50 protein-coding genes, 1 tRNA gene and 6 rRNA genes are annotated in these 57,671 nt (G+C 44.8%); 22 read left to right on the top strand and 35 right to left on the bottom strand.

Features of this window, described 5'->3' with window-relative positions:
* Window positions 1-71 precede the first annotated feature (71 nt).
* Window positions 72-1,355 (bottom strand): HD domain-containing protein, encoded by a 1,284-nt coding sequence (locus MKX41_RS24800; RefSeq protein ID WP_042183826.1) that lies wholly within the window; start codon window positions 1,353-1,355, stop codon window positions 72-74.
* Window positions 1,356-1,659: 304 nt separating this feature from the next.
* On the opposite strand from MKX41_RS24800, the gene MKX41_RS24795 reads away from it, so the two are divergent.
* Window positions 1,660-1,914, top strand: coding sequence for an AbrB/MazE/SpoVT family DNA-binding domain-containing protein (locus MKX41_RS24795; RefSeq protein WP_042123095.1), 255 nt, complete (start codon window positions 1,660-1,662; stop codon window positions 1,912-1,914).
* A 325-nt stretch (window positions 1,915-2,239) separates the two neighbouring features.
* Here the strand turns inward: MKX41_RS24795 and rsmI are convergent, their stop codons facing one another.
* From rsmI to MKX41_RS24745, 10 genes are all read right to left on the bottom strand, one after another.
* Window positions 2,240-3,154: a 16S rRNA (cytidine(1402)-2'-O)-methyltransferase gene (rsmI, locus tag MKX41_RS24790; RefSeq protein ID WP_042183824.1), complete on the bottom strand. Its 915-nt coding sequence runs from the start codon at window positions 3,152-3,154 to the stop codon at window positions 2,240-2,242.
* Window positions 3,151-3,924: a tRNA1(Val) (adenine(37)-N6)-methyltransferase gene (locus MKX41_RS24785; protein WP_340973583.1), complete on the bottom strand. Its 774-nt coding sequence runs from the start codon at window positions 3,922-3,924 to the stop codon at window positions 3,151-3,153. The genes rsmI and MKX41_RS24785 overlap by 4 nt, the downstream gene beginning before the upstream one ends.
* A 76-nt stretch (window positions 3,925-4,000) precedes the next feature.
* A complete protein-coding gene (gene yabA, locus MKX41_RS24780; RefSeq protein ID WP_042123089.1) occupies window positions 4,001-4,366 on the bottom strand; it encodes a DNA replication initiation control protein YabA in 366 nt (121 codons plus the stop codon).
* Window positions 4,367-4,397: 31 nt separating this feature from the next.
* Window positions 4,398-5,198 carry a PSP1 domain-containing protein gene (locus tag MKX41_RS24775; RefSeq protein WP_076286882.1) on the bottom strand — a complete coding sequence of 267 codons (801 nt, stop codon included), beginning with the start codon at window positions 5,196-5,198 and terminating at the stop codon, window positions 4,398-4,400.
* Between the two features lie 137 nt (window positions 5,199-5,335).
* Window positions 5,336-6,310, bottom strand: coding sequence for a DNA polymerase III subunit delta' (gene holB / locus MKX41_RS24770; protein WP_042123085.1), 975 nt, complete (start codon window positions 6,308-6,310; stop codon window positions 5,336-5,338).
* A 117-nt stretch (window positions 6,311-6,427) separates the two neighbouring features.
* Window positions 6,428-6,871 carry a YaaR family protein gene (locus MKX41_RS24765; protein WP_042183820.1) on the bottom strand — a complete coding sequence of 148 codons (444 nt, stop codon included), beginning with the start codon at window positions 6,869-6,871 and terminating at the stop codon, window positions 6,428-6,430.
* Window positions 6,872-6,920: 49 nt separating this feature from the next.
* Complete coding sequence (locus MKX41_RS24760) at window positions 6,921-7,250, bottom strand: cyclic-di-AMP receptor (protein WP_042183817.1); 330 nt, start codon at window positions 7,248-7,250, stop codon at window positions 6,921-6,923.
* Between the two features lie 123 nt (window positions 7,251-7,373).
* On the bottom strand, window positions 7,374-8,015 hold the full coding sequence (tmk, locus tag MKX41_RS24755; RefSeq protein WP_042183814.1) for a dTMP kinase: 642 nt from the start codon (window positions 8,013-8,015) through the stop codon (window positions 7,374-7,376).
* Complete coding sequence (locus MKX41_RS24750) at window positions 8,016-9,557, bottom strand: aminotransferase class I/II-fold pyridoxal phosphate-dependent enzyme (protein ID WP_340973579.1); 1,542 nt, start codon at window positions 9,555-9,557, stop codon at window positions 8,016-8,018.
* A 209-nt stretch (window positions 9,558-9,766) separates the two neighbouring features.
* Window positions 9,767-9,952: a sigma factor G inhibitor Gin gene (locus tag MKX41_RS24745; RefSeq protein WP_042123074.1), complete on the bottom strand. Its 186-nt coding sequence runs from the start codon at window positions 9,950-9,952 to the stop codon at window positions 9,767-9,769.
* A gap of 208 nt (window positions 9,953-10,160) precedes the next feature.
* On the opposite strand from MKX41_RS24745, the gene MKX41_RS24740 reads away from it, so the two are divergent.
* The gene (locus tag MKX41_RS24740) at window positions 10,161-10,685 is read left to right on the top strand and encodes a hypothetical protein (RefSeq protein WP_042183802.1); all 525 of its coding nucleotides are present in this window, start codon (window positions 10,161-10,163) and stop codon (window positions 10,683-10,685) included.
* A gap of 72 nt (window positions 10,686-10,757) precedes the next feature.
* On the opposite strand, the gene MKX41_RS24735 is transcribed toward MKX41_RS24740, so the two are convergent.
* The 16 genes from MKX41_RS24735 to gyrA form a co-directional block, all read right to left on the bottom strand.
* Window positions 10,758-11,171 carry a hypothetical protein gene (locus tag MKX41_RS24735; protein WP_042183800.1) on the bottom strand — a complete coding sequence of 138 codons (414 nt, stop codon included), beginning with the start codon at window positions 11,169-11,171 and terminating at the stop codon, window positions 10,758-10,760.
* A 256-nt stretch (window positions 11,172-11,427) separates the two neighbouring features.
* Window positions 11,428-11,544 (bottom strand): 5S ribosomal RNA (gene rrf / locus MKX41_RS24730).
* 74 nt (window positions 11,545-11,618) lie between these two features.
* Window positions 11,619-14,547: ribosomal RNA gene (locus MKX41_RS24725) — 23S ribosomal RNA — on the bottom strand.
* Window positions 14,548-14,809: 262 nt separating this feature from the next.
* A 16S ribosomal RNA gene (locus MKX41_RS24720) occupies window positions 14,810-16,367 on the bottom strand.
* Together the 16S, 23S and 5S rRNA genes form the textbook arrangement of a ribosomal RNA operon.
* 425 nt (window positions 16,368-16,792) lie before the next feature.
* Window positions 16,793-17,944 (bottom strand): amidohydrolase family protein, encoded by a 1,152-nt coding sequence (locus MKX41_RS24715; RefSeq protein WP_340973577.1) that lies wholly within the window; start codon window positions 17,942-17,944, stop codon window positions 16,793-16,795.
* 2 nt (window positions 17,945-17,946) lie between these two features.
* Window positions 17,947-19,005, bottom strand: a complete 1,059-nt coding sequence (locus MKX41_RS24710) for a pyridoxal-phosphate-dependent aminotransferase family protein (protein ID WP_339799600.1) — start codon at window positions 19,003-19,005, stop codon at window positions 17,947-17,949.
* On the bottom strand, window positions 19,002-19,775 hold the full coding sequence (locus tag MKX41_RS24705; protein WP_076287055.1) for an ABC transporter ATP-binding protein: 774 nt from the start codon (window positions 19,773-19,775) through the stop codon (window positions 19,002-19,004). The genes MKX41_RS24710 and MKX41_RS24705 overlap by 4 nt, the downstream gene beginning before the upstream one ends.
* Window positions 19,766-20,533, bottom strand: a complete 768-nt coding sequence (locus tag MKX41_RS24700) for an ABC transporter ATP-binding protein (protein WP_340973575.1) — start codon at window positions 20,531-20,533, stop codon at window positions 19,766-19,768. Before MKX41_RS24700 ends, MKX41_RS24705 begins: the two co-directional genes overlap by 10 nt.
* Window positions 20,530-21,396 (bottom strand): ABC transporter permease, encoded by an 867-nt coding sequence (locus tag MKX41_RS24695; RefSeq protein WP_340973573.1) that lies wholly within the window; start codon window positions 21,394-21,396, stop codon window positions 20,530-20,532. Before MKX41_RS24695 ends, MKX41_RS24700 begins: the two co-directional genes overlap by 4 nt.
* Window positions 21,393-22,382 carry an ABC transporter permease gene (locus MKX41_RS24690; protein WP_340973572.1) on the bottom strand — a complete coding sequence of 330 codons (990 nt, stop codon included), beginning with the start codon at window positions 22,380-22,382 and terminating at the stop codon, window positions 21,393-21,395. The genes MKX41_RS24695 and MKX41_RS24690 overlap by 4 nt, the downstream gene beginning before the upstream one ends.
* The gene (locus MKX41_RS24685) at window positions 22,379-24,001 is read right to left on the bottom strand and encodes an ABC transporter substrate-binding protein (protein WP_340973571.1); all 1,623 of its coding nucleotides are present in this window, start codon (window positions 23,999-24,001) and stop codon (window positions 22,379-22,381) included. Before MKX41_RS24685 ends, MKX41_RS24690 begins: the two co-directional genes overlap by 4 nt.
* Before the next feature lie 155 nt (window positions 24,002-24,156).
* Window positions 24,157-24,273: ribosomal RNA gene (gene rrf / locus MKX41_RS24680) — 5S ribosomal RNA — on the bottom strand.
* A gap of 74 nt (window positions 24,274-24,347) precedes the next feature.
* Window positions 24,348-27,276, bottom strand: a 23S ribosomal RNA gene (locus MKX41_RS24675).
* 232 nt (window positions 27,277-27,508) lie between these two features.
* A 16S ribosomal RNA gene (locus tag MKX41_RS24670) occupies window positions 27,509-29,066 on the bottom strand.
* 388 nt (window positions 29,067-29,454) lie between these two features.
* Entirely contained in the window at window positions 29,455-30,552 is a 1,098-nt protein-coding gene (locus MKX41_RS24665) for an HD-GYP domain-containing protein (RefSeq protein WP_340973570.1), read from the bottom strand.
* A gap of 268 nt (window positions 30,553-30,820) precedes the next feature.
* Window positions 30,821-33,361, bottom strand: coding sequence for a DNA gyrase subunit A (gene gyrA, locus MKX41_RS24660; protein ID WP_042183783.1), 2,541 nt, complete (start codon window positions 33,359-33,361; stop codon window positions 30,821-30,823).
* A 355-nt stretch (window positions 33,362-33,716) separates the two neighbouring features.
* Between gyrA and MKX41_RS24655 the strand changes: the two genes are divergently transcribed.
* Window positions 33,717-34,592: a YheC/YheD family protein gene (locus tag MKX41_RS24655; protein ID WP_340973569.1), complete on the top strand. Its 876-nt coding sequence runs from the start codon at window positions 33,717-33,719 to the stop codon at window positions 34,590-34,592.
* A gap of 87 nt (window positions 34,593-34,679) precedes the next feature.
* Here MKX41_RS24655 and gyrB read toward each other — a convergent pair whose 3' ends face one another.
* The 6 genes from gyrB to dnaA form a co-directional block, all read right to left on the bottom strand.
* Window positions 34,680-36,590 (bottom strand): DNA topoisomerase (ATP-hydrolyzing) subunit B, encoded by a 1,911-nt coding sequence (gene gyrB / locus MKX41_RS24650; RefSeq protein WP_340973567.1) that lies wholly within the window; start codon window positions 36,588-36,590, stop codon window positions 34,680-34,682.
* A gap of 47 nt (window positions 36,591-36,637) precedes the next feature.
* Complete coding sequence (gene remB, locus MKX41_RS24645) at window positions 36,638-36,886, bottom strand: extracellular matrix regulator RemB (RefSeq protein ID WP_036677731.1); 249 nt, start codon at window positions 36,884-36,886, stop codon at window positions 36,638-36,640.
* 16 nt (window positions 36,887-36,902) lie between these two features.
* Entirely contained in the window at window positions 36,903-38,021 is a 1,119-nt protein-coding gene (gene recF, locus MKX41_RS24640) for a DNA replication/repair protein RecF (protein WP_042123050.1), read from the bottom strand.
* A 20-nt stretch (window positions 38,022-38,041) separates the two neighbouring features.
* Window positions 38,042-38,272 (bottom strand): S4 domain-containing protein YaaA, encoded by a 231-nt coding sequence (yaaA, locus tag MKX41_RS24635; protein ID WP_042123047.1) that lies wholly within the window; start codon window positions 38,270-38,272, stop codon window positions 38,042-38,044.
* Window positions 38,273-38,320: 48 nt separating this feature from the next.
* Window positions 38,321-39,463 carry a DNA polymerase III subunit beta gene (dnaN, locus tag MKX41_RS24630; RefSeq protein WP_042123045.1) on the bottom strand — a complete coding sequence of 381 codons (1,143 nt, stop codon included), beginning with the start codon at window positions 39,461-39,463 and terminating at the stop codon, window positions 38,321-38,323.
* Between the two features lie 197 nt (window positions 39,464-39,660).
* Window positions 39,661-41,007 (bottom strand): chromosomal replication initiator protein DnaA, encoded by a 1,347-nt coding sequence (dnaA, locus tag MKX41_RS24625; RefSeq protein ID WP_042183777.1) that lies wholly within the window; start codon window positions 41,005-41,007, stop codon window positions 39,661-39,663.
* A 673-nt stretch (window positions 41,008-41,680) separates the two neighbouring features.
* Here dnaA and rpmH point away from each other — a divergent pair.
* From rpmH to MKX41_RS24565, 12 genes are all read left to right on the top strand, one after another.
* A complete protein-coding gene (gene rpmH / locus MKX41_RS24620; RefSeq protein WP_039295761.1) occupies window positions 41,681-41,815 on the top strand; it encodes a 50S ribosomal protein L34 in 135 nt (44 codons plus the stop codon).
* A 291-nt stretch (window positions 41,816-42,106) separates the two neighbouring features.
* Complete coding sequence (gene rnpA / locus MKX41_RS24615) at window positions 42,107-42,457, top strand: ribonuclease P protein component (RefSeq protein ID WP_042193070.1); 351 nt, start codon at window positions 42,107-42,109, stop codon at window positions 42,455-42,457.
* Window positions 42,458-42,543: 86 nt separating this feature from the next.
* Window positions 42,544-43,410: a YidC/Oxa1 family membrane protein insertase gene (locus MKX41_RS24610; protein ID WP_042193068.1), complete on the top strand. Its 867-nt coding sequence runs from the start codon at window positions 42,544-42,546 to the stop codon at window positions 43,408-43,410.
* A complete protein-coding gene (jag, locus tag MKX41_RS24605) occupies window positions 43,407-44,141 on the top strand; it encodes an RNA-binding cell elongation regulator Jag/EloR (RefSeq protein WP_042193066.1) in 735 nt (244 codons plus the stop codon). The genes MKX41_RS24610 and jag overlap by 4 nt, the downstream gene beginning before the upstream one ends.
* A 109-nt stretch (window positions 44,142-44,250) precedes the next feature.
* Entirely contained in the window at window positions 44,251-45,627 is a 1,377-nt protein-coding gene (gene mnmE / locus MKX41_RS24600; protein WP_042193063.1) for a tRNA uridine-5-carboxymethylaminomethyl(34) synthesis GTPase MnmE, read from the top strand.
* 38 nt (window positions 45,628-45,665) lie between these two features.
* Window positions 45,666-47,552, top strand: a complete 1,887-nt coding sequence (gene mnmG, locus MKX41_RS24595; RefSeq protein WP_340973565.1) for a tRNA uridine-5-carboxymethylaminomethyl(34) synthesis enzyme MnmG — start codon at window positions 45,666-45,668, stop codon at window positions 47,550-47,552.
* A 3-nt stretch (window positions 47,553-47,555) separates the two neighbouring features.
* Window positions 47,556-48,281, top strand: coding sequence for a 16S rRNA (guanine(527)-N(7))-methyltransferase RsmG (gene rsmG / locus MKX41_RS24590; RefSeq protein WP_339268038.1), 726 nt, complete (start codon window positions 47,556-47,558; stop codon window positions 48,279-48,281).
* Window positions 48,282-48,691: 410 nt separating this feature from the next.
* On the top strand, window positions 48,692-49,507 hold the full coding sequence (noc, locus tag MKX41_RS24585) for a nucleoid occlusion protein (RefSeq protein WP_076285062.1): 816 nt from the start codon (window positions 48,692-48,694) through the stop codon (window positions 49,505-49,507).
* A 209-nt stretch (window positions 49,508-49,716) separates the two neighbouring features.
* A complete protein-coding gene (locus MKX41_RS24580) occupies window positions 49,717-50,478 on the top strand; it encodes a ParA family protein (protein ID WP_042131728.1) in 762 nt (253 codons plus the stop codon).
* Entirely contained in the window at window positions 50,471-51,313 is an 843-nt protein-coding gene (locus MKX41_RS24575) for a ParB/RepB/Spo0J family partition protein (protein WP_042193054.1), read from the top strand. Before MKX41_RS24580 ends, MKX41_RS24575 begins: the two co-directional genes overlap by 8 nt.
* Window positions 51,314-51,423: 110 nt before the next feature.
* Window positions 51,424-52,584 carry an aminotransferase class V-fold PLP-dependent enzyme gene (locus tag MKX41_RS24570; protein ID WP_340973563.1) on the top strand — a complete coding sequence of 387 codons (1,161 nt, stop codon included), beginning with the start codon at window positions 51,424-51,426 and terminating at the stop codon, window positions 52,582-52,584.
* A 20-nt stretch (window positions 52,585-52,604) separates the two neighbouring features.
* Window positions 52,605-53,105 (top strand): DUF4446 family protein, encoded by a 501-nt coding sequence (locus tag MKX41_RS24565; RefSeq protein ID WP_340973562.1) that lies wholly within the window; start codon window positions 52,605-52,607, stop codon window positions 53,103-53,105.
* Here the strand turns inward: MKX41_RS24565 and yyaC are convergent.
* Window positions 53,080-53,685: a spore protease YyaC gene (gene yyaC, locus MKX41_RS24560; protein ID WP_042131724.1), complete on the bottom strand. Its 606-nt coding sequence runs from the start codon at window positions 53,683-53,685 to the stop codon at window positions 53,080-53,082. The two genes, MKX41_RS24565 and yyaC, sit on opposite strands and share 26 nt — an antisense overlap.
* Window positions 53,686-53,803: 118 nt before the next feature.
* Between yyaC and MKX41_RS24555 the strand changes: the two genes are divergently transcribed.
* From MKX41_RS24555 to MKX41_RS24540, 4 genes are all read left to right on the top strand, one after another.
* Complete coding sequence (locus tag MKX41_RS24555; RefSeq protein ID WP_340975062.1) at window positions 53,804-54,055, top strand: DUF3343 domain-containing protein; 252 nt, start codon at window positions 53,804-53,806, stop codon at window positions 54,053-54,055.
* 15 nt (window positions 54,056-54,070) lie between these two features.
* A complete protein-coding gene (locus MKX41_RS24550) occupies window positions 54,071-55,099 on the top strand; it encodes a mechanosensitive ion channel family protein (protein ID WP_340973560.1) in 1,029 nt (342 codons plus the stop codon).
* Window positions 55,099-55,311: a DUF951 domain-containing protein gene (locus MKX41_RS24545; RefSeq protein ID WP_042193044.1), complete on the top strand. Its 213-nt coding sequence runs from the start codon at window positions 55,099-55,101 to the stop codon at window positions 55,309-55,311. Before MKX41_RS24550 ends, MKX41_RS24545 begins: the two co-directional genes overlap by 1 nt.
* A gap of 43 nt (window positions 55,312-55,354) precedes the next feature.
* Window positions 55,355-55,445 (top strand) — tRNA-Ser (locus tag MKX41_RS24540).
* 383 nt (window positions 55,446-55,828) lie between these two features.
* Here the strand turns inward: MKX41_RS24540 and MKX41_RS24535 are convergent.
* Window positions 55,829-56,026, bottom strand: a complete 198-nt coding sequence (locus tag MKX41_RS24535) for a YjzC family protein (RefSeq protein WP_042131720.1) — start codon at window positions 56,024-56,026, stop codon at window positions 55,829-55,831.
* A 215-nt stretch (window positions 56,027-56,241) separates the two neighbouring features.
* Between MKX41_RS24535 and rpsF the strand changes: the two genes are divergently transcribed.
* From rpsF to rpsR, 3 genes are read left to right on the top strand one after another with little or no spacing between them, the layout of a single operon-like run.
* Window positions 56,242-56,526: a 30S ribosomal protein S6 gene (rpsF, locus tag MKX41_RS24530; RefSeq protein WP_036677776.1), complete on the top strand. Its 285-nt coding sequence runs from the start codon at window positions 56,242-56,244 to the stop codon at window positions 56,524-56,526.
* 48 nt (window positions 56,527-56,574) lie between these two features.
* Window positions 56,575-57,081, top strand: coding sequence for a single-stranded DNA-binding protein (gene ssb, locus MKX41_RS24525; protein ID WP_036677780.1), 507 nt, complete (start codon window positions 56,575-56,577; stop codon window positions 57,079-57,081).
* Between the two features lie 21 nt (window positions 57,082-57,102).
* Window positions 57,103-57,375, top strand: a complete 273-nt coding sequence (gene rpsR / locus MKX41_RS24520; protein WP_036651767.1) for a 30S ribosomal protein S18 — start codon at window positions 57,103-57,105, stop codon at window positions 57,373-57,375.
* Window positions 57,376-57,671 lie beyond the last annotated feature (296 nt).

Raw genomic sequence — 57,671 nt, 5'->3', positions numbered from 1 at the left:
TATAAGTTTCACACTATCCGTTATATCTTATATTTCTACTCTTCTTGTCAAAAATCCCATATTTTCTTGTATTATTTTGCAAAAATCTCTGCAATAGAAGCAGGCAATCGCGTAAGCGCATTTCTCAACTTATCCTGAGGAAAATAAAGATGATATCTGCCACGGTGAATGCCGCTAATAGAACGCACAATATCCGACACCTCTGAAATTTCCCGCAGATGATCATGCCGATCAAGCAGCAGAATTTGTTTATTGTCAAAAGCTTCTCCCGGACGGAACACATCATAGGGCAGATCTGTCGGAAAATCAATCTCCAAATCATATTCTGGGTGAAGTCCGGCTGCCGCAAAACTGCTGCGAATTTCAGTAATCATATCTGTATCGAGATTCTCCACCTCAACATATTTATACAGTTTACGATGAATAAAACGGGTACACAAGTCACTTAGTAGCTCATCTTTCTCAAGTGTCCACTGCATAAAAGCCGTCTGTACCAGTGCTTCATCTAGCATTAAATATTGCTTCACTGTCACCTCACCACGGAACAAATCCTCCAGCGGATTAATCATGAAACTAAAATTGTACCCCTCTTGGAAAAGCTCCTTGGCTCTACGGAAAATTTGTCGCAAAATAATCTCTGAGCTACGTGTCACCGGATGAAAATAGACTTGCCAGTACATTTGATAACGCGACATTAAATAATCTTCAATGGCATGCATTCCCGATTCTTTTACAACAATTCGACCATTATAAGGACGCAGCATTCTTAAAATCCGATCAATGTCGATCGTCCCATAGTTTACACCTGTATAGTACGCATCACGCAGCAAATAATCCATGCGATCAGCATCTAGCGGACTGGAAACCAGATTTACAACAATTTCATGCTCATAAGTTTTAGCGATTACAGAGGCTACTTTACGAGGAAAATCCTCCTCCACATCACGCAAGATCTCAGTAATCTCTGTGTCCTCCAGAATAATTCGACAAGTCCAATCCTCATGATTCATTTCAAAAGCTTCTTCTATAGAATGGGAAAATGGACCGTGTCCCAGATCATGCAGCAAGGCCGCACACAAGGTAAGCAGACTTTCTTCAGGAATCCAATCCTTATACCCGCTTCGTTCAAATTGCGAAATAATTCTACGTGTAATTTCGTACACCCCTAGGGAATGAGAAAACCGACTATGCTCTGCGCCATGAAAAGTAAGATACGAGGTCCCCAGCTGGCGAATACGGCGTAAACGCTGAAATTCCTTTGTATTTATTAGTCGCCAAATAATAGTATCCTGCACATGGATATAATTGTGAACCGGATCTTTGAAAACCTTTTCTTCTGTGAGCGGCTGCTTCATGAGATCAACTCCTTTATTAAATTTAATATGATTTTAACCAATATAAGTATATAATAAGTAATTATGTCGTACTTTGTCGAATAGTGACGTTTTTAGTCTTGGTAAATCGACAAAGTTTATTTTTTCACTTTTTTTAGAATTCGTGATTGTTATAGGGAATTCAAAGTTTTCGTGAAAAAGCACTTATTCAACAGATGAAAAAAGGTTGACTGTTTTGGGAATCGTTGGTATTATAAATATCATAAAACAGTGAACAATGTCGAATAATGACGTTTTTGGAACATTGAGAGGAGTAACGATTGTTATGATGAAATCAACAGGAATTGTAAGAAAAGTAGACGAACTTGGACGGGTAGTTATTCCCATTGAATTGCGCCGTACTCTTGGCATTGGTGAAAAAGACGCACTTGAAATTTACGTTGATGGTGAGCGCATTATGCTTAAGAAATATGAGCCTGCCTGCATTTTCTGCGGCAACGCTGAGAACGTAACCTACTTCAAAGGAAAAATAGTTTGTCATGAATGCATTTCTACTATCCCTACCCCTGTGACAAACTAAAATAAATAGTATATAATAGAACTAATCAAATTGTTAATTCTAACCTTTTCATATCTCCTTGACCTCCCGTGACCGCGGGAGGTATTTTTTTTCTGCAATCACCTGTGTTTCCTGCCCAAAAGGTGTCTACAAGGATTAACTCCCCTCATGACACCTAATAATGATGGGGAATGCGGTGAGAGCATGAAGCAAATCGTGTTTTTACCATGATCTGGTCTATCTTGGGCTTCCTTTTGGGAACCACCTTCAGGCTAGAATCTCGTCAGCTTCGTAATACCCCTCCGCACCTTGTTAGCCTCTTAGAATTAGAATCCGTCAATAACACTTATTGCTGCTCCGTTTTATCCAGAAGTGCGTTATAAATATCCCGCTTTGACACACCACGATCAGAGGCTGCTTTTTTCATAGCTTCTTTACGCGGCATATCTGCTGCTTCGTAATGAGCAACATGTTCTTCAATATTTAACTGGCGCCACCAAGCCGATTCCGCCATTTCAGCATCTTCCTTGCTCTCGCCTTCAACGACGATAACATACTCACCAAGCGGTGGATGTTCAGCGAGCCAATCCGTACATTCCTCGATCGTCCCACGTAGAAACTCCTCATATCTCTTCGTCAGTTCACGAGCAAGCACAATTCGCCGATTGCCAAATGCTTCATGGAGATGAGCCAGTGTCTTCACCACGCGATGTGGAGATTCGTAGAACAGTATAGTCCCTTGCGCCGAACGAAGTGGACTTAATACCGCACGGATATCTTTACGTTCTCGAGGTAAGAAGCCGATAAAAGTGAAAGTAGTCGTAGGCAGACCAGAGGCAATTAATGCTGACAAAGCTGCGTTAGCTCCGGGTATAGGAATTACTGGTATACCATGACTTATGGCAAGGGCTACAAGGTCTGCACCAGGGTCGGAAATGGCTGGTAAACCGGCATCGCTGACGAGTGCCAAATTTTTTCCTTCTATTATATAGCGGATAAGTTCAGGTCCACTGGCAGCCTTATTATGCTCATGATAACTGAACAACATAGAGGGTGTAATTTCAAAATGGCTCAACAATTTCCGAGTTTGTCTTGTATCCTCAGCTGCAATAATATCGCATTCCTGCAAAGTGCGGACAGCACGATAAGTCATATCCTCTAAATTACCGATGGGTGTTGCCACTAAAAAAAGTGAACCTGTTGATTCCTGCTTATGTGTATTGTTATTGTTCTGAAAACTGCTTTGGCATGATATTGTCATGATTTACCCTCTTTAGCACCATAGTAGATGTCCATAATTTCTGGACAGTATTGATTGTCCTCATTATATACAATGAGTGGTGGATGTAAACGAACCTCCGGCTTACCATCACGTATCGCTTCAATTAATACCATATTAGCTTCCAGATGCGCACGTGGATGTACAAAGCGAATAATCTTAGGCTCGAGCCTATATTTTCTCATAAGACTAATAATATCGACCAATCGTTGTGGCTTGTGAACCATACTTACCTTTCCACCGGTGCGAACCAGTCTCACACAGGCTTGAATGACCTCCTCCAGCGTACACCCGATTTCATGACGAGCCATAGCCTGATGAGTGTTCAGCTTGAGGTCACTGCCGTTAAGCGGCATATAAGGAGGATTGACTGTTATTGCATCATATACGCCATACCCTGCAACTTTATATAACTCACGTAAATCGCCTTCATGGATCACAACCTGATCCTGTAGCCCATTTAGAGCCACGCTACGCCGAGCCATATCCGCTAAACGGGGCTGAATTTCAATCCCTTCTATAGAAGCTTTAGTTCGGGTCGTCATCAAAATAGGAATTACACCATTTCCAGTACAAAGATCCAGGACTCTCCCACGAGGCGGAACGCTGGCGAAACGCGCAAGCAGTACAGCATCCATAGAAAAGCTAAATACTTCGTCACTTTGAATAATTCGCAAGTCATGCGTTAATAAATCATCCACCCGCTCCGTCGGCAACAAAGGAACAGATATATCGTTAAAAGAATTTGTCATGTAGTAATCTCCTAAATGTTTTGTTGAGCTAAATTCAAAAAAAACCGTAGGATCAATCTCCTACGGCTGGATATCCTCATTTATTAAGAAAAGAAAGACAGAACAGACAATCACCTTCCGTGCGTAAATGTCCAAAATAAACATTACAGATGTGAAAGCCTTCATGGTAAAGCCGGGCCAAGTTGTCATAACCTTCCCCGACAACCTCTTCTGTTCCCTCTCCGGCAGCTAAAAGAGCTTCCGCCTCCGCAGAATCTACGGTAGGATCCAAAGGTGCATCCCGCTTTAAAATTTTGCGAAGCTGTTCATTCTCCAGAGTTAACCTCTGATTAGCTTCCATCAGTTCTTTTACCGTCTGTTTCCATTCTCCAAGATTGGCGCGCATCGTTTCCATCTGTGCTTCCATATCCTGCATGTGTGCAAATATATTTTTCTTCTCCAAGTTTCCACCCCGAAAGTAACCTTATAATGGTTTACTTGACGACAACATCATCCATTGGAAGTTCCTTAACTTTGCCCACTTCAAACAACTGTACATGAACCGTACGGCTTCCGGCATTAAGTCCTACTACTTTGCCATCACCCAATGAGGTCACGACAATCTTGCCGACCGCTGGCATTTCTTCCTTTACACTCTCATAATTGTCATGCTCAAATTTCAAACAACACATCAGACGTCCACAAAGTCCTGAAATCTTCGTCGGATTAAGTGACAGGTTCTGATCCTTCGCCATTTTAATGGATACGGGTTCAAAATCCCCTAACCAAGATGAACAACAAAGTACTCGCCCACAAGGTCCAAGTCCACCTAGCATTTTAGCCTCATCACGCACCCCAATTTGCCGTAGCTCAATGCGGGTCCGGAAGATACTTGCTAGATCTTTAACCAATTCTCTGAAGTCGACCCGTCCTTCGGCCGTAAAGTAAAATATAATCTTATTACGGTCAAAAGTAAACTCTACATCGACGAGCTTCATTTTGAGACCATGGTCGCGTATTTTATTTAAACAGGTGGTAAAAGCCTCTTTAGCGGCCCCTTTGTTCTCTTCAACTACGCGTGCGTCGGTTTCTCCGGCAATACGCATCACTTTTTTGAGGGGCAAAACTACGTCGGACTCTTCCACCTCTTTTTTGCCTACGACAACTTTACCGTATTCAACCCCACGTGCTGTCTCCACAATAACATGTTGATCCCGTTCAATCGGAAAATCAAGTGGATCGAAATAATATATTTTACCCGCTTTTTTAAAACGGACACCTACTACGCTGTACAAAAATTAACCCCCTTGTTTGCCGGTAAAAGGAATCTATGGGCATGTCCGCTCCCTGATGATCCATGCTTCCTTCCTCGTCTGTTAAAACGATATTTCCAGGTAAAGCGACATCCGGAGGATATATCATAACTAATCCTTTAACTTTCCAGTCGGATTAAAAACTGCTCCAGACATAATTGGGCATTGGCATTGGATCGCAGCTTCTTAGTGCTCTCTGCAGCAAATCCCATATAAGCCACCCATTGTTCCGCACTCCGCTCACGGGCATGCCTGGAAATAAAGTCTAACTGATCTATGAAAACGATACTCTCATGCTTACGATACAGGAAGTAAAGCATATCTTTAAACCACAGATGGAACATGCTGAAGAAGATATCCAAATGTTCAGCGAGTCCGGTCTTGAACAGCTTCTGCCCAGCAGTTGCTACAGCGGAGCTGCCCTTGCCTAAGGACTCCTTAGCTAATTGTAACATTACATTTCTCATTTCTGCAAACCAATTCTGTTCCAAAAGTTTCCTGCAACCATCAAGTCCTGAACTAAGTGATACTGCACATCGAGCTAAGGGTATGGGAACGCCCTCACTTGCCAGAGCTTGGAGCATAATATCCGGGTTTAACGGACTAAATGGAATCCGCTGAGTCCGCGACTGAATAGTTGGCAATAAGGAACGGCTATTATCAGAAATTAAGATTCCAACAGCCGGAGCTGGTGGTTCCTCCAGAAATTTCAGCAGACTATTGGCAGCTTGTACCGTCATTTTGTCTGCTCCATCTATAATATAAACTTTCGGATTCACACCCTCTGACCGATAGGAAAAGACGCGCTGCAGCTCACGGATTTGATCTATTTTAATACTTGCTCCATCTGGCTGCAGCAGTGACAAATCAGGGTGGTTTCCATGCTCTACTTTACGGCACTCCAGGCATTCCCCACAGGCATCGTCCTTGCTCTGGGTACAAAATATAGCTTGGGCAAACATCAGCGCCGTTTTCATTTGTCCACTGCCTGCCGGCCCTGTAAATAAATAAGCATGACTCACAGCTTCTTTGCGCAAGGCATTTTGGAGTAGCCGCTTCGCGTTCTCCTGGCCTACTATATCATGAAAAGGCATAATTTCCTCCCAAAACTTTCAAACATAAACGCCTTTAGCGTCCTTATAAGGACGGTAAGTGTTTAATCGAGAAATATAAGGCTAAAGTATAGTGTAAAGCATATACTTTCTTATATTTTAAAAAGAAAGGTTGATTAACAACCCACGGATTTCTCCAACGCGTCCTAACAGATCGATCCGGCCTTGCTCACTATTCAGCAAATCATCTGCCATTGATAGCAAAGCCGAATCAATTTCCTCAAGCAGCTTGTAACGCTTGCCACGTCCACGTCGATCCCATCCGCGTGTTTCCTTCAGAATGACGCCTCTTCGAGCCGTTTCCTCCAGAAATCTTTTGATCATCATCCGGTAGATGGTAAGCTCACGAATCGTCATAGACTTAGATAAACGATCGCCTTGAGACTGTATTTCTTTGATCTGGCGATTCAGTTCATCTTTGGTTTTCTGCTCACTTTGCTGCTGAAAAACATCAGAGAACGTTTTTTGCTGAACGGGTTTGTTAGCCCCTTCTGCATTTGGCATCTCACTCTTCAAGGGCCTATACCCCGGATTGATCTTCAAAGGTTATCTACCGCCCTTTTTATAAATGGCTTGCTAATCTATATTATACTTAATAATGTTCAAAACGATCTACAGGAAGTACGAATACAGTAGCTCCACCCACTTGTACCTCAACAGGAAGTGGCAAATACGAATCCGTTGTTCCACTCATCGGTGTTACAGGAGTGACTAACTGCTCACGCACTTTACAGCTGTTTCGGATTACGGTCAATACAGATTCAATCTGACTGTCTTCTACCCCGATCATAAATGTCGTATTCCCCGCTCGTAGAAATCCACCTGTACTTGCAAGTTTAGTAGCACGGAAATTGGCTTTGACTAGCTCGCTGGACAACCGGTTACTGTCTTTATCCTGGATAATTGCAATGATCAACTTCATCTTCGCATTCCCTCCCAATACTTTTATGGTGTATTACTACTTAGAGTTACTCGTAGTAACCCTTACTTCATAAGCACACGCCTAATTATATGTCACTTCTCTTAGTATATTAGACAAAACACCCTAAAAACCCTTTAATACTCTCTCTTCAAGAGTTCTCACGATATCTTGTTCTACCATATGAATGGGGCGATTAGCATCCAGAACTACTATTCTGTCCGGATTGGCCTGGGCTAATAATTGATAGCCTTCACGGACCTTCTTATGAAAAGAAAGGCTCTCCAGATCCAGACGATTCACTTCCCGTTCTTGATTCGCTGCTATCCGTGACAACCCTATCTCTGGGTCTACATCCAGATAAAAGGTTAGATCTGGCATACGGTTCCCTATCGCAAAACGATTAATACTCCATACCTCTTCTATTCCGAGTCCTCTCGCATGTCCTTGATAAACGAGGCTGCTGTCTACAAAGCGGTCACAGAGTACAGTAAGCCCTTCTCTAAGAGCCGGTTCAACGACTTCGGCGAGATGTTGGCTTCTTGATGCAGCGTATAGTAATGCCTCTGTACGCGCATCCATAGCTGTATGGGCAGGATCTAGAATAATGGAACGAATCTTCTCAGCAATCTCAACGCCACCCGGTTCACGGGTAATTCGATAAGGCATGGACCGGTTCTGTAAATAGGCCGTTACTCTACCTAGTACCGTTGTTTTTCCGGAGCCTTCGCCCCCTTCTAATGTTATGAAGAAACCTTCTTTTCCCACTTATGCTTCTCCGCCCTTCTGAATGTTGTATACCTCAATACGCTGCAAGACCGGATCAGCACAAGCCTGAAATTTGGCGCCTCCTTTGGCTAAACCAGCGAGCCTTCTTTGGATCTGATCTGTGATCACTTCACCCGGATATAATACCGGGATGCCTGGTGGATAGGGAATAACCATCTCTGCCGCCACTCTACCCACGCAATGTTTAAGATCAATACTTTCAATCTCATTGGCCGACACCGGCTTCAATGAGAAGTGAACAGGATCTGAGATTTGTAAAGAATGGAAATTGTTCCACGTGGAAATATTGCGAGCGCCTGATAAGTCGGGGGCGTTCGGTGATTCGGAAGGTTCCTCCGAATCTATTTCCCGCAGCGCCTGCAGCAAATGATCTGCATCTCCAGCCTTCGATCCAAGGCTGAACAGCAGCACTACGTGCCGGTCATCGCTCATCTCCGGCACGCAACCCTTTACTTCGAGCTTGCGCTGCAGCTCGAAGCCGCTCAGGACCCCGGTGGCGTCATAAATGACGACTTTAAAGGGGTCCTGTGTCACATACGCCGCCAAAGAATCAGGCGGCGTATTCGGGTGCAGCGGCTCTGCCGGCTGCACTAGTCCGTAGCGCGGCAGCTCCGCGAGCCCGCGCCGTAGAACGTCCACGGCGGCCAGCCCCGCCGTGAAGGCACCCTTGCCCCGGCTGTGCAGCAGCCGCCGGGCAAGATCCAGCGACGCCATCATAGGATATGATGGGCTGGAGCTCTGCACCATGGCGAGCCGCTGCCGGAGCAGGGCGCGGTTGAGCCGCGGCCCTTGAACATGCAGCATAGCGCCCATGGTCATCGCTGTGAGCATCTTGTGCGTGGACTGCACGACACCGTCCGCGCCACAAGCAAGTGCCCCGGCTGGCAGCGCCGGGTGCTGCCCGTAATGCGCCCCATGCGCCTCATCCACAAGCAGCGGTACACCGCTGTCGTGACAAATACGCGCGAGGGGCGTAAGATCACTGCCCATGCCGTAATAATTCGGCATGGTAACAAGTACAGCTGCGGCTTCAGGATAGGCTGCAAGTGCAGCCTTAACAGCTTCGGCCGCCGGTGCCACTGCCAAGCCGCTGAGTGGATCAATCAGAGGCTCCAGAAAAACAGCACATACTCCAGCCAACATCAGTCCATGAATGACTGACTTATGCACATTGCGTTGAACAATCATAATCATTCCAGGCTCGGGACAAGCGGTTAGAATAAGAGCCAGATTGCCGGCTGTGCTTCCTCCAACCAGAAAAAAGCTTTCCTCTGCTCCAAAGCAATCTGCTGCCAACTCTTGCGCTTCCTTGATAACTCCCTCAGGGTGATGAAGATCATCCGTTCCGGAAATTTCCGTAACATCATACTTCATTACCTCATCTAAAAAGCCAGCGCCTTCAACGCCATCATATGCCTCTCCATTCTTATGACCTGGCACATGATATGATCTATTACCCATAATTCTATATTGTTCCAGCATTTCGTATATAGGCGCCCTACAACGTTGTAATTTATTCATATTAAATTCCTTCCCATAGGGTTCCTTCTATTTTAACGTAAATATTCGCAAACGCCTACGCTTCAGTGTAAAAGCGGCCCTTTGGACAACAAAACGGCTCCTCCCGCCTGAAGAACGAGGAAGCCGTGTATTGAATATCACTAATGCAGCCTTCGTATCTTTCATCCAGACCGCTCTCTTAATTGCATCATTTAACAGAGTTACTCTACTTAAGCGTTCTTTTGCAATCCAATCTTCTTCATCCGGCCGATAAAAAAACGGTACTTGGCATCTTCAGCCTCGGTACGTATCATCTCAGCCTCACATTCCTCACAAATAAAATGCGAGACAATCACAATACCTTCCTCTTTTACCTGTCCACAAATGATACAAGCTTGCCCGGTTTGCTGTTCCATAACCATCCCACCTTGACTCTTTTAAGAACAGTATGATACACCTTCTATCATTTTAAACCTTTTCATAGTTTTTTCATATCCTTCGTATCGTGCATTATATATATTCCGTTGCCGTTATATCGGTGAATTTTCGCCGCAGTTTAATAAAATACATCCAATCGCCGATATTAAGAACATACGAATTCACGAGGAGGTTAGACTATAATCTATGGAACCCACTACCAAAGGTGCAGCTACATTCTATCAATATAAACTAATTAAAAAAGTAAATCTAACGGCACGCCTGCTGCCTATTTATATTATGCTTCCCTTATTAGTCCTTGTGCTCGAAACCGTATTTCTTTCCTGGTGGAGCATTCTTTACATAATCATAGCAGCGCCTGTAGCCTTCTGGGTTCAATATGTCATTTCACGCTCAGTTCTTTTAATCTCAGGACACCCCATTTCAAAAAGATGGTCTGTCTCATTTAAACTGCCTTGGTTAGGGTTTATGCCTGATCAACATATTAGTTACCGTATATTCCGTAAAGTACAGCTACATAATTTCTATATCGGTCTTTGTATTGCAGCACTCTTTATTTTCTGGTCACCGCCAGCATTTACAGTATCACTGATCACTTGTCACTTATGGCTCCTACTGCCTCGTCTTTATACTCTGTTCAGACTGAATCGACAGGATCAGGGAGGCATGCTGAAATTCAATCCGACCGATGTATCCTATTACTCTCAATAAAGTGCAGCAGTATAGCTCATATTATTTTCATGTATTAAAAAACAAACCGCCATCCTTAGGGATGGCGATTCTTTATTTCGTCTTAAGGCCTTTAATGGAGGTCTTCTTTTCTTTAGGAATCATTACTACAAAATAATCATCATGCACTGTTAAATGAACCGTTAACCCATCCTTCAGAAAAACACCCGAAGAATCACTATCATCATCTTCCTGTTCTGTCCATCCCCAGGCTTTAATAGCCTCCAAATAAGGATCCGGAATACCATTCTTCTCCTTTAATCCAGGTAAAGAATAACGTACATAATCCATAGCAACGTTAGTAGTGGTCTGATCTGGTGAGTTTGCCTCATGAGGGACAGGGAAGCTTTTCTCATTCAGTGCACCCTCGAAAGTATCCCACTTAGGTTCTTTAGCCCCGCAACTTGCAAGTATTAAAGTTAAAATACAAGAAATCATTATTAACTTGAATATTTTTAATTGTTTCATGCCTTAAATCCTCCCTACCTCTACAATGCATCTAAAGACACAAGAAAATTCAAAGTTAGAATTTATGAGTAGTTCCTTCGTATTAAAGATCTGCTAACTATTAGCACTTTTCTATTATACTTGTATCCACCGCAGCGTCGGTAACAAAAATGTCATTCCACAGTAACCTATTCTACTGTTATTACTAGCCTTAAATACTTGCATAATAAAAAAAGAAAAAAAGCCACTGCTGATATTATCAACAATGGCTTAATCTGCTTGGCAACGTCCTACTCTCCCAGGACCCTTCGGTCCAAGTACCATCGGCGCTGGAGGGCTTAACGGTCGTGTTCGGGATGGGTACGCGTGGAACCCCTCCGCTATCGCCACCAAACGGGCATTTACAGCGTAAATGCTCAGACTTAATCGCCTGAAAACTGAATCCGAATTGAATTTGCGTTCTAAGTATAGGATAAGCCCTCGACCGATTAGTATTGGTCAGCTCCATGCATTACTGCACTTCCACCTCCAACCTATCTACCTCGTCGTCTTCAAGGGGTCTTACTAATTGGGAAATCTCATCTTGAGGGGGGCTTCACGCTTAGATGCTTTCAGCGCTTATCCCGTCCGTACGTAGCTACCCAGCCATGCTTCTGGCGAAACAACTGGTGCACCAGCGGTACGTCCATCCCGGTCCTCTCGTACTAAGGACAGCTCCTCTCAAATTTCCTGCGCCCACGACAGATAGGGACCGAACTGTCTCACGACGTTCTGAACCCAGCTCGCGTACCGCTTTAATGGGCGAACAGCCCAACCCTTGGGACCTACTTCAGCCCCAGGATGCGATGAGCCGACATCGAGGTGCCAAACCTCCCCGTCGATGTGGACTCTTGGGGGAGATAAGCCTGTTATCCCCAGGGTAGCTTTTATCCGTTGAGCGATGGCCCTTCCATGCGGTACCACCGGATCACTAAGTCCGACTTTCGTCCCTGCTCGACTTGTAGGTCTCGCAGTCAAGCTCCCTTATGCCTTTGCACTCTTCGAATGATTTCCAACCATTCTGAGGGAACCTTGGAACGCCTCCGTTACTCTTTAGGAGGCGACCGCCCCAGTCAAACTGCCCGCCTGACACGGTCCCCGTACCCGGTAAGGGTACTAGGTTAGAACCTAGATACGATCAGGGTGGTATCCCAACGGCGCCTCCACCGAAGCTTGCGCTCCGATTTCTACGGCTCCCACCTATCCTGTACAGATCGTACCCAAATTCAATATCAAGCTGCAGTAAAGCTCCATGGGGTCTTTCCGTCTTGTCGCGGGTAACCTGCATCTTCACAGGTATTAAAATTTCACCGGATCTCTCGTTGAGACAGCGCCCAAGTCGTTACGCCATTCGTGCGGGTCAGAATTTACCTGACAAGGAATTTCGCTACCTTAGGACCGTTATAGTTACGGCCGCCGTTTACTGGGGCTTCGGTTCATAGCTTCGGGTTACCCCTAACCACTCCCCTTAACCTTCCAGCACCGGGCAGGCGTCAGCCCGTATACTTCGCCTTGCGGCTTCGCACAGACCTGTGTTTTTGCTAAACAGTCGCTTGGGCCTTTTCACTGCGGCCCCCTCGTGCTATTCACACTACCGGGGCACCCCTTCTCCCGAAGTTACGGGGTCATTTTGCCGAGTTCCTTAACGAGAGTTCTTCCGCGCGCCTTAGAATTCTCTTCTCGCCTACCTGTGTCGGTTTGCGGTACGGGCACCTTCTCCTGGCTAGAGGCTTTTCTTGGCAGTGTGAGATCATGACCTTCGCTACTGTAATTTTCGCTCCCCATCACAGCCCAGCCTTAACGATGTGCGGATTTGCCTACACATCAGCCTCACTGCTTAGACGGACATATCCATCAGTCCGCGTCACTACCCTCCTGCGTCACCCCATCGCTCATAGCGGATTACGGTGGTACAGTAATTTCAAACTGTTGTCCTTCGACTACGCCTTTCGGCCTCGCCTTAGGTCCCGACTTACCCTGAGCGGACGAGCCTTCCTCAGGAAACCTTGGGCTTTCGGCGGATCAGATTCTCACTGATCTTTTCGTTACTCATACCGGCATTCTCACTTGTATGCTGTCCAGCGCTCCTTACGGTACACCTTCAACCCACATACAACGCTCCCCTACCCCAGATACATACGTATCTAGCCATAGCTTCGGTGGTGTGTTTAGCCCCGTTACATTTTCGGCGCAGAGTCACTCGACCAGTGAGCTATTACGCACTCTTTCAATGGTGGCTGCTTCTAAGCCAACATCCTGGTTGTCTGTGCAACTCCACATCCTTTCCCACTTAACACACACTTGGGGACCTTAGCTGATGGTCTGGGCTGTTTCCCTTTTGACAATGGATCTTAGCACTCACTGTCTGACTCCCGGCAATAAGTATATGGCATTCGGAGTTTGACTGAGCTTGGTAATCCTTGCGGACCCCGCACCCAATCAGTGCTCTACCTCCACTACTCTTATACCGAGGCTAGCCCTAAAGCTATTTCGGGGAGAACCAGCTATCTCCGAGTTCGATTGGAATTTCTCCGCTACCCCCACCTCATCCCCGCATTTTTCAACATGCGTGGGTTCGGGCCTCCAGTGCGTGTTACCGCACCTTCACCCTGGACAGGGGTAGATCACACGGTTTCGGGTCTACGTCCACATACTCAATCGCCCTATTCAGACTCGCTTTCGCTGCGGCTCCGTCTTCTCGACTTAACCTTGCATGTTAAACGTAACTCGCCGGTTCATTCTACAAAAGGCACGCCATCACCCATAGATAGGGCTCTGACTTTTTGTAAGCACACGGTTTCAGGTTCTATTTCACTCCCCTTCCGGGGTGCTTTTCACCTTTCCCTCACGGTACTGTTTCACTATCGGTCGCCAGGTAGTATTTAGCCTTAGCAGATGGTCCTGCTGGATTCATACGGGGTTTCACGTGCCCCGCACTACTCGGGATCCGTCTCGGAGAGAACACAGTTTAGGTTACAGGGCTTTTACCTCTATCGCGGGCCTTTCCAGACCTCTTCACCTACCATATTCCTTTGTAACTCCATGTGAGACGTCCCACAACCCCTAAGAGCAAGCTCTCAGGTTTAGGCTGTTCCGCGTTCGCTCGCCGCTACTGACGGAATCACTATTGTTTTCTCTTCCTCAGGGTACTTAGATGTTTCAGTTCCCCTGGTCTGCCTCTACATTCCCTATGTATTCAGAAATGAGTAACTGCGAATTACCACAGCTGGGTTTCCCCATTCGGACACCCCCGGATCAAAGCTTGCTTACAGCTCCCCGAGGCAGTTTCGTTGTTCGCCACGTCCTTCGTCGGCTCCTGGCGCCTAGGCATCCTCCGTGTGCTCTTATTAGCTTAACCATGATTTTTCCGCGGGAAAATATCATACAATGACATTTCTTTTGGAATCATCTCACTAATAACATTTACTTGTTTACACAAGTTGCTAAAAGATGTTCTAAAACGCAAATTCGTTTCGGTATCCAGTTTTCAAGGATCAAGTCTTACTTGAGAGCTTAAACTCTCAAAACTGAGCAACGAGTGAGTAACAGGCCTAAACCTGAGATTTGGAAGTTTAACTTCCGATTTGAATGTCTTCATTGCAGAAGACGATTCTCCATAGAAAGGAGGTGATCCAGCCGCACCTTCCGATACGGCTACCTTGTTACGACTTCACCCCAATCATCTACCCCACCTTCGGCGGCTGGCTCCCTTGCGGGTTACCCCACCGACTTCGGGTGTTGTAAACTCTCGTGGTGTGACGGGCGGTGTGTACAAGACCCGGGAACGTATTCACCGCGGCATGCTGATCCGCGATTACTAGCAATTCCGACTTCATGCAGGCGAGTTGCAGCCTGCAATCCGAACTGAGACCGGCTTTGATGGGATTGGCTTCACCTCGCGGTTTCGCTTCCCGTTGTACCGGCCATTGTAGTACGTGTGTAGCCCAGGTCATAAGGGGCATGATGATTTGACGTCATCCCCACCTTCCTCCGGTTTGTCACCGGCAGTCACTCTAGAGTGCCCAGCTTAACCTGCTGGCAACTAAAGTTAAGGGTTGCGCTCGTTGCGGGACTTAACCCAACATCTCACGACACGAGCTGACGACAACCATGCACCACCTGTCTCCTCTGTCCCGAAGGCCGCCACTATCTCTAGTGGATTCAGAGGGATGTCAAGACCTGGTAAGGTTCTTCGCGTTGCTTCGAATTAAACCACATACTCCACTGCTTGTGCGGGTCCCCGTCAATTCCTTTGAGTTTCAGTCTTGCGACCGTACTCCCCAGGCGGAGTGCTTACTGTGTTAACTTCGGCACCAAGGGTATCGAAACCCCTAACACCTAGCACTCATCGTTTACGGCGTGGACTACCAGGGTATCTAATCCTGTTTGCTCCCCACGCTTTCGCGCCTCAGCGTCAGTTACAGCCCAGAAAGTCGCCTTCGCCACTGGTGTTCCTCCACATATCTACGCATTTCACCGCTACACGTGGAATTCCACTTTCCTCTTCTGTACTCAAGTCACCCAGTTTCCAGTGCGACCTCAGGTTGAGCCCAAGGTTTAAACACCAGACTTAAATGACCGCCTGCGCGCGCTTTACGCCCAATAATTCCGGACAACGCTTGCCCCCTACGTATTACCGCGGCTGCTGGCACGTAGTTAGCCGGGGCTTTCTTCTCAGGTACCGTCACTCCGATAGCAGTTACTCTACCGGACGTTCTTCCCTGGCAACAGAGCTTTACGATCCGAAAACCTTCATCACTCACGCGGCGTTGCTCCGTCAGACTTTCGTCCATTGCGGAAGATTCCCTACTGCTGCCTCCCGTAGGAGTCTGGGCCGTGTCTCAGTCCCAGTGTGGCCGTTCACCCTCTCAGGTCGGCTACGCATCGTCGCCTTGGTGGGCCGTTACCCCACCAACTAGCTAATGCGCCGCAGGCCCATCCCTCAGTGACAGATTGCTCCGTCTTTCATTCTTTCTTCAGGAGAAAAAAGAAATTATCCGGTATTAGCTACCGTTTCCGGTAGTTATCCCAGTCTAAGGGGCAGGTTGCCTACGTGTTACTCACCCGTCCGCCGCTAAGTTATTTTGAAAGCAAGCTTTCAAAATGACTCCGCTCGACTTGCATGTATTAGGCACGCCGCCAGCGTTCGTCCTGAGCCAGGATCAAACTCTCCAATTAGTATTGAAAAGAGCGATATGCTCATTTTGAAACATCTGACGAGAAAATTAATTCTCTAATTTTGGATTTCACTTTCGTGATTTCCCACTCACTCGTTGTTCAGTTTTCAAAGATCAAGTTCTCGTTGGCGCCGTTTAATGTCTCAGCAGCAACTCTTATACTATATCATGTTCAGCCGTTTAATGTCAAGCTCTTTTTTTACTTCTTTTTCGAGCTCGGCATGTGTGTTTCTCGGCCAGAAATAGAATATATCATGTATAGAGATTCATTGCAACACTTTTTTTACAAAGATTTAAAAACCATAAATCATGTATTAATGAATATACTCTATCTTTATATACTGTTGCCTTATATACATTCCATAATATAAAAGAAAAACAACTGAAAAAGATATCAGTTGTTTTCAGAAGATAGCTTAGACGAATCTAAATTAATTCCGCTTCCTTCGCTCCAGTAATTACGGAAACGATACTGTTTCGAAGTATCTCTGCATTGTACGCCTGGTATGGATCGACATTGAAAACAACAGCATCTGCAATAAAACCTTCTGCAATCTGCCCCAGCTCGTTACCGCTCCCTAGAATGTCAGCAGCGCTTTTAGTAGCAGACTGCCACGCTTCTCTGCGAGTTAAGCCATAATCAATCAACGTATCCAGTTCTTGAAGGTTATAACCATGTAATGAGGGTGTAGCATAATCTGTACCGAATCCAATACGAACGCCTTCTCTTTTTGCATAATTAATGGCTTTGGAATGCGATTCAGCAGCACGGGCAGCTCGTTCGCAAATGATCGGGTTCAACGCTAGAACGCCTTTCGGATCTGCGGCAATGCGATAGATGGATGTAGTAGGTACAAAAGCTACCTCCGAATTAGCAAGTCTCCCTGCCTGATCTTCAGTTAGAAACATCCCATGCTCTATAGATTCCACCCCGGCCTGAATGGACCAGTCTATCGTCACTCCACCCCAGGTATGAACCAGTACCTTCTTATCATGGGCATGTGCATTACGAACAATGAATGCAAACTCTTCTTCGGAAAAGATCGGATCTACGACTTTCTCGGTGGGTGCCCCAAGACCGCCTGTGGCCATGATTTTTATCCAGCCCGCTCCTGTAGCAAAGATTTGCGCCATCCGTTGTTCCAAATGCTTAATTCCACGGGCATCTGCTGCTCCAAGCATATCGCTGCTGGTATGCACTCTTAAAGGCTGCTGATACTGCTGAACAAGATGCTGCACTGTGCTTGGCACAATTCCGCCTGCATCCCGTACAGTCGTTACACCCGTCCTTAGAGTAGCCTCAAACGCTTGGCCCTGCATGGATTCGATCTGCTGGGAGTCGCGCTTCAATTGGTCCGCATGATCAAAGTCTGTCCAAGCAAGATGCGTATGAAGATCAATTATACCAGGACTTATCCATAGTTCTGTGCCTGTAGGAGTTGAATTATTTTGTTGCGACTCCGCTTCAGTAATAGATGAAAAATAGCCATCCTTGATCACAACATCAAATCGTTTACCTTCGATGCCTGCTATATGAATATCCTTGAATGTATGCAGCTCTGGATGCTTATGGATCATCTTCATTCCCCCCAAGCCAGCCGAACAGCATGTAATGCCTGATCAGGGTCCTGTTTCAATAACTCAGCAAGCGTTGATATGGCTTCCTCCACACTTTTCCGAGCAGCATTTGTTCCGAAATGATTGATCCGCAAAAGATGGCCAAATAATTCTCCGTCTCCTGGAGCCACAATGCCTATAGGTTTTTCGATCTGCAAATCTTGCTTTCCAGCAATCCGAACCGTTGTAGTCAGTGTAGAATAATGTCTGCTGTCCTTTTGCCAAGGCTCAAGCCCCAAGGATTCTATACCAGCTAATGTAGCAGCTGCAGCCCTTTCATGACGCTGAATGATTTGCTCCAATCCCTCTTCTTCAATTCGTGTCAAGGCCAGGATCAGAGCTCGAGCCTCTAAAGTAGGGATATTTGGAGCAACCCGTAGCGGCGCAGTGCCATCCAGCGAAGGTTTGAGATCCAGCAAGGACAGAATGGAGTTACGCGGTGCATTTTTATTAGACTCAAGAAATTGCCAGCCACGTGGTGAAATACTGACGGCGCTAACACCGTTAGGTCCAGCCAAGGCTTTTTGTGCGCCTATCACAGCAAAATCAACTCCCCATTCATCGACCAGTAACGCCTCTCCCCCAACCGCAGAAACTGAGTCCGTCACAGTAATGAGATTGAACTCCTTTGCAATCTTAAATATTTCTTTAGCCGGATTAGAACCACCTGTAACTACTTCAGCCTGAACAAAGGAAAGGGCACAAGGGCTAAACTCTTTAATTGCGGAAGCAACTTGGTCGCCAGTGACCACTTCATCAAAAGGAACCTTTACTTCAATAACCGTTGCTCCTCCCCGTTCAAGCCACTTTCCAAATAGACTTCCATAGGGACCTGTTACTATATTTACAATGGTTCGACCAGGCGCGGCTATTCCTGCAGCCACTGCCTCGATCCCCAGAATTGCCTCAGCTGGGATGATAACTGGTGGGTGCTCAGTAAACAAGATAGTAGAAATCAATTGTGTAAGCTTATTGTACTCATCCACTGAAAGTGGCACATGTACATTATATTCTGGGCTCATAAGAAACCTCCTGATGTACTTGATTTTGGCATTTTAGGAACTGCCGACAACAGCTCGTAACTGTATTCATGTTTAGGCCGGATGAAGAATTGATCCTTCGGACTCTGCTCCACGAGCTTTCCTTGCCGCATAACTGCTACCGTATCGCTAATTGCATTAATTACTCCTAGATCATGGGAAATAAAAAGCATGGTGAGATTAAGCTCAGCTTTCAGCGTATTGAACAGTTCGAGCACACTAAGCTGCACAGATACATCCAGCGCGCTGGTTGGTTCATCGGCGATCAGGATATTTGGTTCAACGCTTAATGCGCGAGCGATCGCTATCCGTTGCCGCTGACCACCAGAAAATTCATGCGGGAATTTATCTAAAGCCTTTTGCTCCAAATGAACCTGGTTCAAAAGCTCTTTACATCTTTGCTCAACGTCTGTACGTCCCACAATTTTATGAAACAATAAGGGCTCGGAAAGAATTTGCCTAATCGAATGCTTTGGATTCAGCGATGCATCAGGATTTTGGAAGATCATCTGGATTATTTTACGCTGCTCACGGCTCCTTTTCTTTTTTAACTCTTGGGTACCTAACAGAATCTTCCCCTCATGCGGAGCAATCAGTCCAGCAATTACTCGCGCCAGCGTAGATTTCCCTGAACCGGATTCTCCAACAAGTCCAAGAGTGGTGTGCTGCTCAAGATTCAAATTGATACAATCCAGTGCAGTAAATCCGCCGTAGTGAACAGTTAAATCTTTTATTTGTAAGGCTAGTTCCATGAGTCTCTACTCCCTTCAAGCTCTGGCAAAGGAAGCACCGAATCAATCAGCATCTGTGTGTAAGGGTCGGATGGATTTTGCAAAATATCAAGGGTAGCGCCATGCTCCACAATCTGCCCTTGTTTCATTACACATAGGCGTGAGCACAAGTTGGCTGCAATCGCGAGATTATGCGTTACAAAAACCATAGCAAATCCCAACTCCTGCTGGAGGTTCGTGATCGTTTCAATAATTTGTCGTTGAACCGTGACATCCAGCGCCGTTGTCGGCTCATCACAGAGAAGAATACCTGGCTTGCACGCCAGTGCCAAAGCGATGACTACCCGTTGACATTGACCGCCTGACAGCTGACTCGGATATCGATCCTTTTTCTTTAAAGAATCAGGGAGACCAAGTCTTTCGAGTAGCTCCAGCGCAATCATTCGCGAAGCCTTTCGACTAACTTTCTGTCTGTAATACACGACTTCAGCCAGCTGATTGACAACCATACAGAGTGGATCAAGCGTACCTCTTGGGTCTTGAAACACCATCGCACTGCTTACATCACTCTTAATGGTGCCACCTGTCTGTTCAACACCATTTGGAAGTAGTCCCAGAATTGCACGCAGCGTAAGCGATTTTCCTGAACCCGACTCACCTACTAATCCTAGACTCTCCCCTTTGCTCAGCGAAAAGCTAACATTGTTGACTAATCTCTCTTTTGACTTCGCTGCCAGCGATAGTGCGTTTATTTCTAAAATGGGCTCTTTAGACATCATTTTTTCCTCCATATGTCTGCCAAACCATCACCTAGGAGCGACAAAGCTATTCCGGTATACACCACTGCAAATCCTGGGACAGCTGAGAGCCACCAAGCTGTAGTGATGAAGGGCTGTCCATCCGAGATCATAGTTCCCCAGTCTGGAGTTGGCGGTGTAATACCGATCCCAAGATACCCCAGTGTAACAATGGCAACAAGCAATCCAATCATGTCTGTCATAAGAACGACAACGGCTTGCGGAAGTACATTGGGCAGCAGATGACGCAAAATAATTTTTACTCCGGGTAGCCCTAAGGTTTGAGCGGATGCCACCCATTCCTGATTGCGAAAAGATGCGCTAAGACCTCTCACTACACGGGCAAAGACAATCCAACCTACAAGGATAAACGTAATATAAATGCCTCGTTCTCCTGCTCCACTGGCAAAAGCAACGATAATGACGATTAGATAAAAAGGAAAAGCGATCAACGTATCTGACAGCAGCGTAATAACTGTATCCATCCATTTGCCGTAATATCCTGCTAGCATTCCTAGGAACACACCTATGCAAAAGGGAATGATTTCTGCCAAGACCATGATTTTTAAATCAGTCCTCGCTGCATAAATCAATCTAGTAAACAGATCACGTCCCAGCTGATCGGTTCCTAGCCAGTGTTCAGCCGACGGAGGCTGCAGAAAGGCGCTCAAATTTTGCTCGGAGGGATCATAGGGACTTATATACGGTATGAACACAGTCAAGAGAATAAGAGCTGCAAACATAATCAATCCCACTAGAAGTGAAGGGGTATTCCATATTCGTTTTAAGCCGCTAGTCATTTTGCCAGCCTCATACAATCGTGGTTCTAGTCTTATCGTTTTCATTGTTTTCCCTTCGTTCTGGGATCAAGCCACCAAGAAATGATTTCAATCAAGAGACTGATGATCACAACAGCTAGCGCACAGTAAAGTGCTATTCCTTGAATAACCGGAAAGTCCCGTTTCGAAATTGAAGTGAATAACAAGCTGCCAATTCCCTTTATTCCAAACACCTGTTCAACGACCAATGTACCGCCGATTAGATATGAAATATTCACACCCATCAGCATCAGTGTTGGTAGAGCCGAATTGCGCAGCACATGTTTAAATAAAATAACCCTGCTTGGTATTCCGGCAGCCTTAAGTGTAACTACAAAATCCGATTCTAACACTTCAAGCATCTGTGCTCTTAACGAACGGACCAGCGTAGGAATCTGTGAGAAAGCAACGGTGATTGCCGGAAGTGCAAGACTGTGCAAAGTTCCAATCCCCCCTTCACTTACTCCCCCAACAGGGAACCAGCCAAGCCGGACACTAAAGAGCAAAATTAAAAGTAAGCCAACCCAGAAGATTGGCATACCCAAAGTTATTGTAGGAAAAATACGTATTAAATGATCCAGCAGTTTATCCTTATGCGTAGCTGCTACTGTAGCAAGCAGAAGTGATACGAAAATCGCCAACACACACGCCATTACTATGAGCAACAAAGTGACAGGGGCCCGCTGCATAATCAACTCTCTTGTTGATGTCCCCATAACAATGGAGTTTCCAGTATCCCCCTGAGTAAATAGCGTCTTCAAAAATCGCATGAACTGCTCCCATAAAGGAAGGTCCAGCCCAAGAGTATGATGCATACTCTTGAGCGCCTCAGGGGTACTGTATTCTCCCAATATCATTTTAGCTGGATCTCCAGGCACAATTCGGATGATGAAAAAGACTGCTATCATTACGCAGCAGATCACTGCCAGCGCCTTTATAAGTGATATCACAAGCCAGTTGTAAGAGTCCTTGCTTCCTCTAGGTTGATTTAACACCTGCTTAAGATTCGTCATTGGCTGATGCGGACATCTTCGAAACGGGCGCTGCCGTTAGGTAGAACAACAAGGCCATCGACTGAAGAACGAATACCTTTCAAAACATCTGGATAATAAAGCGGAATATACGGCACTTCAGCAGCAAGTGTCTGCAGCAGCTTAGTATAGATTTGCGCGCGAGCATCGCCATCCGCTGTTTTTTGGCCCTCATATAACAGCTTCGTTACTTCACCATTCGTATAATGCGTCCAATATGATTTGCTGAAGCCTTCCGGATCAGTTTGAAAAGCAATAATCGAGTTCGCTTCAGGGGAGTCGGCTTGACCACTGTTGAGCATTGCGGCGAAATCATATGCAAAGAACCGTTCACGGAAAGTAGCAAGCTCAATCGACTCAATCTCAATTGTAATCCCGATCGTTTGACCCGCTGCCTGAATAATTTGCGCCTCTTGCGCTCTTGTACTATTGCCGGAGGCTACAAGTAATTTGGTAGTGAATCCATTAGGGAAGGCAGATTTAGCAAGCTCTTCCTTCGCTGCCTCGACATTGAAGTTCAGAGCCTTGATTGTATCATTGGAGTTATAAGGAATTGTTGTTGGCAGCAATGAGTTTGCTGTTTGCGCATAACCAAAGGTTAAAGCCTTGGTTATGCCTTCACGATCAAGCGCCAGAGCCAGAGCACGACGAACATGCACATCCGAGAAATGTTCATCCAGCGTATTAAAGAACAATTGCTCTGTCACCCAACTACCGTTAGTAATTACTTTTGTGTCAGCTCCATCTTTGATCTCATTGGCATTTTGCAGTGCTAAAGATTCAATAGCGTTAACTTCCCCAGCCTTCAGCTGGTTGATTGCCTGGCTATCGTCCTCAATCAACTTATAAACTAGCTTATCAATATATGGTTTACCTTCTTGCCAGTAGAATTTGTTCTTAGTGAAGGTCAGATCCCCCGCTGTATCCCATGATTCAACCACAAAGGGTCCCGTTCCGATAGGCTTCTTAAAGAATTCTTCTTCGGAAACTCCACCAAAATTGTTAGGCAAGATGCCATTTGAGAAATTGGATAGCTCTGAGATAAATGGTGTATAAGGCTCTTTAAGTGTAATAACAAGCGTTTTGTTATCCTGCGCCTTAATTGTGCCGACCTTTGCCGATATTGCCAGCGGGCCGCCAACCTTCAAGTGCCGCTCAAGGGAGAAGACAGCATCTTCTGCAGTCACATCCGTATCGTTTGAAAACTTTAAGCCATCACGAAGTTCAAAAGTATACGTCAGGCCATCCTCACTGATACTATGTGACTTCGCAAGCCAATCTACAATTTCGCCCTTGCTGTCAAAAGCAACTAACGATTCAAATACTTTGTCGATTGCAAAAGCATTATTGGACGTAATCTGATTATGCAAATCCAATGAGGTTACAGAAGCAGGGCGTCCATAGACGAAGGTTCCTCCTACTGCAGGCTCAGCTGTTTGAGGACTCTGAGTTGCTGTTGCTGGACTCGCACTTTCCTGCGCATCTTTATTTGAAGCAGCCTTATTATTAGATCCCGAGCATCCTGCAATTATCATCAATAGCAAAACTGCTATTGCCCCCAACAGAACCGGTTTCTTAACAGATACATTAAAATATGACATAATCCGCTCCCCCTATAATTCTTATATGTTTAGTATGAATTGTATTATGGGTTAAACGCTGTAGTCTGTCAAACAAAATTTAAATCGTACCAACCCTTTAAGTAAATAAATACAACAAAAAGACCACTGTCGATTACTCAACAGTGGTCTTGCGTGCTTGGCAACGTCCTACTCTCCCAGGACCCTTCGGTCCAAGTACCATCGGCGCTGGAGGGCTTAACGGTCGTGTTCGGGATGGGTACGCGTGGAACCCCTCCGCTATCGCCACCAAACGGGCATTTACAGCGTAAATGCTCAGACTTAATCGCCTGAAAACTGAATCCGAATTGAATTTGCGTTCTAAGTATAGGATAAGCCCTCGACCGATTAGTATTGGTCAGCTCCATGCATTACTGCACTTCCACCTCCAACCTATCTACCTCGTCGTCTTCAAGGGGTCTTACTAATTGGGAAATCTCATCTTGAGGGGGGCTTCACGCTTAGATGCTTTCAGCGCTTATCCCGTCCGTACGTAGCTACCCAGCCATGCTTCTGGCGAAACAACTGGTGCACCAGCGGTACGTCCATCCCGGTCCTCTCGTACTAAGGACAGCTCCTCTCAAATTTCCTGCGCCCACGACAGATAGGGACCGAACTGTCTCACGACGTTCTGAACCCAGCTCGCGTACCGCTTTAATGGGCGAACAGCCCAACCCTTGGGACCTACTTCAGCCCCAGGATGCGATGAGCCGACATCGAGGTGCCAAACCTCCCCGTCGATGTGGACTCTTGGGGGAGATAAGCCTGTTATCCCCAGGGTAGCTTTTATCCGTTGAGCGATGGCCCTTCCATGCGGTACCACCGGATCACTAAGTCCGACTTTCGTCCCTGCTCGACTTGTAGGTCTCGCAGTCAAGCTCCCTTATGCCTTTGCACTCTTCGAATGATTTCCAACCATTCTGAGGGAACCTTGGAACGCCTCCGTTACTCTTTAGGAGGCGACCGCCCCAGTCAAACTGCCCGCCTGACACGGTCCCCGTACCCGGTAAGGGTACTAGGTTAGAACCTAGATACGATCAGGGTGGTATCCCAACGGCGCCTCCACCGAAGCTTGCGCTCCGATTTCTACGGCTCCCACCTATCCTGTACAGATCGTACCCAAATTCAATATCAAGCTGCAGTAAAGCTCCATGGGGTCTTTCCGTCTTGTCGCGGGTAACCTGCATCTTCACAGGTATTAAAATTTCACCGGATCTCTCGTTGAGACAGCGCCCAAGTCGTTACGCCATTCGTGCGGGTCAGAATTTACCTGACAAGGAATTTCGCTACCTTAGGACCGTTATAGTTACGGCCGCCGTTTACTGGGGCTTCGGTTCATAGCTTCGGGTTACCCCTAACCACTCCCCTTAACCTTCCAGCACCGGGCAGGCGTCAGCCCGTATACTTCGCCTTGCGGCTTCGCACAGACCTGTGTTTTTGCTAAACAGTCGCTTGGGCCTTTTCACTGCGGCCCCCTCGTGCTATTCACACTACCGGGGCACCCCTTCTCCCGAAGTTACGGGGTCATTTTGCCGAGTTCCTTAACGAGAGTTCTTCCGCGCGCCTTAGAATTCTCTTCTCGCCTACCTGTGTCGGTTTGCGGTACGGGCACCTTCTCCTGGCTAGAGGCTTTTCTTGGCAGTGTGAGATCATGACCTTCGCTACTGTAATTTTCGCTCCCCATCACAGCCCAGCCTTAACGATGTGCGGATTTGCCTACACATCAGCCTCACTGCTTAGACGGACATATCCATCAGTCCGCGTCACTACCCTCCTGCGTCACCCCATCGCTCATAGCGGATTACGGTGGTACAGTAATTTCAAACTGTTGTCCTTCGACTACGCCTTTCGGCCTCGCCTTAGGTCCCGACTTACCCTGAGCGGACGAGCCTTCCTCAGGAAACCTTGGGCTTTCGGCGGATCAGATTCTCACTGATCTTTTCGTTACTCATACCGGCATTCTCACTTGTATGCTGTCCAGCGCTCCTTACGGTACACCTTCAACCCACATACAACGCTCCCCTACCCCAGATACATACGTATCTAGCCATAGCTTCGGTGGTGTGTTTAGCCCCGTTACATTTTCGGCGCAGAGTCACTCGACCAGTGAGCTATTACGCACTCTTTCAATGGTGGCTGCTTCTAAGCCAACATCCTGGTTGTCTGTGCAACTCCACATCCTTTCCCACTTAACACACACTTGGGGACCTTAGCTGATGGTCTGGGCTGTTTCCCTTTTGACAATGGATCTTAGCACTCACTGTCTGACTCCCGGCAATAAGTATATGGCATTCGGAGTTTGACTGAGCTTGGTAATCCTTGCGGACCCCGCACCCAATCAGTGCTCTACCTCCACTACTCTTATACCGAGGCTAGCCCTAAAGCTATTTCGGGGAGAACCAGCTATCTCCGAGTTCGATTGGAATTTCTCCGCTACCCCCACCTCATCCCCGCATTTTTCAACATGCGTGGGTTCGGGCCTCCAGTGCGTGTTACCGCACCTTCACCCTGGACAGGGGTAGATCACACGGTTTCGGGTCTACGTCCACATACTAAATCGCCCTATTCAGACTCGCTTTCGCTGCGGCTCCGTCTTCTCGACTTAACCTTGCATGTTAAACGTAACTCGCCGGTTCATTCTACAAAAGGCACGCCATCACCCATTAATAGGGCTCTGACTTTTTGTAAGCACACGGTTTCAGGTTCTATTTCACTCCCCTTCCGGGGTGCTTTTCACCTTTCCCTCACGGTACTGTTTCACTATCGGTCGCCAGGTAGTATTTAGCCTTAGCAGATGGTCCTGCTGGATTCATACGGGGTTTCACGTGCCCCGCACTACTCGGGATCCGTCTCGGAGAGAACACAGTTTAGGCTACAGGGCTTTTACCTCTATCGCGGGCCTTTCCAGACCTCTTCACCTACCATATTCCTTTGTAACTCCATGTGAGACGTCCCACAACCCCTAAGAGCAAGCTCTTAGGTTTAGGCTGTTCCGCGTTCGCTCGCCGCTACTGACGGAATCACTATTGTTTTCTCTTCCTCAGGGTACTTAGATGTTTCAGTTCCCCTGGTCTGCCTCTACATCTCCTATGTGTTCAGAGATGAGTAACTGCGAATTACCACAGCTGGGTTTCCCCATTCGGACACCCCCGGATCAAAGCTTGCTTACAGCTCCCCGAGGCAGTTTCGTTGTTCGCCACGTCCTTCGTCGGCTCCTGGCGCCTAGGCATCCTCCGTGTGCTCTTATTAGCTTAACCTTGATTTTTCCTAAGAAAAATCTCACTAATAACATTTACTTGTTTACACAAGTTGCTAAAAGATGTTCTAAAACGCAAATTCGTTTCGGTATCCAGTTTTCAAGGATCAAGTCTTACTTGAGAGCTTAAACTCTCAAAACTGAGCAACGAGTGAGTAACAGGCCTAAACCTGAGTTGTGGAAGCTTAACTTCCGATTTGAATGTCTTCATTGCAGAAGACGATTCTCCATAGAAAGGAGGTGATCCAGCCGCACCTTCCGATACGGCTACCTTGTTACGACTTCACCCCAATCATCTACCCCACCTTCGGCGGCTGGCTCCCTTGCGGGTTACCCCACCGACTTCGGGTGTTGTAAACTCTCGTGGTGTGACGGGCGGTGTGTACAAGACCCGGGAACGTATTCACCGCGGCATGCTGATCCGCGATTACTAGCAATTCCGACTTCATGCAGGCGAGTTGCAGCCTGCAATCCGAACTGAGACCGGCTTTGATGGGATTGGCTTCACCTCGCGGCTTCGCTTCCCGTTGTACCGGCCATTGTAGTACGTGTGTAGCCCAGGTCATAAGGGGCATGATGATTTGACGTCATCCCCACCTTCCTCCGGTTTGTCACCGGCAGTCACTCTAGAGTGCCCAGCTTAACCTGCTGGCAACTAAAGTTAAGGGTTGCGCTCGTTGCGGGACTTAACCCAACATCTCACGACACGAGCTGACGACAACCATGCACCACCTGTCTCCTCTGTCCCGAAGGCCGCCACTATCTCTAGTGGATTCAGAGGGATGTCAAGACCTGGTAAGGTTCTTCGCGTTGCTTCGAATTAAACCACATACTCCACTGCTTGTGCGGGTCCCCGTCAATTCCTTTGAGTTTCAGTCTTGCGACCGTACTCCCCAGGCGGAGTGCTTACTGTGTTAACTTCGGCACCAAGGGTATCGAAACCCCTAACACCTAGCACTCATCGTTTACGGCGTGGACTACCAGGGTATCTAATCCTGTTTGCTCCCCACGCTTTCGCGCCTCAGCGTCAGTTACAGCCCAGAAAGTCGCCTTCGCCACTGGTGTTCCTCCACATATCTACGCATTTCACCGCTACACGTGGAATTCCACTTTCCTCTTCTGTACTCAAGTCACCCAGTTTCCAGTGCGACCTCAGGTTGAGCCCAAGGTTTAAACACCAGACTTAAATGACCGCCTGCGCGCGCTTTACGCCCAATAATTCCGGACAACGCTTGCCCCCTACGTATTACCGCGGCTGCTGGCACGTAGTTAGCCGGGGCTTTCTTCTCAGGTACCGTCACTCCGGTAGCAGTTACTCTACCGGACGTTCTTCCCTGGCAACAGAGCTTTACGATCCGAAAACCTTCATCACTCACGCGGCGTTGCTCCGTCAGACTTTCGTCCATTGCGGAAGATTCCCTACTGCTGCCTCCCGTAGGAGTCTGGGCCGTGTCTCAGTCCCAGTGTGGCCGTTCACCCTCTCAGGTCGGCTACGCATCGTCGCCTTGGTGGGCCGTTACCCCACCAACTAGCTAATGCGCCGCAGGCCCATCCCTCAGTGACAGATTGCTCCGTCTTTCATTCTTCCTTCAGGAGAAAAAAGAAATTATCCGGTATTAGCTACCGTTTCCGGTAGTTATCCCAGTCTAAGGGGCAGGTTGCCTACGTGTTACTCACCCGTCCGCCGCTAAGTTACTTTGAAAGCAAGCTTTCAAAGTAACTCCGCTCGACTTGCATGTATTAGGCACGCCGCCAGCGTTCGTCCTGAGCCAGGATCAAACTCTCCAATTAGTATTGAAAAGAGCGATATGCTCATTTTGAAACATCTGACGAGAAAATTAATTCTCTAATTTTGGATTTCACTTTCGTGATTTCCTACTCACTCGTTGTTCAGTTTTCAAAGATCAAGTTCTCGTTGGCGCCGTTTAATGTCTCAGCAGCAACTCTTATACTATATCATGTCCAGCCGTTTAATGTCAAGCTCTTTTTTTACTTCTTTTTCGAGCTCGGCATGTGTGTTTCTCAGCCAGAAATAGAATATATCATGTATAGAGATTCATTGCAACACTTTTTTTAATATAATCTATAAATAAGAGACTGTGCTATCAATCACCCTTTATATATTGGTGTATACCTGTTAGCACAGTCTCATTTATGCAGTCTCTTAATACTTCCTTCTCTAAGCAATGATCTCCTGAATATACAATTCTCGCTCCAACATTAGGTTAACAATCGTACCCTCTACCTTAATCATAGGACGTGTTGGATTAGCACGGTCAGTAAATATGATCTCTCCATGACGTCCATCGCTCAGACGTATTCTGGTTCCATTAAACAAATCGGTACTCTTCTGTATAAAGGTCTGTACAACGACTGGGTCGAGCTTACCGAAGCTTTCTGTCATTATCTGCTCTAACACTAAATAAGGAGACTGTGCTTTTCTATAGGCCCTTTCTAGGGTCATAGCATGGAATATATCTGCTACCGCAACTACTTTAGCGTAAAAATGAATCTGGCTACCTTCTAGCTTAAGTGGGTAACCAGACCCGTCGACCTTCTCATGATGCTGCAATGCAGTCAGTCTTACCCCTTCATTAATCGCTGTGACATTACGCAATAATTGATAGCCATATGTAGTATGTCTGCGAACCTCTTCTATTTCAGCACTATTAAGTGACTCCGGCTTATGTAAAAGAGAACTGTCTACTTTTGCGTTTCCAATGTCATGTAGTAATCCAGCAAAAGCGATCTGCATCCAATCCTTTTGCGGATACCCGCACCACTGAGCGATCTTATATGATGTTAACGCGGACAGCACGGCATTGTGATAGTTGTAATCCTCGTCTTTTAGCGTACGTGGAGAAAACTTCAACACATGATAATCCTTCAAATGACTAATTAGTAACTCTAATTGACTCCGCAACTCAAAAATAGGAAGTGAGGCTGCCGTTACCGAACGATAGCTGGTCCTAATAAGTGCGATCATTTTTTCATATTCATCATGTAGTGGGGAATTGTTCTTGATCAGCATCGATTCATTTATAATGGCCCCAGCTTTAAGTGATGTCTGCTTGGCGTTTTTTTTGACAGTATCAGAGTTAGCCTCTCCCTGAACACCTTCGATCTCCACTTGCCCAACCAAAAAAGCTTCTAAAATTTCTAGATCACGGGGGAGTAGTATCTTTCCCTTGGTGAACAAAATCCCCCCCAAAGGTGTAATTACATCTTTGGTTATCTTTGAGCCCGCTTTAACTTCTCCAGCCAATACACTTGGCATATACTCAGCCCCTTAATTTCTATAACAATAAGCTCAGGATTACCGAAATCTAATATGACAGATAATTTCTGAGAAAATAGTACTTTATATACTGATTTATACTCTATCGGCTAATTATAGTACGGATAAAAGGAAGCGACTAGTGAAATGAAAACTATTCTTATAAAAATCCTCATTAAATTTCATTAAATAACTAGCTATTAATTAATCACAGCAAAAAGAGCAAGGGTCTCTGTAATAGAAGCCCTTGCTCTTTATTGAATAAAACCTACTCTAAATTATCTTCTTGATCCTCAGCGATTGTTTCCGGTTGATCAATATCACCAGATTCATCTACTGTTACTTGTTCCTCGAGGCCTTCCATATCTTCAGACAATTCGTCTTCTTCGTTCTTATCTGCTCTGCACAGAGTCGCCACTGCATCATCCTCGCGGATGTTAATTAGCTTAACCCCTTGCGCATAACGACCCATAGTAGAGATTCCATCCATGCTGGTACGAATCAAGGTACCGCTTGTAGTAATGATCATTAAGTCTTCATCGTTCTTAACGACTTTTAGACCAACTACAGGGCCATTCTTCTCAGTGAGATTAATGGTCTTGATTCCTTTACCACCACGAGTCTGGGAACGATAGTCACCGGCTGGTGTCCGTTTACCATAACCCTTGCTAGTAACAATCAGAACCTCAAGCTCCTTATCGACACAATCCATACCGATGACATGGTCATTACTATCAAGCGTAATGCCCTTCACGCCTGTCGCGCTACGACCCATAGAACGAACATCATTCTCTGAGAACGTAATCGACATTCCGCGAGCTGTACCGATAATAAGATTTTGCTGTCCATCTGTCAGCTTAACCTCAATTAGAGAATCCTCTTCACGAAGGTTAATAGCGATAAGTCCGCCTTTGCGGATGTTATTGTAATCCTCAAGCGGCGTCTTCTTCACGATACCTTCGCGGGTAGCAAAGAACAAGTACTTGTCACTATCGGTTTCTTCCACTTGGATTACGGCACTAATCTTCTCACCTTGTTCAATTTGAATCAGGTTGATGATTGGTGTCCCACGTGCTGTACGTCCCAGCTCTGGGATCTCATAAGCTTTAATCCGGTATACCTTACCCTTATCGGTAAAGAACATCAGATAGTTATGAGAGTTACTCACGAAGAGATGCTCCACAAAGTCCTGATCCTTGGTGTCCATCCCCATGACTCCGCGCCCTCCACGCTTCTGACTGCGGTAGGTGCTGACAGGTAGACGTTTGATGTATCCCGTATGTGTAATAGTGATAACAACCTCTTCACGCGGAATAAGGTCTTCATCCAGGATACTTTCTTCACCAACGGTAATCTCTGTCCGGCGTTCATCAGAATATCTATCACGAATATCCTGCAGCTCGTTACTGATGATTTCCAGTACAAGATGCTCATTCGCCAAAATTTCACGGTACTCTGCAATTTTAGCTAGCAATTCGTTATATTCATTCTCGATCTTTTCTCTTTCCAGACCGGTCAGACGCTGCATCCGCATATCGAGGATCGCTTGAGCCTGCTCTACACTAAGGCTAAAGGTGCTCATTAATCCCTCACGGGCTATGTCCGTTGTCCGAGAAGCACGAATTAACGCAATCACTTCATCCAGATGATCCAGCGCAATACGCAGACCTTCTAAGATATGAGCGCGTGCTTCAGCTTTTTTAAGATCAAATATAGTACGACGACGAATAACTTCAATCTGGTGCTGCAAATAATGATAGAGCACATCACGCAGATTAAGAATTTTCGGCTCGTTGTTCACGATGGCCAGCATGTTGATACCAAATGTAGATTGCATAGAAGTATGTTTATATAGATTGTTCAACACAACATTTGGATTCACATCACGTCTCATCTCAACAACTACACGCATACCGTTACGGTCAGACTCATCTCGAAGATCCGTTATACCCTCGATCCGTTTCTCACGTACTAATTCTGCGATTTTTTCAACCAGTCTTGCCTTGTTCACCTGATACGGCAGCTCATGTACAATGATGCGAGCCTTACCGTTATTCTCTTCAATCGTTGCCTTTGCACGCATGGTCACTGAACCACGCCCCGTACGATAAGCCTGACGAATACCCTCACGACCCAAAATATATCCAGCCGTTGGGAAATCTGGGCCTTGAATATACTCCATCAATTCCATAGGGGTGATGTCAGGATTCTTAATCATCGCCTGCACACCATCGATAACTTCACCTAGGTTATGCGGTGGAATATTAGTAGCCATACCTACAGCTATACCAGATACCCCATTAACGAGCAGGTTCGGATAGCGAGCTGGTAATACAACTGGCTCATTCTCTTCACCATCATAGTTGGGTGCGAAATCAACTGTTTCTTTGTTCAAATCTCGAAGCATTTCGCCTGCAATCTTGGAAAGACGGGCTTCTGTATAACGCATCGCTGCAGCCATATCACCATCAATCGAACCAAAGTTCCCGTGACCGTCCACAAGCATATAGCGCATAGAGAAATCCTGAGCCATCCGTACCATTGTTTCATAGACGGCTGAGTCACCGTGAGGGTGGTACTTACCGATAACCTCACCGACGATTCTTGCCGATTTCTTATGAGGCTTATCCGCAGACATTCCAAGTTCCGACATCGCAAACAAAATGCGTCGGTGAACCGGCTTGAGTCCGTCCCGCACATCTGGCAAAGCCCGGCTAACAATGATGCTCATTGCGTAATCCATAAAGGATTCACGCATTTCCACGCCAATGTCCCGATCTTTGACTTGTGGGTTATTTTGTTCAGCCATGAGTTGCTGGACCTCCTTCAGTTAAAAAACCGCTACCCTTAATTATATTACTTTCACAAAAGTAGCACAATTAAACATGATAGCCTTTTATCTTCTAATATTGATTTCTTTTGCGCTGATTAGGGTATTCGCCCTTTCCGCAAATGTCTTTAGTACATAGACTGTAAAGACAAGAAACACGGTTTTATTATCCTAGTATCGTTCGATAAGGCATAACCCCATATCCTTATATTATACCATTGTTTAGGTAGCTTGTCCTGATTTTCAGCTGCCAAAGATTATGCTTCCACAGCAAGTTTTGTACAAGGGAATTCAAAAGAGCAAATGCTGCACAAAATTGTTAAGGAGGAAGATAATGAAGATTCAACGAGTCCCAAGTAAATGGGCTAAAACAAAAGTTATCCTTCAAAATCAATCTCTATCTCTATATGTGCCTGATACTCGTAAATATGATTTAAATGTTCTTAAAGAAATGCTTGCGTTATATGCCATGGTCTATATAAAACCTGATCGCGGAAGCTTTGGTATTGGTGTAATGAGAGCTGAGCAGCGTACGGTGATTTTAAGTCCTAGCCAGCAGAAGACTGAAATGACTGTCACCGCCAATAACGAGGAGAGAGAACAGCAAGAAGCACAGGTCCTATATATTTTAAGATATGCAAAGACGGCAGAAGTTTTCTTCTCCCCCGAAGAGCTGCATGAGGCTTTACAGAAACGAATTCAGAACCGTACCTACCTCGTCCAAAAAGGAATTGATCTCCTGCGTCATCAAGATCGTCCCTTCGACCTTCGAGTTCTTGCCCAAAAGACTCCATCAGGTGCATGGGAAACAACAGGAATGCTCGGAAGGGTAGCTGTCCCTCAGAAAATCGTCACCAATTATCATAGTGGAGGCAGTATTCTGTCAGTAAATACATTATTAAAAAATCATATGAACTCTTCTGAAACACTCTCCACAATTAATCAATTAAAATCTTTAGGCGTACAAATTGCAGGCCAATTGGAAACTACCTATCCAGGAATTAAAGAAATTGGTCTGGATATTGCCATGGATCAGCATATGGATATGTGGCTGCTTGAGGTCAACACGCTTCCATCCATTGTTGTATTCAAGTTATTTCCTGATAAATCTATCTATCGTAGAATACACCGCTATGCTGTAGCATACGGACGTGTAAAAGCTAGAAAATCCCCATATACTACCCGCAATAGGCATTATACTAAAGCCTAAAAAATCAGCTCTGAAACCAAAAAAACCTCCAGCATTCTCATTCCGTTAGGAACAGAAGCCGGAGGTTTTTATGCTTGAATGTAATTGTTACACATCAAGGTATCTGACGCTCTTCGCATGCTCATGGATAAAGTCACGTCTTGGTTCAACATTATCGCCCATCAGCGTATCAAAGATACTATCAGCGAGCATCGCATCTTCAATCGTTACTTGTAGCATCATACGAGCCTCAGGATCCATCGTCGTGTCCCACAGCTGGGTAGCATTCATTTCACCCAAACCTTTGTAGCGCTGAACATTGACCTTAACGTTCTCACCAAAAGAGGCGATAATCTCATCGCGTTCCTTCTCGCTACCTGCATAACGGATCACTTTGTTGCGTTCTATCTTAAACAATGGCGGTTGTGCGATATAGATATAACCTGCATCTACTAGCTTCCGCATGTAACGGTAGAAGAATGTTAACAACAGAGTTCTAATATGAGCTCCATCGACGTCGGCATCCGTCATAATAACGACTTTATGGTAACGAGCCTTAGATAGGTCAAAATCATCACTGATTCCTGTACCAAGAGCAGTAATAATAGCCCGGATCTCGGCGTTGGATAAAATACGGTCTAAGCGTGCCTTTTCTACGTTTAGAATCTTACCACGCAGCGGTAGAATCGCTTGGAAATGACGATCCCGGCCCTGCTTGGCCGATCCACCCGCAGAGTCACCTTCGACGATATACAGTTCGCTGATAGACGCATCCTTGGATGAACAGTCCGCAAGTTTACCAGGTAGTGCACTGACTTCAAGCGCACTCTTACGGCGGGTTAACTCACGAGCCTTACGAGCGGCTTCTCGTGCACGTGAAGCTGAAAGGGACTTCTCAAGGACACGGCGTGATACTGCCGGATTCTCTTCCAGGAATTCCTGCAATTTCTCTCCGAACAGTGATTCTACTATTCCACGGACTTCACTATTTCCGAGCTTAGTCTTCGTTTGACCTTCGAACTGAGGCTCTGGAATTTTGACAGAAATAATGGCTGTCAATCCTTCACGCACGTCGTCGCCAGTCAGATTTGAATTACCATCCTTCAGCACACCCGCTTTACGGGCGTAATCGTTGATAATACGTGTTAGAGCACTTTTGAAGCCGGATTCATGCGTTCCGCCCTCATGGGTATTAATATTATTCGCAAAAGAGTAGATGTTCTCTGTATACGAATCATTATATTGGAGAGCTACTTCAACCTGAATCATATCCCGTGAGCCTTCCACGTAGATTGGTTCCTCGTGCAGCGCTTCTTTTTTCTCATTCAGATATTTCACATATTCAACGATACCACCCTCATATTTGAACACGTTGGTGACATTGGTCCGCTCATCATGCAGTGAAAGCTCAATTCCTTTGTTAAGAAAAGCTAGCTCCCGAATACGAGTAAGCAGTGTCGCATATTCAAAGACCGTGGTTTCAGTAAAGATTTCAGGGTCCGGATGAAAAGTTGTAGTCGTACCTGTCTCGTCCGTATCTCCAACAACTTTGATCTCATACTGTGGTGCACCACGTCTGTATTCCTGCTGATAAATATGCCCATCACGCTTAACATTAACAACAACCTTCTCAGACAAGGCATTTACTACGGAGATACCCACACCGTGTAAGCCGCCTGATACTTTATATCCGCCGCCGCCGAACTTACCGCCTGCATGCAGTACTGTCATTACAACTTCAAGCGTCGACTTTTTAAGTTTTTCATTTTCACCTACAGGTATGCCACGTCCATTATCGATAACAGTAATCCCGTTATCCTCATGAATAATCACTTGAATCCGGTCACAATAACCTGCTAGGGCTTCATCGATACTATTATCTACGACCTCCCACACCAAGTGATGGAGACCTTTAGAACTAGTGGAACCAATATACATGCCCGGACGTTTCCGGACAGCTTCTAGCCCTTCCAGTACCTGAATCTGGCTCTCATCATATGTCGGTTGATTCATTGACATGCCTTCACCTACTTCTTTCAGATTATCTCTTTGTTACTAAACGCAAGTTATATTTCGAGCAAAATTTTGGCTCTTTTTTTGAGAGTGGAGGAGGAAATGGGGGAGTAATACACGATATTTTTAGTTACAACAATAGATTTTGCTTCCTCTTCACCAATCCGCTCAAGCTTCTTGTCCTGCTCAGAGTGAATGACGAATTGCTTAGACACCTTGGAAGATTTCTCAATCGAAATATCAAATATTGCAATTAACTCCGAAGAGCGAATAATCTTCTCCCCGCCCAAATGAATATACATGATCTTCCTCCGCTCTTTATAACTCCACTTTTCCATCATGAACATGATATAGGCTGGCGCCCTTTAATTTATCGGCATTCAGACCCTCAATCCCGGTAGCGGTAATGAATGTCTGTACCTTGCTTTGAAAGGTTTCAATAAGCTGGGTCTGTCGGTAAGGATCAAGCTCGGATAAAACATCATCAAGAAGCAGCACAGGATATTCTCCGATTTCTTCATGGATCAGCTCGATTTCCGCCAGCTTGAGCGATAAAGCCGTTGTACGCTGCTGTCCCTGAGAACCGTAGACCTGAGCTTCCCTTCCGTTGATAAAAAAGGACAGGTCATCCCGATGGGGACCCGTCAGCGTCATGCCGCGCCTGATTTCTTGTTCTCTCGTTTGTGATAACTTTAACATAAAATTGTCTAATAAGACAGCTTCATCTTCCTCATCCCGATCGCCGAAAGAGGGGACATAGAGCAATTTCAGTTCTTCTCCGCCGTTCGTAATCCCCCGGTGTATGCTTTCAGCCCATATTTGCAGCTTCTTTATGAATTGTTTCCTTTTTTTGACGATTTTAACACCGTGCTCCACAAGTTGAGCATCCCAAATTTCCAAAAGGTCTTTTCCCGCTGCCTCTTTCCCCCACAACTGCTTCAGCAAATTGCCTCTTTGTAAGAGAATTTTTTGATACTGCTGGAGGTGAAATAGATAACTGGGCTGGACTTGGCCAATCTCCATATCGAGAAAACGCCGTCTGATGCCAGGTGTGCCTTTGACTATCTCTAAATCTTCCGGTGCAAACATGACCACATTGAGTGATCCCACAAACTCACTAAGACGTCGTTGTTCTAAACCGTTAATCTTAGCTTTTTTACCTTTGGCAGATAGGGTGAGCTCTAGCTTGAGATCGCCGTACTTCCGTTCTACCTCGGCAATGATCTGAGCAGCGTCTCCAGGGGCATCAAATGAGATAAGTTCGCGATCCTTCGAGGTGCGGTGGCTTTTGGTCATCGCCAGGACGAACAATGCCTCCATGAGGTTTGTTTTGCCTTGGGCGTTCTGACCCAGAATCAGGTTCACATCGCCCAAGCTCTCCAGACGCAGCAGCCCGTAATTCCGATAATGCTGCAGACCGATATTTTTAACAAACACGAAATGGTTCCTCCCCTAGCCTACTCCTCTTTGACTCCTCCGCCTTCAACCTGAAATGTGCCGTTATCCTGCACTTCAATTTGATCACCCGGATAAAGTTTTCTTCCGCGCCGTTCCTCTACTTCTCCGTTAACAAGTACATGTCCTTCTTGCAGCAAAGCTTTAGCCATTCCACCTGTGGATACACAATCAGAAAGTTTCAGGAATTGATCCAGCTTAATATATCCACTGTGGATAAGTATTTTTTTCATGGTTTTTATCCTTTCAGCCACTTATCCACATGTTCATGAATGTTGGCATTAATTTGTTGTACGGTAAGGCAAAATAATATACAAGCTATTGGTTTGATCGAGTGGCTTCAAAATGATCGGACTCATCATTCCTGTAAATGCTATTACAAGCTGCTCACTCTCAATAACTTTTAAGACATCGAGCATATATTTGGAGTTGAAAGATATTTTGAGCGGTTCACCTTTGAAATCAATGACTTCAAGTTCTTCGCGAACTTTACCAAGCTCAGAAGAGCTAGATGAAATTTCAATACCACCTTGCTCAAGCGTCTGCATGCGCACAATATTGGTTTTTTCTTCACGGGACAGCAAATAAGCACGATCAATCGATTCGCTTAATTTTTTTGTGTCCAAAGTTAGTTCTGTTTTGTAGGTTGTTGGAATAATTCTAGAAGTATCCGGATAAATTCCATCAAGGATCCGTGAATAGAACAGTACTTTGTCGATTTTAAAGAGAACTTGATTGTCCGCAACCACAATATCAACGAGCATATTTTGATCAGGAATAATTTTGCTTAGCTCATTAAGGGTTTTACCGGCGATTACGATATTTGCAAATTGGACATTCTCCGTACCTTCTAGTCTTGCTGCTCTTGTAGCTAAGCGGTGACGGTCTGTCGCTGTAAACTTAAACTCATTATCAGCCAGATTCCACAGTATACCTGTTAAAATCGGAGTTGTCTCTTGGGTAGAAATAGAAAAAGCGGTTTGTTTAATCATATTTTTCAGCAAATCACCTGGCAGGGAGATAGTATCGTTCTCCTCAATACTCGGTAGCACCGGGAATTCTTCAGGGTCTAAACCTACGATCTGAATCTCAGTGGATCCAGAAGAAATATATGTTTGGAATCCTTCTTTAACTTCCATGTGAATCTCTTTGGAGGGCAGCTTCTTAATAATCTCGACGAAAAATTTAGCGGGAAGAACAACACTTCCTGGCTGATCTATCTTCACGATCGTATGGCTGTCATTCTCTGCTGGAATAAACGATTGAATCGAAATATCGGTGTCGCTTGCAGTTAATGTGACGCCTTGATGGCTAACTTCCAGCTTAATACCGGTCAGAATAGGGATGGTTGTTCTACTGGAGATAGCTTTGGATACGTGTTGAATGGATTCGTTGAGTTCATTTTTAAGAATGCTTATTTTCATGATTTCACTCCTAGCTGAAAAATTGGGAATTTCGTTGTATTGGTATCTCTTTATTACGCGTCTTTACATGATGAATTATTATAGTTATTTAATAGTATTAGTAGTAGGGGCGTCTAATATGTGGATAACCCTATCAAATAGCATAAAATTAAGCCTACCCACATGTGTATAGATTGTGTATAGGCTCTTTGTTCCTCTTAGGAAGGATTTTTAATTTTCTCCGCAAGATTATTTACCACTTTGTACAACTCCTGATCGACCTTTAATGACTGTGTAATTTTATCATGCGCATGAATTACGGTCGTATGGTCACGTCCTCCGAATGCCTCACCAATCTTAGGGAGCGAATAATCGGTTAGTTCACGGGAGAGATACATTGCGATTTGACGTGGAAAAGCTACGGCTTTCGTACGTTTTCGCGCTTTGAAGTCTTCAAGGCGTAAATTGTAGTATTCACCGACTTTTTGCTGAATATCAGCGATGGTAATCATCTTAGGCCGGCTGGAAGGAATAATATCCTTGAGTGCTTCAGCTGCCAAATGAGTAGTTACATCCTGGTTAGTTAGCGAAGAGTAAGCAACAACCCGGATTAATGCACCCTCCAGCTCACGAATATTGGTGTCAATCTGGTTAGCAATATACATCATGGCCTCATTAGGGATATCAAGGTTCTCTGCCTTCGCCTTTTTGCGCAAAATCGCAATTCGGGTTTCTAGATCGGGTGGTTGAATATCCGTAATCAAGCCCCACTCGAACCGGGAACGTAGCCGTTCTTCCAGTGTGGGAATTTCCTTTGGCGGTCGGTCGCTGGAGATGATAATTTGCTTGCGTTCTTCGTGGAGCGCATTGAACGTATGAAAAAACTCCTCCTGCGTGGACTCTTTTCCAGCGAGGAATTGAATATCGTCAATAAGCAAAATGTCAACGTTACGATACTTATTGCGGAAGCTTTCACCGCGGTTATCACGGATTGAATTGATAAATTCATTCGTGAATTTCTCTGATGAGATGTAAATAACCTTGTTATTCGGGTTATGTTCTAGAACATAGTGCCCAATGGCATGCATTAAATGGGTTTTGCCCAGACCTACACCACCATATAAAAACAAGGGATTGTATGCTTTGGCCGGCGCTTCGGCTACTGCCAGTGAGGCCGCATGCGCAAAACGGTTGCCGGAGCCGATTACAAAAGTGTCAAAAGTGTACTTGGGATTGAGTAGATGCGTTTGCGCTTCTTCTCGTGATACTACGGGAGTGGGAGCGGATTGTTGAACCACAAGCTCAGGCGGCTTGCTTTCTTCAATCACGAATTTTACATCCACTTGTTTCCCAGTGACTTCGTAGACCGTTGCTCCTACTAGTTTGGTGTAGCGACTTTCCAGCCATTCTACTGCGAACGTTGTAGGTGCCGAGATAATGAGAACCTGGGAGTTGAAGGTTATCGCTTTAGTAGCCTTAAACCAGGTATCAAAGCTCGGCTTGCTTAATTTGGTTTGAATAATCGATAAAATTTGCTGCCATAATTCGGAAGTATGGCTGTCCACAGACTGTCACTCCTTTAAATCTTCCAAATGTGGCATCAGCCATGAAGTGGAAATGTCGAAGAAAATAGGTTGGTGCTGATATTTATCCCCAGTAGGCAATATGAAGAGACAAAAAAATATGGATAAATTTGATTTGTTCACAACTTTATCCACAGCTTGTTGATAATTAAGAGAACAAACAAATCTATTCACATTCAAAAGTAATACCATCATAGCAAAACGCCCCTTATTTTTCAATGAGCAGGGCTATTTTATCCACAAATTCAAGCACTTGTGTACAATTATTAGGAACACCACTACATATTGTTGATAATTTGTTTACGGTTCGACACTTTACGCCAAAGCTTCGATAATTTTATACACAGGTTGTGCTCATCTGTGAGTAGTCGACTTTATTTTTTGATCACAGGTGGATAACTGTCATATCTTGTGGATTACTTTTTTTCTAATGGGAGTTGTGGATAAGCGGATTGAATTAGAGGGAGGGTCTGGAGCCAGCAGTAGGTTGACTTTTGCGCATAAAATATGTTTAAATATATAAAGGTGTTTTCTGTAAGGATATGTCTCGATAATTAAATGATGATTCATGTAGATACTGTCCCTACTATAAGGACGGCTTAGACCGTTTCTGCTTATATGACAGTAATTAAGTTCCTGTAAGGGAGGTGCAATTATGAGACCGACATTTAGACCAAATGTGAGCAAACGCAAGAAGGTTCACGGTTTCCGTAAAAGAATGAGCACGAAAAACGGCCGTAAAGTGCTGGCAGCTCGCCGCTTGAAAGGCAGAAAAGTTTTGAGTGCGTAAGTTAGGCCACTAAGGGACCACTCCGGTGGTCTTTTTTTACTGCTTTTTATTATTATTTGCTCTGCAAACGACTAGGATCTCGCTTAATGCGCTAGCTACACTTTGCGGGGCTATTTAACGTATATACAGAATTATTTTGTGAGAAGTTGAGAATATTTTTCTTTCTATAATATAGAAGGGAAATTTCAGCGTTGTAGTCGCGGTCGTTTATGGCGACATCCAAATGACTATACTATTAGAAGAAAAAAATTCGGAAGGATACTTTTAACCGGATTTATGAAGGAGATTCCCGTGCACAAAAAGTTACGATTACGAAACCGTGCCGACTTCAGTCGTGTATATCGCCATGGGAAGTCATTTGCGAATCATCAATTTGTAGTGTATTGGTTTAGCAAAAAAGAGGTAGAGCGATTTAGAGTTGGGGTATCGGTCAGTAAAAAGGTTGGAAACGCGGTTGTCCGTAACCGAATGAGAAGATTGGTGAAGGAAATCGTCCGTCATCATGAACCTGAAATTGCAGGTGGACTCGATATGGTGTTTATCGTAAGAAAAGGAGCGCTTTCCATGGAATACGCAGAGCTCGAAAAAAGCGTGCTGCATGTACTGCGCAAAGCCAAGCTACTCAAGGCTTCCCGCAAATAAAGGACGCATAAGAGGCTTGTTTATTTGTATTCATAATTATGGTATGATTTACGGTGGAATGGAATGTTCAAGAGAGGGGTTTTGAAGTGTCTCTAATGAAGACTAGACGGGGAAAATGGTTTCTCCTCATCACAGTGATGGTGTTGTCGTTAGCTGTTCTGTCGGGATGCGCTCCGTCAGCTGCTGTTACGCACACTACGGAGGATTTAAAGAATGGAGGCTTCTGGCAAAGTAATGTAGTGTATTATTTCGCCATTGCCTTGGACAAGTTTGCTGATTGGTTTAACGGAGAATATGGTTTAGCCGTACTTGTGATGGTTATTATTGTCCGCACGTTGATTCTTCCGCTTACGATTAAACAGGTGAAGAGCTCGCGGGCAATGCAAGCCATTCAACCGGAACTCCAAAAGATCCAGAAAAAATATAAAGACACACCTGAAAAGGTGCAGCAAGAAACGATGCGTTTGTTCCAAGAGAATAAGGTTAATCCAATGGCGGGTTGTTTACCGCTGATCGTACAAATGCCTATCTTTATCGCTCTCTACAACTCGATCTACTATAATCCACATCTACGGGAGCACTCCTTCTTATGGCTGGAGCTAGGTAAGCCGGATCATCTGTTTATCTTACCAGTGCTTGCAGCATTAACAACATTTATACAAACTAGAATGATGACTAAAATGAACCCGATGCAACAACAAGGGCCAATGCAGTTCATGATGATGATCTATCCAGTTCTGATTTTCGTTATGTCCTACAACTTCCCAGCAGCATTGCCGCTATACTGGGTATACAGTAATATTTACACTATTGTTCAGAACTATTTCTTATATCGCAACAACGATAAACATAAATTGGCAATCGCAAGTGCTGTGAAAAGTACAGATGACTCAACTGCTGTGAAGAGCAAAGGCGGCAGTAAAGCATCGAAGGGAGCCAAAAAGTCAAAATGAGCAAAGTCGTCGCAACAGGGAAAACCATTGAAGAAGCTGTAGAACGGGGACTAACCCAGCTTGGAGTTCAAAAGGACCGGGTAACGGTCAACGTACTTGAGCAGCCATCAAGAGGATTCCTGGGATTGATCGGTGCGAAAGGTGCCAAGGTTGAGTTAACCTTGATAGCCGAAGCCGCACCGGCATCAGCGGCGAGTGCTCCGTCACTGCCTCAGCAGTCAACAAGAGAGAGCAAACAGGAGGCTAACGGCGGTGTGCCACGCCAAGATTCCGGACAACCGGTGGAGGAAGCTTACCAAGAAGCCGTTCATTTCATTGTGGATGTCGCTAAGAGCATGGGGCTCGAAGTGGAAGTCGAAATCGTCCACACCAAGGAATCCACGATTCTGCAGATATCAGGTCCAGATTTGGGACTGTTGATTGGTAGAAGAGGACAAACTCTCGATGCTCTGCAGTATTTGGCTAATATCGTAGCTAATCGTTACTCCGACAGTTTTATACGGCTTGTGCTAGATGCGGAGAACTTCCGTGAGCGGCGTAAAAAAACTCTCGAAGAGCTGGCTGATCGTTTAGCCAGTCGTGTCATTCGGACTCGTAAAGAGGTAGTACTGGAACCGATGTCACCTCAGGAGCGGAAAATTATTCACTCCCGATTACAGGATCATCGGCAAGTGAATACCCTTAGTAAGGGTGAAGAGCCAAATCGCCGCGTCGTTATAACTTTGAAGTAAAGACTATATGATGCAATGACTCCTTGACCAATGTAAGGGGTCATTGCTTTTTTAACAATATAAGACCGTTTATGATCAAAAAAATATAGGTTTTGGGGTGAAAAACAGCATGCTTAGTGACACCATTGCTGCCGTATCGACGGCATTAGGCGAGGGAGGAATTGCTATTATTCGGGTAAGTGGCCCTCAGGCTATTTCCCAAGTGGCACCTTTGTTTCGTAGCCGAGTTCCGTTAACTGAAGCGGAATCGCATACCGTTCATTATGGGCATATCGTTAGTCCGGATAACGGAGAGAAGATGGAAGAAGTACTTGTAACCGTAATGAAGGGCCCACGTTCTTTTACGACCGAGGATGTAGTAGAGATCAGTGCTCATGGGGGTGTAATTTCTGTAAGAAGGGTGATGGACTTACTTCTTCAGCAGGAGATAAGGTTAGCCGAGCCGGGTGAGTTCACCAAGCGTGCTTTCTTGGGTGGACGTATTGATTTATCACAGGCTGAGGCAGTTATTGATCTCATTCGCTCGAAGTCGGATCGTGCGTTTTCTGTGGCTTTAAAGCAGGTTAGTGGATCCTTGTCGGATCGAATTCATGCTTTGCGCCATACACTTATTGAGATGCTGGCTCATATCGAAGTGAATATAGATTATCCAGAGCATGATGTAGAATCCATGACAGCTGAGTTTATTAAAGATAAAAGCAGTGAAGTGATGGAAGGAATCACAAAGCTTCTTAAGACTTCTAATGAAGGGAAAATTCTTCGTGAGGGGATAACGACAGCTATAGTTGGTCGTCCCAATGTTGGTAAATCTTCTTTATTAAACGCGTTAGCACGTGATAACAAAGCGATTGTAACAGATATTCCTGGAACAACACGTGATGTCATCGAAGAATATATAACGATAAACAACATTCCGCTTAAGCTGCTTGATACGGCGGGAATTCGTGAAACGATGGATGTAGTGGAGAAGATTGGCGTAGAACGTTCCAAGGCGGCAGTTAGTGATGCGGATCTGATTCTACTTGTGCTAAATGCTAACGAAGAGCTGCATGAGGACGAATTGGCATTGATGGAACAAATCCACGGTAGACAATGCCTAGTGATCATGAATAAAATGGACTTACCGCCCAAACTGGATAAGGATAAGTTGCTCTCGTTCTTTGAGGAGTCCAACATCGTACCGATGTCTGTTCTGGAAGAGGAAGGTCTAGACAAACTTGAAGATGCCATTTCGACACTCTTTTTTGGTGGAAAGCTGGAATCGGGTGACTTGACATATGTAAGTAATGTGAGACATATTGCACTGCTTAAAAAAGCCTATAAATCACTACAGGATGCATACGATGCGGCGGAACAGTATATTCCAATTGATATGATTCAAATCGATGTACGGCTAGCATGGGAACAACTCGGTGAAATTATTGGCGATACGGCAGCGGACTCGTTGTTAGATCAAATATTCTCACAATTTTGTTTAGGAAAATAGGTTTTACATTTTAATATAACATTAGGGGGAAACAGGACATGAGTTATGATGGAGGCAACTATGACGTAATCGTCATTGGCGCCGGTCATGCCGGTTGCGAAGCAGCTCTAGCGTCAGCACGAATGGGCTGCAGCACGTTGATGATCACAATTAACCTGGATATGGTTGCATTCATGCCCTGCAATCCGTCCATAGGCGGACCTGCCAAAGGACATGTGGTGCGTGAGATTGATGCGCTAGGCGGAGAAATGGGCCGTAATATAGATAAGACTTTTATTCAGCTTCGTATGCTTAACACAGGGAAGGGACCTGCGGTGCATGCATTGCGTGCACAAGCTGATAAGTTCTTGTACCAACATACAATGAAGGAAACGATGGAGAAAACGCCTAATTTGACGCTTCGTCAAGGGATGGTTGAGCGTTTAATCATTGAGGATGGACGTTGTGCGGGTGTAGTTACGAAGACAGGAACGGAATACCATAGTAAGACTGTTATCCTGACTACAGGTACTTACCTGCGTGGTAAAGTGATCATGGGTGAACTGACATATGAGAGTGGACCTAACAATCAACAGCCATCAGTGAAGCTATCTGAGAATTTGCGGGAGCTTGGTTTTGAATTGGTGCGTTTTAAGACAGGTACACCACCACGTGTACATCGCGATACGATCGATTTCTCGAAGACAGAAATTCAACCCGGCGACGATGAGCCTAAATTCTTTTCGTTTGAAACGAAATCATCCAACAATGAACAGCTTCCTTGTTGGTTAACTTATACCTCTGAGGTTACTCATCAGATTATTAATGACAACCTTCATCGTGCGCCGATGTTTACGGGTATTATTGAAGGAACAGGTCCACGTTATTGCCCATCTATTGAAGATAAAGTAGTAAGATTTAGTGATAAATCTAAGCATCAGATCTTTTTAGAGCCAGAAGGAAAAAATACATCGGAATACTATGTACAAGGTCTGTCGACTAGTCTTCCTGAGGATGTACAGCTGGCGATTCTGCGTTCCATCCCTGGTATGGAAAAGGTAGAGATGATGCGTAACGGCTATGCTATTGAATATGATGCAATGGTTCCTACACAGCTATGGCCATCTCTTGAAACTAAACGTTTACCAGGTCTTTTCACTGCTGGACAAATCAATGGTACTTCCGGTTATGAAGAAGCAGCTGGCCAAGGTGTAATGGCTGGAATTAATGCAGCACGCAAAGTGCAAGACAAAGAACCCGTAATCTTAGATCGTTCACAGGGATACATTGGTGTACTCATTGATGATCTGGTGACTAAGGGCACTAATGAACCTTATCGTCTGCTTACTTCACGTGCAGAATATCGTTTGTTGCTTCGCCATGATAATGCAGATCTAAGACTTACACCTATCGGTTACGACATTGGTTTGATTACACAGGAACGTTTCGATAACTTCACGGATAAAAAAGAACGGGTGGAGCGTGAAATTGTTCGTCTGCAAGAGACAAAGGTTAAACCTGTTGAGGTAAACCATGTACTAGCGCAATATGAATCGGCACCTATTGTAGACGGCAGTAATTTGCTTGTTTTGATGCGGCGTCCAGAGCTTGTATATAGCTTCGTAGATCAAGTCTCGCCATCACCGGAAATGCTGGATGCAGAAATGAAGGAGCAAGTGGAAATCCAAATCAAATATGCCGGATATATTGAAAAACAGCTCCAACATGTGGAGCGCTTGCAAAAGATGGAGAAGAAGAAAATTCCAGATGACATTAATTATAATGAAATCCATGGATTAGCGATGGAAGCGCGTCAGAAGCTGACTAAGATCCGTCCAATCTCTATCGGGCAGGCCTCTCGGATTGCGGGAGTCACACCTGCCGACATTTCTATTCTCCTCGTATATCTCGAGCATTACAACCGGGTAACCGCGGCGAAAGGATAATCTATGGATAATACGGAAGTTCAATTCACTCAGCTTTTACAAGAAAGAGGCATCACACTTACAGCAGAACAATTGGAGCAATTCGATCTTTACTATAAGGAACTCGTATCCTGGAATGAAAAAATGAATCTCACTGGAATAACAGAGCGTGAGCAGGTTTACACGAAACATTTTTATGATTCGATCTCTCTAGCTTTTTTCCTTAATATCAATGAGATAAACAATTTGGCAGATATCGGTTCGGGAGCCGGGTTTCCAGGTATTCCGCTTAAGATTTGTTTTCCACATTTAAAACTTACGATCATTGATTCATTAAGTAAAAGAATCTCTTTTCTGCAGCATGTCTGTACTACGTTGAAATTAACTGATGTGCAATTGATTCATGGGCGTGCGGAGGATATTGCCCGGCAATTCAAGCATCGTGACGCCTATGATTTGGTGACTGCGCGTGCGGTGGCAAGATTATCCTTATTGAATGAGTTTTGTCTTCCTTTCACACGTAAGGATGGAGTTTTCGCTGCCATGAAGGGAAGCGATCCATCAGAAGAATTAAGTGAGGCGAAGTACAGCTTAAAAGAGCTTCGTGCTCAACTTGGTAAAGTAGAGTCGTTCAGCTTGCCTGTGGAAGAGTCGGCGCGACATATTGTCATTATTCGTAAGACAGGTGCAACTCCTGCTAAGTACCCACGAAAAGCGGGAATTCCTGCCAAAACACCACTTATCAAATAATGTTTCACGTGAAACATTATAGATTAGCAAATATATTTAAGGTCATCTTCTTTTTAGAGGATGACCTTTTTTGAGTGGAATTGCGATAACGATCTTAAATGAACATTAATTAAAAGATAAACTAAAATGATATGTTTATTAAGCGGCTATCATTATGAAAATGCAGGAAAAATAGGTCTTTACGGAGAATATGATTATGTAGAGAAAAGTGATAGAATAGCATAGTAGACTTTTAATTTTGTATATAACTCCTTCTCTGTACTCTTGTTCGAAAGAAGGAGAGATTATGATGCCTGATTGCTGCAGGCCATTTCATAATATCAGAATGTTTTTTATTGCTGTACGATACGCTTTCCGAGAAGAAGGTCAAGAAGATCGTACTATAACGAAATTAGGTGGTTATGAACGGAATGAAAGAACAATTTACCAAGCTATTTGGATTTACCGAGCGGAGCAGCGGAGAAGAAATTAAACAAATACCAGTTCATGAGGTCATTAGCAGTCCTTACCAACCACGGACGATATTTGATGACGACAAGATCGATGAGTTGTGCCAGACGATTAAAACTCATGGGGTCATTCAACCCATAGTTGTACGCATGCGAGATTCCGTGTACGAGATCATCGCAGGTGAACGACGCTGGCGTGCGGTCAAAAAGCTTGGTTTAGAGACGATTCCAGCCATTGTTCGTGAATTCAATGATTCACAGGCCGCATCTATTGCGCTTATAGAAAACTTACAGCGTGAGGGCTTGACCTCTATTGAAGAAGCTGTTGCTTATCAAAAGTTAATTGATCTTCATCAATTGACACAAGAAAGCTTAGCACAACGACTAGGTAAAAGTCAGTCTACCATAGCTAATAAAATTCGCTTACTTAATTTACCTGAAGAGGTTAAGACGGCGTTAATGGAGCGTCAGATTTCTGAAAGACATGCACGTTCATTATTATCACTCGATAGTGTGGAGATGCAACTGAAAGTGTTGGCAGAAATCATTTCAAAAGGCTTAAATGTTAAACAAACAGAAGCTCGTATTGCTTTCTACAAACAAGTCTCACAAACTAAAAAATCAAAGCGGGTCTCCTATACCAAGGATGTTCGTCTAGCTCTTAATACAATTCGTCAATCTATTGATATGGTGTCAGGCTCAGGGATGGAAATCAAAACGTCAGAAAATGACCGTGGTGACCATTACGAGATTGTAATCCAAATCCCCAAAAGATAAATTGTTTCAAAAGCTAAAGGCGGCCTTGAGGTGATTGGCCGCCTTTGGTGTGGCTAGAACCGGGATGTGTTGGCCAGGCCTGTAATTTAAAGTTCCAGTATATAATAGTTGTCTATATTCTTCATAAAGTGTGACGCTATCTCAGCGTCAGGAACATTTGTACTTGCGATCTACGAGAAGATTCTTCCTAACTATTCGAGGTGAAATAAGTGTCCAAGATTATTGCCATAGCAAATCAAAAAGGCGGTGTCGGTAAAACAACAACCTCCGTGAACCTAGGTGCCGGTATGGCTACATTAGGAAAAAGAGTGCTTCTAGTTGATATCGATCCTCAAGGTAACACTACTAGCGGCGTTGGCGTCAACAAGGCGGACGTGGCGAATTGTATATATGACATTCTTATAAATGAGGTAAATCCTCTAGAAACCATACTGGAAACTCAAAATGAAGGACTGCATATCATTCCGGCGACCATTCAATTAGCGGGTGCGGAAATCGAGTTAGTATCGACGATTTCCAGAGAGCTAAAGCTAAAAAAGGCGCTGAATGCGGTTAAAAACAATTATGATTATATTATCATCGATTGTCCTCCTTCACTTGGCATTTTAACAATCAATTCCCTTACTGCAGCGGATTCGGTAATCATCCCGATCCAGTGTGAATATTATGCGCTTGAGGGTTTGAGTCAGCTCTTAAACACCGTTCGTCTGGTGCAAAAAAATCTCAACCCGCATCTGAAGATAGAGGGAGTATTATTGACTATGCTTGATGCCCGGACCAATCTGGGAATTCAAGTGATAGAAGAGGTTAAGAAGTATTTCCAAGAAAAAGTATATCGAACGATTATCCCTCGGAATGTCCGGTTAAGTGAAGCGCCGTCACATGGACAATCCATTATTACTTATGATCCTCGCTCTAAAGGAGCGGAAGTGTATTTAGAGTTGGCAAAGGAAGTGATTTCTTATGAGTAAACGATTAGGAAAAGGTCTGGATGCGCTAATTCCATCTTTATCAATTAATGAAGATGATAAGGTAGTTGAGATCCCTTTAGCTCAACTTCGGGCTAATCCATATCAACCGCGCAAAGACTTTAATGAAGAGGCCATTCAAGAACTAGCGGAATCGATCAGACAACATGGCGTGATTCAGCCGATCATTGTTCGTAGCGTATTGAAGGGGTATGAGATCATTGCCGGCGAACGCAGATTCCGTGCCTCGCAGTATTGTGGCAAAGCTACAATTCCAGCAGTCGTTAGAAATCTTAGTGATCAGCAAGTCATGGAGATTGCATTAATCGAGAACTTGCAACGTGAGAACCTAAATGCAATGGAAATTGCAGTGGCTTACCAAGGCTTAATGGATCAGTTTTCACTTACGCAGGAAGAACTCTCGCTTAAGGTAGGGAAGTCCAGATCTCATATCGCCAACTTCCTAAGATTGCTTTCTTTACCTGAAGAAGTAAAAGAATATGTTTCACGTGGAACAATGTCAATGGGGCATGCGCGGGCAATTGTTGCTTTAAAGGATCCAGAAGTAATTAAACAACTGGCCGAACAATGCGTGGAACAACAGTGGAGTGTAAGAGAGCTAGAAGAAACAGTGAAGAACTTGGACCGAAAACCTACTAATGGAGTTAAAGTCAAAGTTGTTAAACGTGATCCCTATATTGATAATGTAGAGGAAGTATTGCGTGAACGTTTTAAAACAACGGTGAAAATTAAACAGGGTAAGGAAAAAGGGAAGATTGAACTGAATTACTACAGTGCTCAGGATTTAGAAAGATTGTTGGAATTATTGGGTAACTAAATGGGTATCTATGCCAAGAACATATCCTGAGATATCCTTAATCGGATAATTAGGGGTATGTTTTTTTGAATAAGTTGATTAAAAAAGGGTAATAGACGAGGAGCGAGGTTATGGAAGACTTCGTATATCTGGACCACGCAGCTACCTCGTGGCCGAAACCACCAGAGGTTGCAGCTGCGATGATGAATGCTCTGCAGTCAGGAGCGAATGCTGGTAGAGGTAATTACTCTCTAGCGATAGGAAGCGGTCGAGTGTTAGTGAAGACGCGGAGTGTGCTGGCGGGATTGTTCGGTGTATCTAATGCGCAAAATATAGCTTTTACCCATAATACTACGATGAGTTTGAATATGGCGATCAGAGGGACGCTTAAAGCGGGAGATCACGTGATTTCAACGATGACAGAACACAATTCTGTGAGACGGCCGCTGGAATACTTGCGTAAGACACTTGGGATAAAAGTTGACTATCTAAAAGTGGATCGTGAAGGGCAATTGGATTTAAAAGAACTCAAAAATGCTTTCCAGCCGAATACCAAAGTGGTGATCTGCAATCACAGCTCCAATTTACTAGGAAGTATACTCCCTATCGGTGATATTGGTGATATCGTTAAATCGCATGGTGCTGTGTTTCTAGTGGATGCAGCTCAAAGTGCAGGCTCACTTGATATTGATGTTAAAAAAATGAATGTAGACTTATTGGCATTTCCGGGGCATAAAGGGCTGCTTGGACCACAAGGAACCGGCGGACTTTATATATCACCTGATTTGGATCTTGAACCCTTAATGCATGGAGGGACAGGTAGTCAATCTGAAAATAGTGAACAGCCCTCTGTTCGTCCAGATCGGTATGAAGCGGGGACGCAAAATACGGTAGGGATTGCCGGTTTACTAGCAGGTGTTCAAAAGGTACAATCTTTAGGGACGAAAGTTATCCATGAGAGTGAATGGACATTAACTCAAAAGCTAATGGAAGGGTTGTCCAACATCCCAGGCATTAGAATATTAGGACCCTCTCTAGGGGCTCCGAGAACTGGCATTGTATCTTTTGTGGTAGATGGAGAAGAATCGGCGAATATTGCTCACCGTCTAGATCGTGATTATAAAATAGCGGTCAGAGCGGGTATGCATTGTACCCCTTTGGCACATAAGGCGGTTGACACGCTAGAGAGTGGTGCTGTTCGGGCGAGTGTAGGTGTAGATACGACAGAGCATAATATAAGCAGAATGCTGGCTGCTATGGATGAGTTATATGGCAATGCCCGCAGCAGATGAATAAAAAGGATGGTCCATTCATGTCTGAATTAAATCAATTAATTAGTGAGCAGTTGCAGTGGTTTGTGTTTGGTTTTACAGTAATTATGTTAGTGCTGATAATCACTGTGATCGCCCAGGGGGCTAAGCTGCGTGCTATGCGGCGTAAATATGAGACCATGATGGCTGGGAGCGGTGTGGAGGATCTGGAAGGCCTTCTAATTGATCTGAAGAACCAAAGCGACATGCTGGAAGAAGAACAACGTGAGCAAAAAAACGTATTAGAAGCAACTCAAACTAGAATGCGTGGCATGAAGTCCAATATTGCGCTGAAGCGTTATAATGCCTTTGGTGAACGTGGCAATGATCTGAGTTTCTCAGTCGCTATACTGGATGACAACAGTAGTGGTATTGTATTAACCAGTCTTCATAATCGTGAGAATTCTTACATTTACTCTAAACCTATGCAGAATGGCGAATCACAATATGTCTTATCACCTGAAGAAAAAGAAGTAGTTACTCTCGCGTTGCAGCGGACCTAGCATGAAGATTCCATTGCTTTAAGGCAGAATATAGACTCGTAGCTATAATATCAGATAATCGCATAACTAAACTTAATCGCGTGTTCTGTAATACAAAATACTCCATAAAGCCGCCGACATTAACGATTCCTGTCAAATGGATATCACCTACCGGCGGCAATTGTTTATTTACGCCAGCACCTGGCCTCAAAGGCCCTTCAACGACTTGGATGCATCCCACACTAGTAGAGTGACCTAAACAAGCATCTATACCGATGATAAAGGGGTTACTATATCTTTCGTTGATTAGGGATAGAGTTTCCTCAAGGTTAACGGCATGGACAGGCTCCTCAAGAGTTCCATATAAATGAAACAACGGACTATGAAAACGCGACAATGCAGTGCCAACTAGAGGGCCAAGAGAATCTCCTGTGGATCGGTCCGTACCTACACAAATGACGACAATCTGTGTTTCCGGGCGTGTACGTGCAAAGTGAAACAGTAGCCGGTGAGTAATAGCAGAATAGATATCGGGATCGGTATGTGATATTTTTAAACAGGACGTTTCTTGCGCTGATGTAGCTTTGGATGAAAAATTCATACCATCTTCCTTTCTGAAGCTGATTCTATTTGATGGTATCTAGTATATGGATAGAAGAGGGGTTTTATACTACAGCGGCAAGAGATAGGACGATAAACCTATGGGAGGCGTAACGTATATGCAGGATGAGATGTTGATCGCGTTTGACTCTACCCAGCAGGCGCTTCGTGCTGAAATGCTGCTTGAGTATGCGGAAATTGAAATTGATATATTTCCAACCCCGAAAGAGATCACGGCAGGATGCGCGATATCGATACAGTTTTATCAAAGTGCACTGGAAGAGGTACAAAGGATAGTAACGGAACAGAATATCGAAATACGCGGTATCTACGGAAAACACAACGAGAACTACATACTGATTGAGAGGTAGGGAGGACTATACAATATGAATAGGTGGATATTAGAGGCTACTACTCCCGGTGATGCTGTAAAAGATGCCTTGCGTTTTAAAGATAAGGTGTGGAATTGGTTTACCGATGCTGATATGTGGGCAAATGTTTTATTCTCAGGACTACGAATTCTTATTATTTTTCTCTTAACTAGGGTTATTATTAAGATTGTTTCTAATATTATTGATCGTTCGCTTGAACGTAAAACGGGTGGCAGAATTCTGTCTAACACACGAAGGTTTACTACGGTAGGGGAATTGATGAAAAATGTAGTAACGGTTATCTGTAATTTTGTGATGATCATGCTCGTTCTTTCAGAGTTTCACTTCGATTTAGCACCCTTATTGGCCGGAGCGGGTGTACTTGGTCTGGCAGTAGGTTTTGGAGCACAAAGTCTGGTGAAGGATGTTATTACAGGGTTCTTTATTATTTTGGAGGACCAATTTGCAGTTGGTGATGTAATTCAGACAGGTACTTATAAAGGGACTGTAGAATTAATCGGATTGCGAACAACAAGACTGTTAAGTGCAACCGGAGAAGTATTTATTATCCCTAATGGACTAATTACGAATGTGACGAACTATTCTCTTTCCAATGCATTGGCTGTAGTTGATGTTCCTGTTAAAATGGAGCGAAGCCTGGAAGCCACGTTAGGATTAATTGGCGAGGCGCTAAAAGGAATAGAAGAACGTAACTCCAATGTGCTTGCTTACCCTAACGTGCTCGGAATACAGTCCATGAGTACCTCGGAATATGTGATTCGTATAGCTGCCAGCTGTGCTCCTAATGCAAGAGATGCAGCGGAAAGACAAATTCAGAGCGACATAAAGCAGGCATTAGAGAAACAGAGCATGCTGGAACTGGCTCAAGCTGAAGAAGAAGCACGTAAGACAGTAGAGGCAGAGGCAAAGGCTGAAATAGATCTTGCGAAAACAGAACATGCACTAGAAGTTACAGAGTCGGCAAACGCTGGATCAAGACGGCAAATCGCAGCAACACAAGAAGGAGAAGAGGGGGAAGAATAGTGGAACGTAAAGTTTTTCAGCTTGGGGATATAGTGCAAATGAAGAAGCAGCATCCTTGTGGATCTAATGAGATGGAAATCATTCGCATGGGGATGGATATCCGAATTAAATGTACAGGCTGTCAGCATAGTGTTCTGATTCCCCGTGCTAAATTCGAGAAGAATATGAAGAAGGTACTGCGCTCTGCGGAGGAAAATACAGACAATAATTAAGCTTGCAAATGGCATGTCTGCATGATACAATTATTTTTGCTGCGGAGAGGTACCCAAGAGGCCCAAGGGGGCTGACTCGAAATCAGTTAGGCGTGTCAAAGCGTGCGTGGGTTCGAATCCCACCCTCTCCGCCACTTCAGCATATATAACATTTAATGAATCCTTCGTTCCTGTAACGGAGGTTTTTTTGTGTCTATAATAGCCGATATACAGGATAATATATAACGCAAAAAGAAGGGCCCTTTCGGGTCCTTCTTCAGGAGGCAGTACATCAATGATGTTTGGAATTTTCTCTGTTTATAGCGACTAAAGTGATTTAGGCGTTGCTGAGGCTAATGCTTTTTTAAGGCAATAACCCACTACTTTTCCCAGCTTACAATAGATGCTGAATCAGATCTCCTGTGATTGTGTTCGTCTACGACGGCCAACGGAACCACACCTCTCTTTTGTACTGCCTGAGTATAGTATGTGTAATGTCGGTTTTTTTATACACATTTTTTTTTTTAATATGCTCGAACTAGTGTACGCGCGCCTTTTCAACCTTTTTCCACTTTCGATTTTTGTTGGTGGTCTCAGGGAAGGTATCCCCTTTTTCCATTTTAATGTGCTGTGGATTCGAAATCTCAGTATGGAAGCTTCGCGCTTCGCCTACCTCTGTGTACATACCTGGATTGGGGGCCTTGTCGCCTTCTTCATATTCCGTTTTCTCACCCATCATTATTCCTCCTTTTTTAGTGTAGATGAATTCGTAATTATTGTGCGCAGGTAGTGATTTTTTCATGTAAAAAGAGGGGGAGGAGTTGTCCTGTATTAATATTGCTTGCACTCTGCTGTTCATTTTGGTATATTAATCAGGTGCGAGTCTATGTTTGTGCTCGTTCCTTGCTCCTGACGTGATTAGGGGCCTCAGACCATAAGGAGGTGAAAATTATGCGCAAATATGAAGTGATGTACATTATTCGTCCTGACATTGAACAAGAAGCCGTTCAAGCAGCAGTCGATAAATTCCAAGGCATCATCTCCAATGGCGGGGAAATTACAAAGCACGAAGTGCAAGGTAAACGCCGTCTTGCGTATGAGATCAAGAAATTCCGTGATGGCGTTTATGTTTTGGTTAACTTCAATGCAGAACCTGCAGTAGTTACTGAATTAGAACGTCTTATGAAGATTTCTGACGAAGTTATTCGTTATCTCATTACGAACGACGTTGCTTAAGATCTTGACAAGCTTTGTAATGAATCGCTCTAAAGGAGGGGACCAGAATTGTTGAACCGTATCATTTTGATCGGACGGTTGACCCGTGACCCGGAACTTCGTTATACTCCCGCTGGTGTTGCCGTAACGCAATTTACGCTAGCCGTAGATCGTAACTTTACGGGCCAGAACGGTGAACGTGAGGCAGACTTCATCCCGGTTGTAACCTGGAGACAGCTAGCAGAAACCTGTGCCAATTACTTGCGCAAAGGTCGTCTGACAGCAGTGGAAGGACGCATCCAAGTGCGGAATTATGAGAATAACGAAGGCAAACGTGTATACGTAACTGAAGTTATTGCTGATAATGTTCGTTTCCTGGAATCTTCACAGAGCCGTGAAGGTGGAAATACTTCAAGTGGTGCAAGTAGTATGCCTGAAGAGCCAGCATATGGTGGCGGTGGTAACGCTGGACGCGGAAATAACAACAATAATTTCTCGCGTAACAACAATACTCAAGATCCTTTTTCGGGCGATGGTAAACCGATTGATATATCGGATGATGATTTGCCATTTTAATTAGGAAGGACTGAAAAGAATATGGCTTTTAAACCAAGAGAAGGCGCCGACAACGACAAAAGACCGGCACGTCGTGGTGGACGCAACAAGCGTAAAAAAGTTTGCTTTTTCACTGTGAACAAGATTACTCACATTGATTATAAAGATACCGAACTTCTTAAGAAGTTCATCAGCGAACGTGGAAAGATTTTGCCACGTCGTGTAACAGGTACAAGTGCAAAATACCAACGCGCTCTTACCATTGCTGTAAAACGCTCGCGTCAAATCGCGTTGCTTCCTTACACAACGGAATAGGACGTTTTATAAAAGCAGTCGGGAAACCGGCTGCTTTTTTTGTATGCAAAAAAGGAAGCATTAATAGTAGGGTAAGCATGAAATCGAATTATTTGGGCGTTGAATCGTTTGACGTTGGCACTTTATTATGTTAAATTACAGCTATCCTATAACTAAAGGGGAAATTTTGATGTCGGTGACCGTTCTTAACTAGCAATTTCATAACACTTGATTAGGAAGGCTTTAGCAGGCTCGTCATGAGGCGATTACGTGCTCTATTTGAGTTCGTATTACGCAGCAGTCTGTTGTTCCTTACG

This window comes from Paenibacillus sp. FSL R5-0475 (assembly GCF_038004585.1).
GTDB lineage: Bacteria > Bacillota > Bacilli > Paenibacillales > Paenibacillaceae > Paenibacillus_AQ.
This window is presented reverse-complemented; position numbering and strand designations above follow the sequence as displayed.

Bases quoted from the DNA above. Each gene is read 5' to 3' on its own strand.
- MKX41_RS24665 (WP_340973570.1), bottom strand. From the start codon at position 30,552: ATGCCAAGTGTATTGGCTGGAGAAGTTAAAGCGGGCTCAAAGATAACC.
- MKX41_RS24700 (WP_340973575.1), bottom strand. From the start codon at position 20,533: ATGATGTCTAAAGAGCCCATTTTAGAAATAAACGCACTATCGCTGGCA.
- MKX41_RS24800 (WP_042183826.1), bottom strand. From the start codon at position 1,355: ATGAAGCAGCCGCTCACAGAAGAAAAGGTTTTCAAAGATCCGGTTCAC.
- dnaN (WP_042123045.1), bottom strand. From the start codon at position 39,463: ATGAAAATAAGCATTCTTAAAAATGAACTCAACGAATCCATTCAACAC.
- MKX41_RS24570 (WP_340973563.1), top strand. From the start codon at position 51,424: ATGGAAGACTTCGTATATCTGGACCACGCAGCTACCTCGTGGCCGAAA.
- gyrB (WP_340973567.1), bottom strand. From the start codon at position 36,590: ATGTCAATGAATCAACCGACATATGATGAGAGCCAGATTCAGGTACTG.
- yyaC (WP_042131724.1), bottom strand. From the start codon at position 53,685: ATGAATTTTTCATCCAAAGCTACATCAGCGCAAGAAACGTCCTGTTTA.
- rsmI (WP_042183824.1), bottom strand. From the start codon at position 3,154: ATGACAATATCATGCCAAAGCAGTTTTCAGAACAATAACAATACACAT.
- MKX41_RS24760 (WP_042183817.1), bottom strand. From the start codon at position 7,250: ATGAAGTTGATCATTGCAATTATCCAGGATAAAGACAGTAACCGGTTG.
- holB (WP_042123085.1), bottom strand. From the start codon at position 6,310: ATGCCTTTTCATGATATAGTAGGCCAGGAGAACGCGAAGCGGCTACTC.
- MKX41_RS24555 (WP_340975062.1), top strand. From the start codon at position 53,804: ATGCAGGATGAGATGTTGATCGCGTTTGACTCTACCCAGCAGGCGCTT.
- yaaA (WP_042123047.1), bottom strand. From the start codon at position 38,272: ATGAAAAAAATACTTATCCACAGTGGATATATTAAGCTGGATCAATTC.
- MKX41_RS24690 (WP_340973572.1), bottom strand. From the start codon at position 22,382: ATGACGAATCTTAAGCAGGTGTTAAATCAACCTAGAGGAAGCAAGGAC.
- MKX41_RS24685 (WP_340973571.1), bottom strand. From the start codon at position 24,001: ATGTCATATTTTAATGTATCTGTTAAGAAACCGGTTCTGTTGGGGGCA.
- noc (WP_076285062.1), top strand. From the start codon at position 48,692: ATGAAAGAACAATTTACCAAGCTATTTGGATTTACCGAGCGGAGCAGC.
- MKX41_RS24565 (WP_340973562.1), top strand. From the start codon at position 52,605: ATGTCTGAATTAAATCAATTAATTAGTGAGCAGTTGCAGTGGTTTGTG.
- MKX41_RS24745 (WP_042123074.1), bottom strand. From the start codon at position 9,952: ATGGAACAGCAAACCGGGCAAGCTTGTATCATTTGTGGACAGGTAAAA.
- MKX41_RS24740 (WP_042183802.1), top strand. From the start codon at position 10,161: ATGGAACCCACTACCAAAGGTGCAGCTACATTCTATCAATATAAACTA.
- MKX41_RS24695 (WP_340973573.1), bottom strand. From the start codon at position 21,396: ATGAAAACGATAAGACTAGAACCACGATTGTATGAGGCTGGCAAAATG.
- rpsR (WP_036651767.1), top strand. From the start codon at position 57,103: ATGGCTTTTAAACCAAGAGAAGGCGCCGACAACGACAAAAGACCGGCA.
- MKX41_RS24535 (WP_042131720.1), bottom strand. From the start codon at position 56,026: ATGGGTGAGAAAACGGAATATGAAGAAGGCGACAAGGCCCCCAATCCA.
- rsmG (WP_339268038.1), top strand. From the start codon at position 47,556: ATGGATAATACGGAAGTTCAATTCACTCAGCTTTTACAAGAAAGAGGC.
- MKX41_RS24575 (WP_042193054.1), top strand. From the start codon at position 50,471: ATGAGTAAACGATTAGGAAAAGGTCTGGATGCGCTAATTCCATCTTTA.
- jag (WP_042193066.1), top strand. From the start codon at position 43,407: ATGAGCAAAGTCGTCGCAACAGGGAAAACCATTGAAGAAGCTGTAGAA.
- MKX41_RS24735 (WP_042183800.1), bottom strand. From the start codon at position 11,171: ATGAAACAATTAAAAATATTCAAGTTAATAATGATTTCTTGTATTTTA.
- rpmH (WP_039295761.1), top strand. From the start codon at position 41,681: ATGAGACCGACATTTAGACCAAATGTGAGCAAACGCAAGAAGGTTCAC.
- MKX41_RS24785 (WP_340973583.1), bottom strand. From the start codon at position 3,924: ATGACAAATTCTTTTAACGATATATCTGTTCCTTTGTTGCCGACGGAG.
- MKX41_RS24795 (WP_042123095.1), top strand. From the start codon at position 1,660: ATGATGAAATCAACAGGAATTGTAAGAAAAGTAGACGAACTTGGACGG.
- MKX41_RS24655 (WP_340973569.1), top strand. From the start codon at position 33,717: ATGAAGATTCAACGAGTCCCAAGTAAATGGGCTAAAACAAAAGTTATC.
- MKX41_RS24715 (WP_340973577.1), bottom strand. From the start codon at position 17,944: ATGATCCATAAGCATCCAGAGCTGCATACATTCAAGGATATTCATATA.
- mnmG (WP_340973565.1), top strand. From the start codon at position 45,666: ATGAGTTATGATGGAGGCAACTATGACGTAATCGTCATTGGCGCCGGT.
- MKX41_RS24750 (WP_340973579.1), bottom strand. From the start codon at position 9,557: ATGAATAAATTACAACGTTGTAGGGCGCCTATATACGAAATGCTGGAA.
- gyrA (WP_042183783.1), bottom strand. From the start codon at position 33,361: ATGGCTGAACAAAATAACCCACAAGTCAAAGATCGGGACATTGGCGTG.
- MKX41_RS24550 (WP_340973560.1), top strand. From the start codon at position 54,071: ATGAATAGGTGGATATTAGAGGCTACTACTCCCGGTGATGCTGTAAAA.
- rpsF (WP_036677776.1), top strand. From the start codon at position 56,242: ATGCGCAAATATGAAGTGATGTACATTATTCGTCCTGACATTGAACAA.
- remB (WP_036677731.1), bottom strand. From the start codon at position 36,886: ATGTATATTCATTTGGGCGGGGAGAAGATTATTCGCTCTTCGGAGTTA.
- mnmE (WP_042193063.1), top strand. From the start codon at position 44,251: ATGCTTAGTGACACCATTGCTGCCGTATCGACGGCATTAGGCGAGGGA.
- MKX41_RS24710 (WP_339799600.1), bottom strand. From the start codon at position 19,005: ATGAGCCCAGAATATAATGTACATGTGCCACTTTCAGTGGATGAGTAC.
- MKX41_RS24705 (WP_076287055.1), bottom strand. From the start codon at position 19,775: ATGGAACTAGCCTTACAAATAAAAGATTTAACTGTTCACTACGGCGGA.